The following is a 56,913-nucleotide window of genomic DNA, read 5'->3' as shown; positions in this document are numbered from 1 at the left end:
ACGTCTCCACTGTTGTCTGCAACGAAGCTTCTTCTTCTAATTCCCGAACAGCTGCTTTCTCTGGGGGTTCATCTGCTTCTAAGTATCCTGCTGGTAGACTCCATGCCCCAACTGAAGGTGGCTGCTTTCGTTTGATTAAGAGGAGTTCATCTTCGTCAACTACGAGAATTCCAGCACATGGCTTTGGATTCTGATATTCAACTCGGTCACATTCTCGGCAGCATCTCCGATTTCGCCCTTCTATATGCTGAGTTTTTAGCTCCCGTCCACACTCAGTGCAGTAATCCAATTTTCCGCCCATACTCACTGTTATCTATTGATTAGCTATCGTGGACTCTTGAGTCACAGATCCCTGCAATCGTTCCTCAGCCTCCTCACGATCCTCTGGATATCCAATGTCCATCCGCCACCCATCAAGCGGAAGCGCGTCAATCGTTCGGTTACTCTGAATCAGTAAGTCAATCGCCTCACTAATCTCAAACTCTCCGCGATTCGATGGCTGAACCAACTTACACGCGTGGAAGATAGCTGGCGTAAACGTGTAGAATCCAGTCATTACCAAATTTGAAGGCGGCTCCTCAGGCTTCTCGACGACGTCCGTAATCTCGCCGTACGGATTCGTTACGCAAACACCGTACCTGCTCGCCTCCTCGTAAGGAACTTCTTCGACGAGGAACGCCGCATCTGCTCGATCCTCTGACTGGCGTTTCACAACGTCACCAAGGTTCGCTTGGAAGATGTTGTCGCCGAGGATAAGCATGAAGTCGTCGTCGATGTGCTCCTCAACAGTCAACAGTGCATGGGCCAGTCCCTTCTGTTCGCGCTGGTGTGAGTACGTGATGGGGACGCCCTGGAACTCATCGCCGTAGTGGCTGATAATTTTCTCTTTGAGGTAACCGACGACGATGACAAACTCCTCCGCATCTAGTTCGACGAGCTGTTCGAGACAATGAGTGAGGATTGGCTTTCCATCGACTTCGACCATCCCCTTTGGTTTGTCTTCGGTGAGTGGTCGCAACCGCGTCCCTTTCCCCGCCGCGAGAACAACTGCTTGCATTACCAATTAGACAGTAGGTTCATCCCCTAATAGTTTACCTTCAGACAAAACTCAAATATGGACAGTATCTTCGGCCAACAAGAATTGGGAAACAATCTTTCTCGCAACCCAACTAACCCACTAGCGCATAGAGAACCGATTAGCATCTCTGTGAACTCTTTGTGCTCCAATTTGGAGCCGCAGTCTTGGAAAAAGACATACGAAATGTACTCTCATCTCTCCACACTTCACGTCGTGTCGTAGACAACAGGAATGGAACTGACGAGAGACTAGAGACTGGTGCACTCTCGAGTTTTCCCACAGGATTTGCGAGTTGTGTTTGGGCGAGATTTTTCTTACCAAACATCACTTTTCAAACCGTTTCCAAGTGTTTGGTAAGAAATTGGAATAGTATCTTCGTTGCTGTGCGTTGGAATGTAACCTCATCCATATTGCGCGGACATCTCTCAGCTCGACGTGACCTTGGATTCGCGCAGGGAGGGTAGCTTTCGTCTGTTCACAGGAAGTAGGCGTCGTCTCTGTGTAGAATTCTACCAAGTGAGGATCTTACCAGTCCATCAACGGCAAACCGAGAGCAGTTTGGGTTGGGGTGAGGGGGTAGGTTTCGTCTGTTCCTGAAGGAACCGGCTCCCCACCAAAAGCAGGAATGAGGGAGAGTACATTTCGTTTGTTCCCGCTCGGCTTCAGTAGATAGACGCCCTATAGGGCCAGAATTCAATTAGTGGTATAACAAACGAAACAGACGAAACACACTACTTTAACGAAACAGAAAACCTCTAGTTTTATCAATGGGTGGTGAGTGCGTATGAATATCATATGCCATCCGACGCGTCGAACCCGTTCAATGAGGTGACTCACACACTTTTTTCTCGCAAGGAAGTTTTGAAGGAGGACTATCAGCCAGACCAAATCCTTGAACGGGACCAGGAGATAGCCGCCTACCGTGATGCACTCTCTGACGTGCTATTTGGCAGGTCACCGCCGAACATTTTCGTCTACGGGAAAACAGGGGTTGGAAAGACGGTTGTGACGCGCTACATCCTTGACGCACTCGAAGAGGAAGCAGAGTCGCGAGAAAGTGCCGACGACCTCACCGTCCTGTTCGGAAATTGTACTAACGAGAGTACGTACAGCATTCTCCGTCGGCACATCAATCAGCTCAAAGCACCTACGGAGAAACCCTTCCCAAAACGTGGCCTTTCGACGCGCGACGCGCTCGACGCATTCTACGAACACCTCGACGACCACGGTGGATCCTTTCTGCTTGTCCTCGATGAAATCGACCACCTGAAAGACTTGGATAACCTCCTGTACGAACTCCCACGAGCCAGGTCGAATGGCCACATCACCAACGCCCGTGTCGGAATAATCGGCATCAGCAATGACTACACGTTCAGGAATCGCCTCTCTGCAAAGGTCAAAAGTTCACTCCGTGAAGAGGAGATTTCGTTCACCCCATACGATGCGAACCAATTGCGAACCATTCTGGAACACCGCGCAGCACTCGCGTTTGTCGATGGAGCGTGTGATGAATCAGCCCTTTCGCTGAGTGCGGGACTCGCAGCGCGAGACTCAGGCAACGCCCGACAAGCCCTTGACCTCCTCCTCACTGGAGGTGTCCTAGCCGAACGTGCAGAGGATGAAGTTGTTCGTGACACGCACATCGAAGCCGCCTCGAAAGAGGTCGAACGTGGCCACCTCAAAAACAAAATCCAAGACCAAACCATCCACACCCAGTACGTGCTCGAAGCAGTGGCCCGTCTCGACGTCATCGAGGATCTTCCTGCGCGGTCAAAGACCATTCAATCGACTTACGAAGACGTTGCGAATCATTGGGGAGATAGTCCACTCCAATCTCTCAAGAGCGTTCAGAACCACCTCTCTGAGCTGTCGATGCTTGGGTTCCTTACGATGAACGATAGAAATAGTGGACGATCAGGGGGTCGATTCTACGAATACGACCTCGATTTTGATGCCGAGACAGTCTTCGAAGTTCGCCAGGAACTTGAACAAAAGCGTTCGCTCGAATGAGCGCCCTGAACAGACGAAAGCTACCCTCCTTGACAACCCATTCACGCGAAAAACTGCCCGTACAAGGATTGTATCCTCTGTGAACAGACGAAATCTACCCCCTCCCATGCCAGTATCCGATTTGGAGTCGTCTTCACCAAGAACAGACGAAATGTACTCTCCCCCTTTCCAGGGTTTGATGGTAGCCTTCTTCAGGAACAGACGAAACCCACCCCCTTCGAATACCATCTCCCGTGAAATTCTACAGCGAGACGGCGTCTATCCACCGGAAACAGACGAAACCTACCCTCTCCGAAAGCCCCTCTCCATGAAATTCTGTACAGAGACGGGTTCTATCTCTTGAGAACAGACGAAATGTACTCTCCCTCGCTCCAGAATTTGATGGGTGGGTTGCTCTCCTCTGGAACAGACGAAAGTTACCCTCCTCGACAATCAAATTCCCTGAAAATTTACAGTGAGACGGCGTCTATCCACCGAGAACAGACGAAACCTACCCCCTCCGTTAAGCTCTTTCCCGCGAAAATTTGTACAGAGACGGGTGTTGTCTCTTGAGAACAGACGAAATGTACTCTCCCCCTTTCCAGGGTTTGATGGTAGCCTTCTTCAGGAACAGACGAAACCCACCCCCTTCGAATACCATCTCCCGTGAAATTCTACAGCGAGACGGCGTCTATCCACCGGAAACAGACGAAACCTACCCCCTGACTACATCGTTCAAGCTACTCGCAGGCTCACACGCGTCCGACCATACACGTCGCAAAACACATGAACAGGAAGACTGGAACTCCGCGACTATGCACTCTAAGCGTTTTCCACTGGGCGTGACATCGACTCGATCTCGCGTATTTCGGGCGTTTTCTTCACTTTGGCCTATGTTTCGCGCCACACATCTTCACCGAAAAGGTTGTTGCGGTCGAACAGCTCCCGTGCTTCCGAGGTGATTCGATAAAACTTGTAGGGAAGGTCTCGGCGCCGTTCATCTTTGGGAAACGTCGAACGTGACGGCGTTAGTCTGGACGGATTGGAATCAGCACTCACTGAGGACGACGCCGAATGAGCAACCTTGTCTCTATAAACAGAACTCGGAGCGGGTCCACAACCTACCCCGTATTCCCCGACTCGTGTGCCTACGAGTCGTCCTCTTGGTCCAAAAATCCGTGATAGGGGCAGACGAACTCGTCGCGGATGAGCTGTTCGTCGACGATGTGCAAGCCGATGGCGTCGAGTTCCTTGCTGATTCGATTGAGGTCGTCGTGGTCTTTCCCGATGGCGTTTACGTAGACGTTCCGTTCGCCGGTCATTATCTCCCGGACGGCTGTCACACCGTGGATGTCACGGGCACGGTTTGCGAGTTCCTCTCGCTCCGGGACGGGTGCGGTGCAGATCATCTTCGTATAGAGGGGGTAGCCTGCGAGGTCGTAGTCGATGTCGATGTGGTAGCCACGCACGATGCCGCTCGTCTCGAGTTTATTGAGGCGGGTTCGCACCGTACTCGGTGAGAGTCCCAGTTTCTCTGCGATATCGTTTGACGACGTTCCTCGGGCGTCCTGCTGGAGATAATAGAGGATGTGTTTATCTACAGAATCTAATTCGCCATCCTTCATCTGTTACCTATTGTGGTGTCCGGTCCGATTTATAGTCTTGTTCTCCCCCCGGTCGAAGGCGGGGGCGACAACGCGGCGTTGGAACCTCATCTCTGAGCCAGCGCACACTTCACTCAATTCTCTGTGCCGCACTGACTGCTACTCCGGCGAGTACTGTCCCTTATACAATCACCACTTGGTTAATGACGAATAAGGGATAAAGAGGATAAATTTTGACGAACCGTCAAAGAAATGCGCTAGTTTAAGCTGTTCCGTCAGCAAGAGCCTTGTAGATACACACTGCAACGACACCGACTCCTCCACCACACAATGCACATGACGTCGAACCCACCGGTCAAAACCGACCAGCCGAACTACGGTGCAAAGAACGCATACTACATTCTGGGTGACACACACCTCAGCGTCGCTGTCGCCCACCGCCTCAGTGCAGACGGCCATTCAGTCTGCATCGTGACTGAAGCGGATACCCGGTCTGAACTGCCCGGCGTCCGCGGTAATCCAGCAGATCTTCGAACCCTCGAAGCGGCTGGCGTCGCCGACGCATCGACAGTCATCGTCGCGACGGGCACCGACCGGCAGAACTTGCTCATCGCACAGCTCGTCCGGGCTCGATTCGGGGCTCGTCGCGTAATCGCCCTCGTGAACGAGCCAGACCGCATCCCGCTGTTCGTAGACGCGGGGCACGAACCGCTCTGTGTGACGACGGCGCTGGCTGATGCAATCGGTGAGGTCGTATGAAGGAACTCGAACGCGGCCTAGGCCTCCCGTCGGTCCTCGCGATCAGTATCGGCGCGATGATCGGCAGTGGAATCTTCATCTTACCAGCGCTCGCACTCGAAATCGCCGGGCCAGCAGTGATTCTCGCCTACGCGCTCGCCGGATTGCTCGTCGTCCCGGCGGCCCTTTCGAAATCCGAGATGGCGACCGCAATGCCCCAGGCGGGCGGGACGTACATCTACATCGAGCGCGGCATGGGTCCGCTACTCGGGACCATCGCAGGCATTGGCACGTGGTTTTCGCTCTCGTTCAAAGGCGCGCTCGCGCTCGTCGGCGGCGTCCCGTACTTGCTGTTGCTGTTCGACCTTCCACTGAAACCGGTCGCGCTTGGACTCGCCACGGTGTTGATACTCATCAACGTCGTCGGGGCGAAACAGACGGGTCGGCTCCAGGTCGCCATCGTCGTCGTCATGCTGGCTGCCCTCGGCTGGTTCGCTGCTGGCAGTGCACCCAGCGTCGAGTCGGCCAACTACGTCGGCTTCTTCGACGCAGGCGTCGGCGGACTGCTGGCTGCGACCGGCCTCGTGTTCGTCTCGTATGCCGGCGTCACGAAGGTCGCAAGCGTCGCCGAAGAAGTCGAAAACCCGGGCCGAAACATCCCGCTCGGAATCCTCGTCTCACTCGCGTTTACGACCGTCCTGTACGTTGGTATTGTCGCGGTTTTAGTCGGCGTCACCGACCCGGGAAGCGTCGCTGGCTCGCTTACGCCGGTCGCGATTGCCGCCGAGTCGACGCTCGGGCAGTTCGGTGTCATCATCGTCATCCTCGCAGCCATCCTCGCGCTCATCTCGACGGCCAATGCGGGTATCCTCTCCTCGTCGCGCTATCCGTTTGCCATGAGCCGCGATAAGCTCGCGCCACCCTCGCTCTCGTCGGTGAGCGAGCGGTTCGGAACGCCCGTCACCTCGATTACGCTCACCGGTGCGGTGTTACTGGTGTTGATCGCGTTCGTCCCGATTCTCGATATCGCCAAACTCGCGAGCGCCTTCCAGATCATGGTGTTCGGTCTCATCAACCTGGCCGTCGTCGCCTTCCGCGAAGGTAGCACGGACTACGACCCCGAGTTCACCTCGCCGCTGTACCCCTGGGTGCAAGTGTTCGGTGCCGTCACCGGCGTGCTCTTGCTCACGCAGATGGGCACGATTGCCCTCGTCGGGGCCGTCGTCATCATCGTCGGGAGTATTGGTTGGTACCTGTTCTACGTCCGGCCACGGGTGAGCCGGGAAGGAGCCGCGACGGATGCGGTCCGCCGACGGGTTGGCAGAGACGTGCTCACGGAGACTGAATCCATGCGGGGCGATGGTCCCCGCGAAGTGCTCGTCGCACTCACCAAGAACCTCGACGAAAGCCGAGAACGCTCGCTGGTTGCCATCGCCGCAGACCTCGTCCGTCCAGACGATGGCCGCGTGGTCGTCGTTCGGTTCGAGGAAGTTCCCGACCAGGCACCGCTCACCGACGACATGACCGTCCAGTCCGCAGCAGACCTCTCGTACGAAAGCCGAATCGAGTCGCTCTCGACGGAATTAGCTGTGGCTATTGAGGCAGATGAAGTCGTCAGCCACGACACCAAACACGCCGTCGTCAACTTCGCCGCTAATCGGGGCGTGGACACGATTGTGGCCGAACACGAGCCGCTTCGGCTCCGGTCTCGGCTGTTCGGCGACCCCATCGACTGGGTCGTGCGCCACGCTCCCTGTGACGTGCTCCTCGTGGACAATCTCGGCTACGACCGTCCGGAGTATGTCGCGCTGTCCGGAGACCGCGGACCGTACCCGCCGCTGGCTGTCAACACCGCCGAAGCCATCGCAACAGCGAACGAGGGAGATATCTCGCTCTGGTATCCCACGGACCAGAAGGGCACAGACCAGTACCGGCGTACCATCGATGACTACCAGGCCGAACTCTCTGCGATGCTTTCGGTTCCCGTCACCGTGGAATCGCTCCGCGTCGATGGCGGCCAACCATCGCGCCCCGATGTCGTCGTGCGTCGTGGCACGGACGAGAAACTTCAGAACATCTTGTTCGCCAGTTCCCCGACGTTCCCATCGCCAGGCTGCACGACGATTACGGTCTATCCACACAAATCACGTCGGCCACGATTCAGCAGTCGGCTTCTCGAACGGCTCACCTTCTAACTCAAATTCTATATTCTGAATGTGGTGTCAACAACTGATGGCTGCATAGTCGTACGGGTGTCCTTTCCGACTCGTCCGTATTTTCGCTTCATTCGCTTGGGTGTGGCGTCTTCGGGGCCGTCGAGTCCCACTCGTCGGCGTTGATGCCACCGTCGTTCTCGTTCAGTCGCTCGCTCATGATGTGGACGTCGTATGCATCGACGAGCCGAGATTCGTCGGGTGTAATCGCCCAATATTCTCCCCGGTGGCGAACGAGACTGCGTGCATTCAGCCTCGACAGGGCGGTTCCGACTGTGTTCGGGTTCTCGCCGATAGCACTGGCAATCTCAGACCGGGTGAATGCCTGGTCGCGGTGTGTGTACAGAAATCTAACCACCTGCTCGGGGACCGTTGGCCCCTGTGGAAGGTCTCCGGATTCGAAGTCGTCGATGCTCACGGGCAGGGGCTGAAATTAGTGTACTGGTGTAATTAGAGTACTGCTGTACCACGGGGGTTCAGCTACGAGGAGTTGAGTGCGAACTGAATCGGTTTTGCTCCAGTCGTATGCTATTCGGATACCGTCGCGTAGGCAACCGCCAGAAAGCCTGTTCAATAAAGCAAAGAACCCGTTACTCTGCAGCCTTGGCCCTCTTAGCGCACTCGCTTATATATTCGCTATACGTAGCCATCGTTTCGGCGCCCGCACGTATACTATTCTCACGTATCGTTTCACCCCCGCACTCACACCGTTCATTCGTATACTCACTATAAAAACAACTATACCAACAGGGCGAGAAGAGTGTGCTAAGTGAAATGCCCACGAAGGAGCTTCCAGAAAGTGCACCAGGAAAGTACGTCCCCTCCCACCCCTACCCGTACTATTCCCCAGAGTCGCTTCCTGTAGAGCCGAAGCTCGAACTCACAGAACAGACACACGATCTGGTGGCTGATGCGGCGTATCAAATCGGTCGCGTTGACGGTATCAGCTCGACAGTTGACTTCTCCGCAGTTCTCTACACCTCTCTCATTCGCATCGAAGCTGTCGAATCCGCACGAATCGAAGGGGCAGAGGTCGCGTATCAAGACGTCGAGGCGTATCATACCAGACACGCCGCAGACGAGACTGATCCCAGAATCGAGAAGGACCTGCAAGAGGCGCTCAACTACGAGACTGCGCTCACGTTCGGACTCGAACAAATCGAGAGTGGAGCGTCAATAACCCTCTCGCTCATCAAAGAACTCCATTCGATGCTGCTCGAGAATGTTCGAAACGAGGATGACGTCGTCGGCGAGTTCCGCGACCATATGGTTCATCTAGCAAGTCCACAGCCAGGCCAGCGTCCGTTCGTCCCACCGACGCCCGAGGCGCTCGATGGGCTAATGCAGTCACTCGCGTCGTACATCCAGCTGGGCGGGCAGTATCATCCACTCGTCGATGCCGCTATCATCCACTACTTTTTCGAGACCGTACATCCATTCTCCGACGGAAACGGTCGCCTTGGGCGCCTTCTCATCATCCTCTTCTTAGCGAGTAAGGGTTACCTCGAAAGTCCCTACATCTACCCGAGTGCGTATTTCAACCGGCACAAAGTCGAGTACGTCGAACGGATGCGTGCGGTGAGTGAGGAAGGTGCGTGGGACGAGTGGCTCACGTTCTTCCTCGAAGGCCTCCGAAGCCAAGCGGCGACGTCCTACGACCGGACACACCAGCTTCGAGAGCTCCAAACGCGCTACGAACAGGAGTACCCAGGCGCTACGAGCACGGACCGATTCGCTCGGCAGTTGCTCCAATACCCCTACTTCACCACACTCGACCTCGTAGAGTATCTCGACGTTTCACGCCGGACCGCCTACAAGGTCGTCGACGATCTCGAAGCGGATGGGCTCGTAGCAGAAGTGACCGGCAAAGAACGCGGCAAAGAGTACAAAGCAGTCGACGTGTTCGAGATTCTCGAATGAACCTCCATCGAAAGTGAATCACGGTTCGAACAGGCGAGATTCGGTCAGCCGCAACATCCTTGCAGTTGGATACTGGAAAACCGTCCAGAGATTTCTGATCAGTCTGGGGAAGACGTTCGTGTACGGCCCGTTGAACGGACTTACCCTCATCCTCGATATTGACAGGACTGCCAGGAGTCGTGTCCCGATCGACCTTTTCGCCGCGAAGATGATATGTAATCGAGCGCATACCCGCGTCTTTAGGCGCGGGTCGAGCGGACAATAGCGTACAGAAACACGGACTATGGCTTGTTGGGTTTCCCACCGCCAAAATCAAAGTTTTGATATATTTTGACCCCATAGTGTGCAATACAGATGAAGACCACACGGCACGCCACTTACAACCTCAACTACCACATAGTGTGGTTACCCAAGTATCGACAGTCGGTACTGGATAACGAGGTAGGCAACTGTGTGCGAGACATTCTCCATGAAATCGCTGACGACAAAGGTCTCGAAATCATCGACTTATCAGTCCAATCAGACCACATCCATCTGTTCGTCAGTAGTCCACCGAAGCACGCCCCGTCACTTCTCGCCAACTGGTTCAAAGGGATTAGCTCGCGGAAATACAACCACCGCTACGCTGACCACGATGGAGAGAAAATCAAGTGGGCACGCGGGTACTACGCAGGAACAGCCGGACACGTCTCCAGCGAGACTGTCAAAGATTACATCCAGCGTCATGAGGAGGACGAACAGTGACTGAACTCACCGAGACGCTGGAACTCAAGCTTGTCAATCCGAGCGCTCACAAGCATCGAAAACTCTGTGAGACAAAACAAGCATATCAACAGGCTCTCAAAGAAGCGTTCACCGCCAACTGCACTACACAGTCAGCAACGAACGATATTGTCGTCAACTACGACTTGAGCGGGTACGCGAAGAACGCGCTCAAACAGTATGTCCCACAACTCTGTGGTGGAAGCTACGACGCAAAAGAGCTTCACGACGATCACCCTGTTCGATTTACGAACGAAGGGCCGAAGCTCGACCACAAGCCCGAGAACGCAATCGAGTGGTACGTCAAGATTCCACACCACAACGACTACCACCTGTGGATTCCTGCTCAAATCAATCCTGAGCAACGAGGGTGGTTGGAAGCGTTGTATTCGGGAGATGCGACGATGAGGGAGTGTCGGCTGTTCGACCGCGACGGCAAGTGGTACTTCCACGTCGTTGTGAAGGTGGACGTTGAAGAACGAGAGACCAGTTCGGTGGAGACGCCGATTGGCGTAGATATTGGGGAAGCTTCTTTGTTAACGGTGTGTCACCGTGACGAGCGAGGCTCCCCGACTGCACCAAAACTCTGGAACGACGAAGCCAAGAAAGTCAAACAACTCCGTAAAACGTACTTCTCTGCCTCGAAACGACTTCAGGAACGAGGGAGTGAGAAGATTCTCACTTCTTATGGAGACAAACTCTGGCGTCAGATTGACCAGATTCTTCACACAGTCACGTCGGAAGTCGTTTCCTACGCCGACCAGTTCGAGAATCCAGTACTGGTTCTTGAAGACTTGACTCACATCCGTGAGAATATGGACTACGGTTCGTTCATGAATCGGCGGCTCCACGGGTGGGCCTTCTCGAAGATGCACGCGCAGATTCGTTACAAGGCTCTTGAGAAGGGGATTCGAGTCGAAACTGTAAATCCCGCGTACACTTCGAAAACGTGCCACTGTTGTGGTGAACAGGGCCATCGTCCGAAGCAGGCGACGTTCAAGTGTACGAACGTGGATTGTGGTGTTTCAGAGTATCAAGCAGACATTAACGCCTCGCTCAATATTGCAGACCGCTACCTCAGCGGAGAGAGCCATTCAAGAGAACACACGGATGGCGATGATTCGGTTGAGGATGGGGGGCAGTTGACCGCTCCACAAGACACCCAAACCGATGCTAACAAGCAAGAGACGTTTGGGACTACTGCGTCTTGAAACCTTAGGGCTACGAATAGCCTGAAATCCGATGGTCGGATTCCCGCGTCTTCAGGCGCGGGAGGAGGTCAAAACCCGTGGAGAGCTTTATCTACGTATGTCGCGATACGTGGCTTCCTTCGAGATTAACTCACAAACCGATTCGTACGCCGCTCGGCGCATCCTAGGGCGAGTATACGATACGATTCGAGAAGAGTCATCGAGCGGCCGGGAGGACTCTGACGACACAATCGAACTCCTCGAATCGTTCGAAACGCTTCGAGATGCTGCGAAACGTCCCACCACAGGCAAACTGACGATCACCTACGAACAATACGACGACGAATTCGAGAACTGAGCTCGCAGAGCAACCGTCGCGATCGGCCCGACTTCACTGCTGGGTGCACACGTGTCGACGTGTCGTCTTGACTGGACGAATTCGACTGACGCTCTTCTCTCAATATGTCGATTGTGTCTTCGTTTTGTGTTTGCTGTTCGCGGGTGACGGATACTGATGGTGACTGGGTACTGAACTCAGGATACACCTACAGTACCACGGCGAAGAGGAGATACGAGCCGACGACCGAGAGCGCGGGTGCGAGGATCCAGAGGATAACGATTCGGCGTGTGGCGGCCGGGTCAAACAAGCTCTCTGCGCTGAGTTCGTCGATGTGTTCCTCCCCGATCGGGGGAACCGCTGTGTCTCTGCCCCGTCGCCCGGTCCGCTCGCCAGCCGTACTGCTCGCCAGCTCGCCGATGGTCGGGACCGTCGGTCTGTCATCCGACCCCGTAGACGCCGCGAGCGCACCCGTGGTGAGGCCCGCAGCCAACTCACGCTCGGTCCGTCGGGTGGCGATCTCCGCGAGCGTGACGGCACGACTCGCTCGTCCCCAGCCGAGTCCGATGATACAGCAGGTCGTGCTCACCGCGAGACTTGCCGGGATACCGAGATACGAGAGGACGGTGATGATGGTCGCTCCGATGCTCGAGACGACGAGTGCGGCCAGGATGGGCAGGTCGGTGATTCCATCACTGACCGTCGCGAGCGTCCGTCGGGCGATCGTGAACCCACCGAGGCCGATGGCGGCGACGGCGAGCACGATGCCTTGCTCGATGGTAATCGACCCGTTCCCGACGAGCGGCGCGACCGCATTCGCGGCGTTCGACGCCCCTGCACTGAACCCCATGTAACACGCAATTGCAATGACCAGAAACGAGCCGGCAAGGTCGCGGGGGGCTGCGTTCGTATTGAGGCGGAGGCGCGGAACACTGCCTGAGCGATCGAGTTGGACGAGGTGCCGCTCGAAGCGCGTGAACGACATATAGGCCGCTAACTGGGGGTACAGATATCGGCCGACGATGGCCCCAGCCCCGAATCCGAGCAGTGGCGCAACAATCCACGCGGAGACGATCGTGAACATCAACGCCTCGTTTAGCGAGTCCGTTGCCAGACCGAGCCCGACGATTGCACCCACGGCAGTCATCGACGTCGAGGCGGGAACCCCGTAGAGATTCGAGAGCAAGAGTGCCAGACCGGTGAAGAACAGCACACCGACAGTCGCCGTCGGCGAGAACTGCACCGCGGGGATGATGCCGTCACTCATGGTGTCGATGACGTTCCGACCGACCGTCCACGCACCCAGAAACGCGAAGAGCGTGAACAGGGCTGCGGCAGTGGCCTTTCTGACGAGGCGACTCCCGACAGCTGGTCCGAACGCAACACCGGTCGACGACCCACCAATGTTAAACCCGACGAAGGCAGCCACGAGCAACCCCACGACAACGAGTGTAGATACCATATTCAAGCGGTCCTTGTTCCAATAGTTCGGTCCGAGGACGTAATGCCGTGTCCCTCTTGGATGGGCAATGGATGTCGGCCGGCTCTCCCCGACACGTGACTCCCGGTGAACGAATGTCGGAGTGTCCTCTCGTATCTTCTTGTTCGTGTGAGCTATGGTCGATGGGCGAGCGAAGAACAAAGAGGGCAAGCGACGTATCTCTACCCTATGCCTGGAACTGTCACGGAGAAACTCATCGAAGACCACCTCGTCGACGGCCTGATGGAACCGGGCGAAGAAATCGCACTGGACATCGATCAGACGTTGACCCAGGACGCCACCGGGACGATGGTCATGCTCGAACTCGAAGCCATGGACGTCGATCACCTCGAAACCGAGCTCTCTGCACAGTACGTAGACCACAATCTCATCCAAGAGGACAACAAGAACCCCGATGACCACCTGTTCCTGAAGAGTGCGTGCGAGAAGTGGGGAATCTGGTATTCACCCGCTGGCAACGGTGTCTCCCACCCCGTCCACCAGGAGCGGTTCGGCGTCCCGGGGAAGACGCTGCTCGGCTCGGACTCGCACACCCCGGCCGCGGGTGCGATGGGCATGTTGGCTATGGGAGCCGGCGGTCTCGACGTCGCGATGGCGATGGCAGGCGAGCCATACCGCGTGAACATGCCCGAGGTGTGGGGTGTCGAGTTGCGCGGCGAGCTCCCCGCGTGGTGTAGCGCCAAGGACGTCATCCTCGAGATGCTGCGTCGCCACGACGTCGACGGCGGCGTCGGGCGCGTTATCGAATACCACGGACCAGGACTGGCCTCCCTGACCGCGATGGATCGCCATGTGATTGCCAACATGGGCACAGAACTGGGTGCGACGAGTACCGTGTTCCCGGCCGACGACGCCGTCAAGCAGTTCCTCGCCCAGCAACACCGCGCGGCTGAGTTCAAACCGCTCCACGCCGACGACGACGTCGAATACCACGTGACGGAGACGATTCGACTCGACGAAATCGAACCCATGATCGCCAAGCCCTCCAGCCCCGGCAACGTCGTCCCGGTGGCGGACGTACAAGGCAAGGAAATCTACCAGGCCTACATCGGCTCCAGCGCGAATCCAGGGCTTCGAGATTTCGCGGTTCCGGCGATGATCGTCGATGGACAGCGAGTCCCACCCGAGATTAGCTTCGACGTGAACCCCACCTCCCGGCAAATGCTCCAGAACCTGACCGACATGGGATATCTCGGCAAGCTGTACGCGAGCGGCGCGCGCGTCCACCAGGCCGGGTGCAACGGCTGTATCGGGATGGGCCAGGCACCGGCCACCGGCCGGAACAGTTTGCGAACGGTTCCGCGAAACTTCCCCGGGCGATCCGGCACGCGTGAGGACAGCGTCTTCCTCTGTAGCCCGGAGACCGCCGCCGCCAGTGCGCTGACCGGCGAGATCACGGACCCGCGAACCCTCGAGGAAACTCACGGAATAACGTACCCCGACTGGACCGAACCAGAACAGATAATCGTAGACGAGTCGGCGCTGAGTCCACCTCCCGAGACACTTGGCGGCGAGTTGGAGAAAGGACCGAACGTAAAATCCCTTCCGACGTTCGAGCGCGTCCCGAATGCGATTACTGGTCCGGTGTTGATGAAGGTCGGCGACGACATCTCGACCGACGAGATCATGCCCGCTGGCTCGGAGGTGCTTCCCTACCGGTCTAACATCCCGAAGATTAGCGAGTGGGTGTTCGACCAGATCGAGCAGGGCTTCTACGAGAGAGCCAGCAAACAGGGTGCGCCGTGGTTGGTCGTTGGCGGGTCGAACTACGGGCAAGGGAGTTCGCGCGAGCACGCTGCGCTGGCGCCCTACCACCTGGGGATGCGAGCCGCACTGGCGGTCAGCTATGCGCGCATCCACTGGCAGAATCTCGTGAACTTCGGCATTGTGCCGCTCGAGTTCATAGATCGGAACGACTACGATGCCATCGACCAGGGCGACACCCTCGAACTGCCGGCCGTTCGCAAGGAGCTACAGAACGGTCGCACGGTCACCGTGCGCAACGCCACGCAAGATACGACGTTCTCGGTCGAGCACAGGTTGAACCCGCGACAGGTCGAAATCGTGCTGCGGGGCGGATTGATCGAGGACTACAAGAACTAAATCTGGCTATGACGATTCCTCTGAGCCGCGTGAGCGAGACTCGATCACCACAAGTGGGAAGAAGGCATCAGTCAGTCACGAACAGTCCATCAGCGACACTGGCGATACGGAAGTTCGACCGGAGATGCAGTGGGTGTTTCAGGGACGAAACCACCGTCGTCCATCGACCGCAGGCATACGAACGTTGATTCGTTTGGCTGGTCTCTAGTGACTATGGCTGAGTTTCCTGACGAGCGACAACTCGTACTACGGGCGCGCGCCCAGTTAGACCAGTGGACAAAAAGTGCCCGGATGGAGGCGTACACCGAACTGTTCGAAGGCGGCGATCCCATCCTCTCTCCCAAAGAGATACAACTGCTCGATGCGCTCGACTCCGAACTGGAACGAGAGGGCGGCGATGGTGTCTGGGGAACCGATCAGTACGGGATTCACACAGCGGGAACCTCGAGTTCGGATACCTCACTCGGCGTCGTCTGTGTGTATCACCCACAGATTAGCAAAGACTCCGTCCTTCGTGGCGGAGATGGTCTCGACGATGAGACCGAAGAGCGACTCAACGCTGCACTTTGGAGATACAGTGAACGGGTTGCGACGCTCATCGCAGCGGAACTCGACGAGTTCATCCGTAAGACCCAGGGGTAAGTCCTGGTCAGGTCCGCTTTCGGATGCTCGTACGCGTCAATTTCATCCGACGGGGAAATCGCACCATCGACGGCGCAGCGGAAAACCATTCTTGGCTCTATCTATCCGAGACGTTCACCCCGACGAGCGTCCACACAGTTATCCGAACCGGACGCCTATTTCTATGGATGCCAGACGACAATCGGGGCCGTCACCTGAAACAAGCCGGCGAACAGCGACAACAGCCAGATCGGACGCGAGAGGAGGTGCGTGACCGCGCCCATGAAGACCGAGCGATGGGCGGCGACCCTGGTGGGCGGCTTGGCATCCTCGATGAGGTACTCGATGCCCAGAACTATCCAATCACGACGGATGAATTGGTCGAGGCCTATGGCGACTACGAGATCGAAACCCAAGGCGGGACGGAATCCCTCGAAGAAGTGTTTGCTCCAACCAAAAACCAAACGTACGACTCCGCCGATGACGTTCGAAGCCGGATACTCGGACTGATACATCGATAAACTCAGAGTCTCGATACTGGGAATGAACCCCATCGACATTTGACTTTCTCGTGACAGTACTTCCTCCTTCTGCGCCCACCACTCCGCTTCGAGTGGGTGCGTATGCTGGTCCACCTTTCAGGATGGTTTCACGCCTCCAAGGAAGGCCCTCGAGACGGATCGTCCGTGTCGGTTCCTTTGTGGCATATAATACTCGTCGACAATCGAATTGAGTAGTGACATGAACTGGCGACGCTCGTATCCGACCCATCCCTGATCAGAGGAGCACGACCTGCGCTAGCCCAAGAAAGATAAAGAACCCGAGGACGTCAGTCGCGGTCGTGATGAAGATGGTCGCCGACGTGGCCGGATCGTAGCCAAGCCGATCCAGTACGAGCGGAACGAGTGCGCCGAAGAACCCGGCGATGACGAGATTCAGCACCATCGCGGTGCCGATGACCAGCCCCAACAACGGGCTCTGGTTGAACAGGGTGGCGATGGCGGCCACGATAATACCGGTGATCACACCGTTTGCACCCCCTGCAAGCACCTCGTTGCCGATGGCACGTCTCCCTGTTCGAAGCGAAATCTGCTCCAGTGCGATGCCGCGGACCGTCACTGCCATCGACTGCGTGCCGGCGTTCCCACCCATTCCTGCGACGACCGGCATGTAGATTACCAGTAACGTCAACGCCGCGATTGTGCCCTCGAACAGTCCAACAGTCGCCGCAGCGAGAAAGGCGGTCCCAAGGTTGATGATGAGCCACTTGTATCGCCGTCGAACCTTCTCGAGGGCGCCATCGAGAACGCTCTCTTGCTCGTCGACACCGGTGAACTCATAGAGCGTCTGGCCGGCTTCTTCCTCGATGGCCCGCAAGAGATCGTCCGCGTAGATAACTCCGAGAATACTATCGTCTTCGTCGAGTACGACGATTTTACTCTGAGGGTTGGCCCTGAACACCTCGATAACCTCCGAATCGGGCTGTTCGTATCGAACCGTGGGGGTGGGGCGAAGATACTCGGTGATGACCGCCGACCCATGGCCAGCCAGGGCCAGGGTATGACCAGGTAACTCTCCCAATACCTCGTCGTGATCGATAACGAAGATAGTAGGAAACCGCCCAGTTCGGGCCTCGTGACGTCGGACGAGCCGTGCCACCTCCTCGAGTCCTTGTTCCTTGTCGACGGTGACGTAGTTGAGGTCCATCATACCGGCGGCACTGTCCGGGCTGAACTTCAGGAGGAACTCGATCCGCTCTCGTCGATCCGCATCGAGCTGACTGAGCACGGCCTCCTGCGTGTCTCCGTCGAGCAAACCGATCACGTCGGTCGCATCGTCGGGGTCGAGTCGGCGGACGAATCGCCGTACTTCCTGTCGATCCATACCGTTGAGCACGTCTCGCTGGATCGACTCTGGTAGCTGGAAAAACACCACCCGTTGGCGTGACCACGGCAATGTCTGAAACTCTGCCTCCGGTGTCTCCGAAATGGCTATCTGCTGTTGGACGCCGATCGTAGATTCTTGCATACAGTTACCACATTACATGCTGCATGATTCCCGAGAGCAGACACGATATAGCGTGTTTTGAGAGGCTCAATCGCATATCTACACTACTGCCCGGAGATAGATACGTTATCGGTCCCGGTCATCGTCATAGACTGACCGCGCTCCCCAACCGTACCGATACCCCACCGTGACCGATGAAGACACCCATCGGTCCGTGAAGACCATGGTGGTGTCGTTGAGATGGTAGTCAAGAGTGGGGAATTTGTCGACTCGTACGTGTCACCACCGAAACAGACCGAGTTCTTCGTGATGGAACTGAGGTGGGAGGATGAGTATTGAGTTTCAGAAAGTCAAGCAAAAAGCCCCCCATTCTTTAGGGCGAGGAAGATCTCATGATTCTTCTCGCTTTCTCTAGACAGTGGCCGCGGCAGTAATCACCGCCTGGTTCGCTCATGCTCGGGTGCGAGATTTAAGAATACGTCTTCTTCGGCCCCCCCACTCCGGACAGGTGTGCACAAAGTGGAGACCGTCCTCATCGTGCTTTTCGATCCGCCACTCCGACTGGGCACGGGCTTCGCTTTCACACGTTTAACAGCGTTTTGGATGAGCCTGGAGATATGTATTCATCTTGCGGTAGCGAGGAAACCCCGTCCTTTAGGGCGGGCGAGGATGTCACGAAATCGATGAATGACTTCGTTCCATGATGGTGTTCCCGCATTGTCTCTTGGGTACGGTGGCCACGCTAGTCGTGTCCAACTCCTGATTGGGCGGTTGGTCACGGACGCACAGTCGATTAGCGTTGCTGACCTCCTCGAATAGGACTCGATATCGATTCCTTGGCAGCACCGAGTTACTGGCCGAAATTCGAGGTCTGGACATCTCTTGATGCATACCTGCTCAGGAGTGCAGCCAATGTGTCGTCCTGTGCGTACGGACGACAGGGTAAACCGTCTCCCAGACGTATATCACGCGGTAGCCGTATGGCCGAATCGGTGACAGCGTTCGTCGATGGAGTCTATGTCAGCCAGACGGATGTGGATCACCCGATTGAACGGACCTCAGGTCGACCCGCCTTCAGCTCGCTGTGTCCGGTACGCCAGACCATTAATCATGGCTAAACACACAAAGAAAACGATAGAAACGCGAACGATCGACGGCGTCGAAGCACTGGTCAACGTAGATCCCGAAGAGATATTCATCGATCTCCCCGCGTCGAATCCACGGTATATCCGTGTTCAGGAAGGCGATCGTATCCAAGAAGGCGACGTCGGTACTCAGTCAACTGCTGAGATGGCTGGGCCACTACTCACACACTGGGTCATCGAATCAATCACCGAAGAGACCGTACTCGGGAGGGATACCGAGACCAACGAGACACGGGAATGGAATCGCGAACAGCTGATCCAGCGCCTTGGGACCGGCGAATTCAGCGCAGAGCTTGCGACGTTCGACCGGGTAAGCGTCACCGAACTCGAAGAGTGGCGCGGGAGGCACACTTCCGAAAGTGCTGAAGAGGAAAAGCCGTATGTGGTCGTCATTGCGTACGGCAACAATGGTGAGAAGTTCACACAATTATACGCGGCAACCGAAGCCGGTAACTGGGATTCGGTAGAAGTCGTACAACAGGATTCACACGTCCAGGCGTTCAGCGACGAGCTACGGACACGCTTCGACGACGCCGTCCGAGAGGCGTTCGAGGTCGAACAACGGTATCGCTAGATTCGAATTTGGTGCAACCGGTCTCTCACAGACCACCTACCACCCGACACAATAGTTTTCTTTCAATCGCCTCCTTCCACCCCCCTCTGTGGGGGAATGGAGTCCGTCACCCGCCGAGCCACCACCCGTAGAGGTGTTCTTGAGCCTCAGCGTCGGATTGCTTCTTCGATTGGCCGTACGTCTTTCCCTTGAGAAGCTGGCGTTCGACGGCGTTCGCCGCCAGACGGAGGGCGTGCGTCGCGCCGTAGCCTTCGCCATCGGCCGTAAAGTAACCACGGTCAGTGACCAGCCGAATCCGTGCCAGTACGAGTGGTACCCCCCGGCTCTGTTCCTTATGCTCCTGTAGTTCGATACTGGCCTTGATGACGCTCATCTCGCCGTACTTCGCGGTCACACTCTCGATCAACGCGGAGACGTCGTCGTAGTCCATTCCCTCTAGCAAGTCGAGTCCGAACACCTGCACTGCATTCCGGTCGTCGCGCTCCCACGTAAGCGCCTCAATGACGTCCGTTTTCGTGATGATACCGACTGGGTCGCCTGTTTCGTCGGCTGTAACGACGAGTGAGGAGATCTCACGTTCGAACATCGTTTCGACGACCTCGTCGAGCGGGGCGCTTCGCCGGACCGTCACCACTACATCGGACATCAGATTTTCCACCGGTAGATCGAGCATCCGTTCGGAGTTGCCCTCGCGGGCACCAAATCCACCGGGGCTCCTCCCAGAGCGTCCGCGGCCACCGAAACTCCCTGACGATCCACCCTGGCTCTTGCTCCCGCCTCGCGTCGTAAACTCGATGACGTCGTACAGGCTGACCATCCCCACGAGATCGTCTCCGTCGATAACAGGGAGGTGGGCGATACCGGACTCCCGAAGCATATTGAGGGCTTTTCCGATTGTCGTCTCGGAGGTCGCGCTGACGAGCTTCGGCGAATACGCGTCGTCGACGGTCACAGCATCGAGGAAGGGGCGGACGCCCTCGAGGACAGCATCTGCGGTCACCACACCAACGACACGGCCGTCATCGAGCACGGGAAGCGTTTTGGCATCGCTGCCGATCATGAGCCGCGCGACCTCGCGGACGTCCTCGGTGCGGTCGACGGCCGGGACGTGCTGGACCTGTGAGCCGACCTTTGCAGAGGGCTGATTGGACGAGGACGCCAACTGTCGGCGGCTGACGACGCCACGATACTCGCCACCGTCTGTCACCACGACGGCATCGAGTTCTTGATTCTCGAAGGCGCCCGCGACCTTCGAGAGCGGCGTCCCAATGTCGAATTCGGTGAACTTCGTGGAGAGGATCTCGGAAATATTCATGATTACTTCCCTAGTGTGAGGGGTGCAGGACGGTTATGCCTGTCTCACAGTTCAGCAATACGTGACTATTGGTTCTACTCGCACTCGCTTTGGCCACAAACTACCAATTGCACTTCCACTCGTTCATGAACAGCTGTGTTCTGCAGCTGAATGCACGTACTAGATGGGCGTATGTTCAAAATTCTACAAAAAGCAAGGCAGAGTGCCTCGGGGCTTGTCCCCGAGGTACTTCAGCGTGTTCCGAGCGTTCACAGAGATGCAAGGAGGAAGCCTACGGCTGTAGCGGTGGGAGGAATCCGACAAGCCTCGAAAGACACTCTGTCGTCAGACCGGGAGTCCACGGACAAGCCCACGACTTCAGTCGTGGGTCGATGACAGCCGGATACTTCGTTGAGAATCGTGAGGACGCCGACAGGGGATGAACAATCAACGTTCGAGAAATGCAGGATCGACCGACAGGGAGACTCCGGGTTAACCGACGGTCTTCTGTGTGCGGGAGTGATTTGGTCCTGTGTGTTCAACCGGCTACGATAAGCGTGGGGAGGCCGTATAAGCCCAGTACGTGGAATTCATGTCTCCACTTGATCCCCGGGAGGACGTTGCGTTTCTCGCCCGCTCGGCACACCGCGTCGCGGTTCTCGACACGCTGGCGAATGGGCCGATGACTCGCTCAGACCTCCACGAGGTGACCCTCATCCCCCAACCGACACTCGGTCGTATTCTCGAACCGTTCCAGAAGCGCAACTGGATTGAACGACGGGGCCGGAAGTACGCCCTCACAGTCTGGGGAGAACTCTTGGTCACGGACTTCCGTGACCTGATAGAGACAGTCGAAACGATTCAGCAGCTGAGTGACGTACTCCAGAAGCTCCCGACGGACGAGATGGCATTTGACGTCCGGGAATTCGCCGACGCAACCGTCTCGATGCCGGAACATGGCGACGCGTTCGGTCACCTTCGCCGTCTGGAGGAACTGTTCTTCGGAGCCGACCGAGCTCGACTCCTGAGTCCGACCGTCGCGATGGGTGCCCCTGCGGACTACCATGAGCTGTACCAAGCGTTCCTCGATAGTGACAGGCGGGCCGAATCTATCGTCTCCGTGGAGGCGTTGACACAGGTCCAGACAGACGAGACGTACGCCAAGATGTTTCGGCCCGCCTTCGAGACGGGTCGCGTACGGATGTTCGTCTACGACGGCGCGATCCCGTACGTGCTCGCAATCGTGGACGGACTCACGCTACTGGCACCGACCGACGAACACGGTATCCCTGTTGCGCTTGTCGAGACAGACAACCAGGCCGTCCGGTCCTGGGTTGAGGAGAAACTCGACGATTATCAGGAGCGAGCGACCGAAGTGACGCTCGATGACGACCTCCTGTGACGGAGTTGCGCGGTGTGAAAAGATTGCGTAGAATATCGTTATATTGACATGTATCCTCTATCTACTTACGATGGAGACATACACAGTACAGTCCGAGGTTACTGTACAAGCGACGAATGTGATTATCGTCGATGAGGTGACTGACGATGGCGTCTGAGGTGGGCGTCAAGCAGGCACGGTTCGGCGAGGATTCAGTTCCTCTGCACGGGACCGTCGCGGAGGGGTTCGAGGCCGTCCGTGAGGTGTTCGCGGAGAATCTCCAGAATCGAGACGAATTGGGGGCTGCCTGTGCGGTCTATTACCGTGGCGAGCCGGTCGTCGATCTCTGGGGAGGGTATCGAGACGTGGCCGCCAAGCACCCCTGGGAGGAGGAGACGATGGTTCCCGTATTCTCGGCGACCAAGGGGATGACGGCCGCGGCGACAGCCGTCGCGCTCTCACGCGGATTTTTCGGCCTTGACGACCGAGTGGCCGACCACTGGCCGTCGTTTGGCCGAAACGGGAAGTCGGCAATCACGGTGAGAGAGATACTCGACCATCGGGCAGGTCTTGCGGCGTTCGACAGGCGACTGACGCTCGAAGAGGTAGCTGACCAGGAATTCCTCTCGGAGTTGCTCGCCGCCAAGACCCCGGAATGGAAGCCAGGCACCCGGTACGGCTACCATGCCTACACCGTCGGGTGGTACCAGAGTGAACTGCTCCGTCGAGTCGACGGGCGGACCTCCGGGCAGTTCTTCGCTGAAGAGGTGGCTGAGCCGCTTGGGTTGCAGTTCTACATCGGCCTTCCAGAGGGAATCCCAGAAAGCCGTCTGGCAGAACTGAAGCCCTTCTCGCTTCTGACGTTGGTCAAGAATCTCGACAAGATGCCGATTCGCTTTGTCGGCCCTCTGCTCAATCCCTGGTCGATCACCAGCCGTGCTGCTCTTCCGCTCAAGGGTGGGATTGATGCAGTCTTGAATCCGAAACTCCGGTCGATAGAGATTCCGGCGGAGAATGGGATCGGGACCGTCCGTTCGATTGCCCGAGTGTACGGCGACCTTGCGACCGGTGGGCGTCGGCTGGGCATCGACGAGTCGACCTTCGCGGAGCTGACTGCGACGCCTGTTTCGCCACGGGGTGGCCACCGTGACGTCGTGCTCGGAATCGAGACAGCCTACTCGATGGGATACTCGAGGCCCTACGGTGACTTCCAGTTCGGAAGCACACCCCGTTCGTTCGGGACACCGGGCGCTGGTGGAGCGTTTGGCTTCGCCGACCCAGATGCGGAACTGGGCTTCTCGTACGCACCGAACCGGCTGGGCGTTCACCAAAAAGACGACCCTCGAGAGAAGGCTCTTCGAGATGCAGTGTATCGCTGTCTTACCCGAGAACCATCATACCGAGACCGGTGATCGACTCACATTCTATTCAATCCGCGTCCCCAACCCGTAGACTGAGTGGTTAGGCGTACGTTAGGTAGGCGATGAACGTAGCTATTCGTGTGCGAGTTCTTCGTAAATCTCCTCGTGTTCGTCGAGGTCCTGGAGACCGAGGAAACGAATCAGATACCGCCGTGCCTCCTCGGGCGACAGATCGTCGAGGGCGGTGGATTCGTCACGTTCTGCGGCCATGCTTAGTCCTCACTAGGGGAGCTGTCGTCATATTCATTCGGTTCGTCCGTGGCCTCTGCAATTCCACGTCCAAGCCCACTCGGAAGCTGGTCGGTCTCTTCGATCCTCGCTACCCAGAGATTGATTGTCGCAACGTATTCCGGTGCGAGTGGTTCTGTGTGGTTCCGGAGATACGTGAGTACGGTGTCTCGCTCAACGGCTGCTTCGTCTGTTGCAAATGCCTGGCTCTGTTGCAATCCTTGGATATTGACGGGAAGTGCGTGCGAGATACAGAGGATGTATACAGCAGAACGAATACTCCTCGATAAACTCGAAAACTGAAAGAGTATTCGACTGGTTTGGGGGCACGCTTACGTGTCGGCAAGCTGTATCCCACGCGCAATAACATACATCAACACGATACCGGTGCCGACGGCTAGAATGAACTGTGTGATGACGGTAAGGAGTCCACCGAGCAGGGAGTTGCCAGCGACAAGTAGCACGAGTAGAAACACAAGAAGCGCCAGCCCTCCGAATAACAAGATAAGACCGGCAAGTGGGAAGACTTCTGCTCGGATCTGACTAAGATCTAATTCGCCTGATTCCTGGTCAATAAACGGCGGTGACGGCATACGATTGATATGTCGATGTGACCTAATGAACTGTTGGATTAACATCGGGACAGAGGATCTAAACAGAATATCGCAGTGCTATGTTCGCGCTGTAAGTTCAGCACGGGTCATCCGAACGACTCGGTTTCTGTCAGGAATGCCGTGACCGACTCAGAGAGTGTGTCTCGCGTAGTTGGTCACAGGACCGAGCTGGTGACGCTGAAGAGAATAAACAGTACAATCGGAGCAAGAAGCGAACTTACGAGGGCCACTCGAGGTTTCTCTTCACGGAATTTACCTGCCAATCCGTATGGAATGCTCAAGCTGGCAGTGACTGCAATGAACAGGCTAAGGTTCCGTAGGAGTTCAACTCCTGCACCGGGATAGCCACCTGTTGCGTTCATCGTCGATAAAAATCCGATGAATGCGGTCACGGCTATTCCGAGAAACCCCCAAGCCCCCAATAGGGCGATCTCCCACCAGATGACAGAGGGAGCAAACCGAAGATACGTGAGCAGAGCAATCAGCAGAGGGAAACCAAGAACAACTGCCAATTGAACAGTCCCACTCCGAAGTGGAGAGCCGGGCAAATTCCCAACCAAGAGGGCGACTCCGAGAACGAATAGTCCCACAAGCAACCCCGTGAATCGTTGCTGTGTAGAATCAAGTGTGATCATGACCCACTACTGAATTGTTCATCGACCAACAAATTCTTTTCTCCAGTCATTGTTAAGTGCAGGACATCACTCATGCATGCCGAATTACGAAATGACCGACTTGCGCCCTGTCTTCAGCACTGTCGTAGAAACCTCACCACTCCCTGTCAGAAGCGGCGTGCTGCATATAGAGGCTATCTGCACCAATGTGAGGAACGGTTTTTCCGTCAGACCGCGTAGTTCAATCGGTGAACCGCTATGGAAATCGTTTTCATCACCTATGAGTCGGAGTTGGATGCAGACGAGGTCGAATCGCTGTTCCAGGATCGTTCCCAAAAGTACCGTGAGATGCACGGATTGCTCCAGAAATTCTATCTTCACGATGAGGAGAGCGGACGGGTCGGCGGTATCTACGTCTTTGACTCCGAAGCGTCAGCAGATCGGTTGTTCGAGTCAGATATCCACTCAAGTCTGCGAGAGGCGTATAAGGTGCGAGACATCGACATCGCTCGGTACCACGTGATGTTCCCCTTGTACGAGTCCGCAGAATTCCCAGCTTCGCCTTAGATCGGTCCCGGATGCGGAACCGACCCTGATTCAGGACGAACTATTGATTGGCTCTCGGATCTGGGTTTGCAAGATACGCGCGCTCTATTCAGCACGCGCTTGACGTGCTATCAGGCACTTGGCAGATGAGTCGTGCGAGATATAGAGGCTGCATGCAGCAGGCTGGTTCGGTAGATTCCCCCGATTTCGGCTGAAAACGGTGTTAGATGCTTCGGTGTATTTACCGATGTTATCCAAGGAGATATCGCATCCGGGGGTACCGTTCAACGAGTGGCTGGCCACTGCTTTCATACTGTTCGATATAGGCGTCGAGCCCGATGATTCGCCCCGCACCGAAGGCGGCAACGGCGAGGAAGACGAGCATGTACGCGAAGTCACCGTTGATGTAGCCGTGGGCGATATCCCAATTCCCGAGATAGAACATGAGCATCATAAACGCGCCGAAAAACGCCGCCAGTCGAACGAGTGCTCCGACAATCAGCCCGAGCCCGATGAGCAGCTCTCCCCATGGAACAGCAATATTGACGAAGTCGACGAACCAGGGCGTGTTCCCCATCGTCACGAAGAGGTCAGCAACCGGACTGTTGTTTGCTGGTGGGGCGTTCTGGAGGTAGCCGGCGGCGCTGAAACTCCCGGAGAGTACCTTGTCCAACCCGCTCTGGAAGAACGCAAACCCCATCATGAGCCGCAGCGCGAGGATGAACCACACGCTCAAGGTGTGAAGTTTCCCTTCAGCAGTCACACCCGCAACCGTACTACTGAGCCCAACTTCATGAGTGGCCATATCTGGTATTACTAGTTGACAGGTGAAAAGAGTATCCCAATTTCAAGACAAGTCCCGAAACAGGAAGAGAACGCTACTTACGCCCTCTGTAGGTCTCACTCTTCTCCCTCACCCAGCCATGACTGGCTGTGACCGACTCGCGCTGTGAATACAGCACGGTCATAGAGGACTACTCGGGGACTGTCAGAAGCGGCGTGCAACACTCAGAGGGTGAGTTCAGCAACCCACTCCTCTCTGTTACACACATCGAGAACCGAGCAGAACGAGAGGTAGTGCCTGCAAGTGGTCTGGATTCAGTTGTCACTCAATGCGATTCCAAAGGCAATTCCGATTGCAACCCCCATTGAAAGCCCTATTGGCAAATTATCTATTGCGACGCCAAGTGCCGCCCCAGCTCCAAGTCCAAGTGCCAGCCCCATTCCCATCTTATTACGATTAACCCCACCGCTACCTTCTTCAGACATAACTCCCACATAGTATTCTCATACAATAACTGTCTGTACTATCTCTCCAGAGACTGGTTTCCAGAATTCCCGAACTGATTTGCAGACTATGCGCTCTCTATTCAGCACGGCTCAACAAACTATCCCGACCGAGTATTTCCACAGAGCCAAACCGGTAACTCGGGGCGTTGCTCGCTAGCCCGATTTTCGTCTGCCGTGGCGACACTCTATCCGATTAGGCAGATGTTCCTGACCGATTCGAGTGCGAGGTTGTGTCGACGGTGAGCGGGAGCGCCACGTGGATCTCGTCGTATGGGACGACCGGGCGCTTGGCACGCCCCTCGGTTTCGAACTCGACGAGGCCGTAGGATTCGAGTGCCTTCAGGTCGCGGTGGACGGGGCTAACGTCGCGCTCGACAAGGCGTGCAAGCTCGCGGATACTTCCGGGTTGGTCGCGGGCGATCGTCTGGAGGAGTTCGATGTTGGTGGCGTTAAACACCTCCTGGAACTGTGCGCCCGAGGAGAACGACAGGCGGTGGGTCGGGCCGTCGATTGCATCGGCATCTCCACGCAGCGCAGCGGCGATGTTGTCTGCTTCGTCAGCGAGGACGTCTCCCGTGTCGATGGTGACGTGCAGGACGGTACGGTCAGTGTGTGTATTCTCGTTCATTTCTTCTCACCGCTGTGCGGAAGCGGTTGCGGAGTTCGTCCGGACCGGGATCGTCGAATCGGACGATTGGCTGGTCGTCCATCCTCGCGTGTTGATGGGCAAGTCAACATCATGAATGTTGCTCCCAAAGTCAACAACCGACTTAACTCAGCACGAGATTCAACCCACTTTCCCAAATCCAGTGAGGTCCCACAATCGGGTGAAATCCCCGGAAGAGACGTGGTTGTGGTAATCTGAACCTGAGTGTGGAGATGGGTGCTCGCGGCGCGAACGGCGTGTCATGAAAAATTGAAACCCCCGAATTCGGCGGTTTCGAGGGGCCTTCAGCCCACTATCTGAGTGTGGAAATCCCCCGATTTTCGACTGAAATAGGCCATTTGCACCACGGTTTGCCCGCGCAAATCTCCACAATCGGCTTCGGTCTAGCGGTTTTGAATTTCGAGTCGTTTCTGGCCGTTGGAGTCGCCTCGTTTAGCCCGCAGTGCCAGAACTGAAACCCTCGAATACTGGCCGTAGGCCCGCTCACATAGCTATATTCACATTTTCTCTTTTCATCGAAAAACACACAGTTCCCACTCCACACTCAGATCCACACACTGGATACAGCACCTCTTCCGGGGTTTCAACCCGATTGTGGAGATTCAGTCTCTGATTCTAGGAATGTGTGGGTTGCGGTGCCAATGCCTGGAGCCTCTCACACCACGTCAAAACCATGCCACAAGAAACCAATTCGTCGGATAGAACCGCCCAAAACCCATAGAAACCCGAATTCAGCTGTCGATGAGTTTGGCCATGTTGTCGCGAAGCCAGGCGACCGAGTACATCTGGGTGAGCCCGGGAGCATCGATTCTGAACTGGTTTGGCGGGGTGGATTCCACATACGTCTTCCCTACCCGGGTTTTGCCATCTGTGGGGTCGTTCAGTGCGCTCAACACAGAATGCCCGCCCTTTCGGTCCATCACGACCCAAATGGCTTCCTCTGGCTCACAGGCGGCCATCTTGTCGTAATCCTCAGGCACCGCTCTCCGATAATCGTGATTGATGCGCTCTGCTTCGCCCACAATCAGAATTTCGTCGTCTGCGTCCAGTCCAACGCAGTCTAAGCGGTGCATCTCGAATTCTTCGGAGCCATCTAACTCCTCACCACTGCCCATGAAGTCAGCCGCAGACACCCCACCTTCGCGAATCTCGTAGTAGGGCACGACCTCCACCACAGAAGATTCCGGGTCGTCTACGTACCCTCGCTCCATGTAGCGACGCAGCACCTCCACCGCGAAGACGTGCTGGCTGGATTCCTCTAAGTCGCCTTTGCCGTGCCCGTAGTCGATACCCTGACGGTAGCTCTCCCCAATCGCTCGCCGTCCTTCCGGAGTAACAGAGAACAACCGATGCGGGTGGTCGGTGTCGTGGCGCAACACGTCCGCGTCAAGGAGGTCCTGTACGGCGCTGCTCTCGATGCCGACGTACTCCTGGAGGCGAATCATCGAATCACGCGTAAGGTCGTACTCCAGGTCATCATAGCGCAACTGCTGTGCGTTATACACCACCTGCAAGAAGAGCAACTGCAGGTCGCTCCACTCGGAAGCCTCCCGCTCTTCTTCGGTGAGCTTCAACCCAACCGAACAGACGGGGATGTCGTCTCTATCGACTTTTTCGAGCGACGAACAGCACTCGATGGCGCGTGTCATCCCCGCTACGCTCCGGTCGTAGCGATTATCGCACATCACACAGCGCAAGGCGTTGATTTCCCCGTCGTACTCCACCGTTTCGGGCATGCGTTTCGTATGAGCGAGTGCGGTATCCACCCGCACCAGCGAAGGCGTCTCCTCGTCGAAAGAAACCACGCTCGGTTCGTACAGCGTGAGGCCGGCCTCCCTGTACGTGCGGTCGAGCGTCTCCTCAAACGTGTCTGCAAACCGGGCTGTCTGTCCCGCTGTGAGTGGCTGTGTCCCTTCAGGGTCTCCCGGCGGCAATGGTGCAGACTCGACGACGAACGGCCGTGGCTCCGACTCGCCGAACGCGGCAGGCAGTTTCACGAACCACTGCCCACGGTCAAGCGCCCGGAGTCGATTCCCCACCTCCGTGGCGTCCATGTCTTCGGTCGAGAGACGGCGAGCCAGCCGTCGGTCGATAGGCACGTTTCCGGTCACGAAGGTAGAAACGTTGTTCAGGACCTCGTTGTACGCCCGCTCGCTGGCCTCTCTGAGTTGGCCGGGGAATTGCATCGCCAACGTCACTGAACACCCGAAACTCCGTGATTTCGCGAGGAACTCGTTCAACAGGTCAGTCACCGCAACAGACGCAGCCTCTTCGACGTACAGATTCACGAGCGGATGGTCGTCTTCCGCATTCCCTTGCTGGGTTCGCCTCCGCAATGCCGTCCACAGATTCGAGAGAATCACCAGCGTCACGACGCGCTGGGCTTCTTTGCGAAGGCCACCCGTATCGAAGATGATGACCGTGTCCTCGTCGAGGAATTCGGCCAGGTCGAAGTGCGGCCCCTCTCCTTCCTCGTCGGCGACGTGATTGAAGATGCGTGCCAGGCGCTTATCGAGCGGTATCTTCTCCATTCGGTTGGCCACGCCCTGCATGATTTCGTCAAAGGAGCGAGCGCGATTCGCGACCACGCCCCCGAGCATGCGTTCTAAGCCCTCGTCTGAAACTGCAGGCGCAGATTGCCTCTCGTGCATCCGACGGGTGGCTTCGTGGAGTTCTCGATGCGAAAACGCGTCATCGCCGTTTACGGGGTCGAACAGCGCTTTCACGAGATACCGGATGATATCCGGAGACCGGACGGCTTGCTCGAAGCGCCGCTTGCCCATAATCTGGGTGAGAATCTCGATGTAGTGGTCGACGGTATCTTCGACAGCCGTGGTCCGTTCGACACCCGCCTCCAGTTCGTCGCGGATGTCGAAAAACGAGAACGCAGGCAGGACCTCCGAGCAATCGAAGTAGCGCACGTTCTCCAGGTCGCCGTATCGGGCGAAGTGGGCGCGACAGTAGTCTTCGCCCATGCCGTCGCCCTTCGGGTCGATGAGGATGTTTGCGCCCCCAGTGGCTGCCTGGTTCTCGAGGATGGCGTTTACGAGCGCCGTCGATTTCCCCGAGCCCGTTTTCCCGAACCACGCAACGTGCAACGGCTGGAGGGCAGGTGGCAGGGAGAGGCCCTGTTCTATCGTCGCCCCATCTTGCGTGAGCGGGTGGCCAAACAGCAGGCCGTCCGTGTACGCACGCAGCTGGTCTGCAGGGGGCCGGGGCAGGGAGGTTCGCTCCCCAGGTGTCGGGGCAATCGCCCGCTTCCCAGCGGCAGTGAGCGCATCGCCCGAGAGCAGGCAGAAGTTCGAGGCTTCGCGGGCGTCTGCGACGATGGCTCTACTCGTATTCTTCGTCCACGGGAGTTTCTTCGAAAGGCGGTCGTAATCTGCTGGGTAGAACCTTCCAGCATGGATATCTTCGTGAACTCGTTGGGCCGCTTTGTCGGTGTGGACGGCACTCAGAATCTCATAACAGGTGTGGCTCACATCTCCGAAGGCAGTCGCGAGTTCGCGGATTGGCTTCGTGGGTTCTCCCAGTTCGTCCGTACCAATTGCCAGTGCCCGGGCGTTCACGTCGAACGAACGCCGCGTGCCTTTCGCAGCGAGTTCGTCGAGTCGAGTCTCATCTCCCACCGTGAGTGTATGCTCGCCTTCGAGCGGTGGTCCCCAAATCGCGTTCGAGAGCTTGCCACCGAACGTGTCGAGGTCGCCCTCGATGTCGATACGTCGCTCTTCTGCCTGTCGCGACCAGTCGGGCTTTGGCCGTATGAGTGTCTGATACACGAGCGGGGCGCGACTCTCGGCCATTGTCTCGACAATCGCGGTGAGCGGGAATCGTGAGTGTTCGTCGTGCTGGAACTCCTCAAAGAGAGTGAGTTGCGTTTGCCAGTCGCGGGTGCGGTCTGTCTTTCCCAGGAATTCGACGGCAGCGAGCGTCGAGTCGTCCGAAAATGCAGGAAGTGGGGTTTCATCATCGACACGGGTGAGTTCGTACGTATTCGGAAACAATCCTCGGAGGATGCGTTCAAGGACGTCTATCGACCCGTCGTCGATGCCGACGTAATAGTCGATGGTCGTATCGACTGCACCATCGGAGACGAGGAGAAACTCGATTGTCGGCGGGTCAGGTGTTCGTCTTGAAAGTTGTGAGAGGACGCCCCCACTCGTCTCTGGGCCGAGACCATGCACTCTTCGGAGGTGTCTCGTGACAGTCTCCGGATGCAGTGAGTGGTCAGTTGGGCGAATGCGGAGGTAGGGAGTGTGGTTTTCAGCAACGGTCGACCGGTCGTCGGTGGGTGCGTCTGTGACGGGCATCGAAATCTGCGGTAGTATTCCTGGGGCTGTACTATGCAATAATAGTGCGCATAGTGATAGCAAGCGACATGATTGTGTGGTAAGGGGTTTGGGTGTCGTCTCTAACTGTTCTACCTCGTTGTTGGTCGGTGAGGTTTCGCGAGTATGAAGTCAGGCGATGGTACCACCCGAACGCCCCCGGGCGCTCGCGGTCGCTCAGACGACATATCGGTTTCGCCGATAGGGGTCGCTGAGCCGACCAGGCAGGCGCGAGCGCCCGGCCCCGTTCACTCCCACCCCGTGGCGGTTGCGTAGTCACACCGCATACCCACCGACAAGGACGTACTGATGGCCCTCCTCGGTGAGTTCTGCAAGGAGTTGGAATCACTTCTCGCCGCTGAACCGACGGACAAACACTCGGCAGTTGAACAGTCGGGCCGAGTGCCCGCTCACGCTGGTCGTTCATCAGATTCAGACGAAATCTACCAGTGGTCGTCGATCCACTCACAAAATGAGTGGAAATCCTCTGCACCACATTGCTCTGCGATACTTCCAAGTGTTCCACGAGGAATCTCTCCATGGAGTGGAATAGTTGGCCGTCGGACCTCGCCAGTGTCTGGATTGACGTACTCTAGTGTGAGGTGACTCCCAGTCCGTGACGTCGGCTCGTAATCGAATTTCATCAGCACCTTCGCAACTTCTCGACCTGTGAACGTCGTCGGCCCACGCTACTCGTCCCACGGCGGACGGCCTTCGCTTCCAGCTTCGTTCTCATCGAGACCAAGTTCTTCGGCCAATTCGCTCTCGTCTACGGGCTCGCCCTTTCCATCGTACGCATCGAGTGCGTCAGCAAGCATCCGCAATGCTTCCGCACGATCGTCGCCGAAGGAAGCCACACCCGTCTCAATGTCCTTCGCGGTGACTCGACCATCATCCTCACGAATGAACTCAACGCCACCGTTACGGTTGTCACGAGTCGTGCTGGCCATCTCTACTAGAATTGAGTCGACGTCTACAGATAAGCGTTCGGACGGCTTGCATTGTACTCTGACCGGGCGACACAATCAATCGGAGAAATCATGCTAAACCCACCCTCTCTATTCAGCACGCGATATCTGTCAGGTTATGAGGGTTTCAGCAGAGTCACAGCGTCTATCCTGACGATATCTCTCACGTCTACGTTGATATCGAACATGAGCTGAGCGGGAACTTCTTCATCCACTACGTTGAGCAGTGGTCGAGGGAGCGTATCGAGTGTCGATGGGATCGACACGAAAACCCACACAACGCTCGTGACCACTATCATCCATTTCCCGCTGCCTCCCGTGACGATGCCGTGGACCGACCATACCCCACCGACTTTTTCGACGTCCTCGGTGTGGTTCTCTCCGATATCCAGGCACAGTGGGGAGAGACGTTCGAAGACGGCTAACGGCCGACTTCCAAGAGCTCTGTTCGCTGGTGGGTGATGTGCGGAACTGTGACTCTTCGCCTCTATTCTCATAACTGAGTGGTTAGAATCACAGCTGTCGGTCGGGGAGACTGTTTAAGGTACCACAGCAAGAGTGTCTTCGTATCATGAATCACGCCGCTATCGACGCATACGTCGAGCGTTCTTTGGGGCTCATCGAAGCCGATCCCCAGATGGACGAAGAGAACACCAAGGCGAAACTCATCCACCCATTGATTGACCTTCTTGGCTGGGAAATCTATTCGACGGCAGTTGAACTCGAATACGGGATGCAAATCGGTACTGGCCACAAGAAAGTGGACTACGCCTTGATGCTCGAAGAGACGCCTGTTGTCTTCATCGAAGCAAAGGGTTGTGACACGTCCCTTACTGACTCTCACCGGAGCCAACTTCGGAGCTACATGCGCGTCGCTGGTGTGAACTGGGGGCTGCTCACGAATGGGAAGTCGTTCGAACTGCTGAAAACGAAACCTGACGCGGCCCGTCCAACCGAGGTAACGCTCGCGACGGTAGGCCTTGCAGACCTTTCTACACAGGACGATATTCTTCGATTGCTCTCTCACGAAGCGATTCAGTCTGGTGAATCGGAGAGCGTTGCTCGCGAGCTGGAAAAGACCCAGCAATCGATTCGGACGCTTCGCGACGAGAAGGATGCCATCGCAGAAGACGTAGCGCAGGTGGTCTTCGATACGATTGGCGAGATGAAACATCATCAGGTCGAGACGGAGGCCAAAGCCTTCGTTGACCGGCTGATTGCGGCATTTCAGGGAGGTTTAGAAGAGGACGATGCTCCCAAGGGGTCGCCGCAGGAATCCACTGCGTCACCAGCAGGTGATGCAATCGCAGGGAAGATTCGACGAAGTGCTCTTGAGGGGGCCGGTGACGAGCTCGTTGCCGTGTTTCCAACTCGTGAATCAGGCATCTCGTTCCTGAAAGAGAACAATGCCTGGGGCTTCGTTCGAATTGGTCGAACTCCCGAGTGGGTCGCGATGTATCTTACGCGGACTGCCAAAGAGGTCCGATATGTCGCCCGAGTCAAGGATATCGTCCAACCAGCGGAGGCACCTCTCGCACGGCCCCTCTCTGCATACGATGGGGACCAGGCTGCATTCGACGAAAGCAAGCAAGTGATCCTTTTCGAACCCAACTCACTGTACGAACTCGAAGACCCGATTCCATTTGAAACGAGATATCCACAGAGTCTGCAGTACACCACACTCGATGCACTCCGAACTGCGACGACGACTGATGAGTTGATTTAGTCAGGTTGCGAGTACGCTGCGGTATCTGTGGGTATGCTTTCGTACCCTGTCTATCCCGTTGCTTGACGGTCCGTCACACTCGCTGTTTTCTGTCTATATCCCGGCGCTGTTCGCGAACCTTTGGAGACTTCCAGGGACGTCTTCAGACAGAATCGTACTTTAGAGTATCATTATTTAACAACTCGATTGCACTCTCTCGACAGTGCTTTTGGAGTCAAGCAACTCCTACACGCCGAACGCCCCCGGGCGCTCGCGGTCGCTCAGGCGACATATCGGCTTCGCCGATAGGGGTCGCTGAGCCGACCAGGCAGGCGCGAGCGCCCGGCCCCGTTCACTCCCACCCATGAGGGTTGCATAGTCACACCGTACGTGTCGGTGGTGTGCTCTCATCGGACGCCAGTTCAGTGGTAGTCACGTCACATTTGTCGATGCAGCCTCTTTCGTCGTTTCTGCACCAGCGACCCTATGCTGACCTACACGTCTGTTATCTGTTGTTTCCTATACTCGGACAGTGTTTGAGTAGATGGAACAAGGTATAAGGGTCTGTCTGCGTGTCACGCCAACTGCGGACACGAGGGTGTTCAGATTGCAGGTGGCAGACGATGTGTTCCGAGTGCTGGTCGACGCACACGACACAGAGTTCACACTGCGAGAATTGGGTGCAGAAACGGATCATAGCCGCTCGACCATCTGGCGAGCCCTGGAACTGCTCGATGCCGTTGGACTCCTACGGATTCGTGAGACGTCACAGCGAAAGTACGTTGCAATCGAGTGCCTGTGTTGAATCTTCGCGCTATCGGCGTTTGACATACTGATTCGCGTTGCGTTGAGTGACCGACGCGTGCTGGCATCTACCTACTAACGCGTTGTACAGACCGATTCGGGTTTTCATATTCGTTTCTGGCACGCCCCGCTCGCCGCGTTTCACCCGGACGCTGCTCACGGCTCCTCCGTCGCCGTTCGCTTCGAGGCTCTCCCTTCGGTCGCGCCTCGTTCGCTCGGCACCGACCATTCCGGGCTGTCGCGGCGGAGCCGCGTTCCGGGCGTCTGGTTTGCCGCCAGCACCAAGCGCGCTCTCGGTTGCGTCTCCCCGTGGTCGACGGACGCGAAACCGGCTTGCGTGCTGGGCGCTCGCGTCGGGTGACGCTGGCGCGCGGTGCTGGTTATTCCTTATCTGAGGCGCGCTCGCTTCGCTCCCGTTGGTCGCTTGCGAAGGCGCGAAGCGAGCGCGCAGGTGGTTGAGGCGTTAGAGAGCCACGGCTGGAGAGTTGTGAGTTCTGAAAGTGAAGACGCCGAGTGAGCGCCTTCTGCGGTAATCCTGGAAGGAACTACCAATGAGTACTAAACGCACTATCGGTCAAGAAGCTTCGGTCGAACAGAGTAGTAAAAATGAGTTTGCGGCGGCAGAGGAGCGTCCTGAGCTATGGCCCACGGTCGAGATGGAGATTCAGGCGAAAGTCGATTTGAATCACCCGGATGCGGAGGTGTCTGGATTGACGTTAGCGGCGGAAGAGCGCATGCTGGCGAGAGAGTGGGAGATTGCGAGAACGCGGACGAGATGGGACGATAGACAGGAGTCAGACCGGGAGGCGCGGACACGGCGGATGGTGAGCGAGCAAAGTAGAGAACAGAGAGTGGAGTTCGAAAAGCGGGCGGCAAGCGTAAATCAGAAGTTAGACCCAGCACGTGAGGACCCTCGTGAGGGCCTGAGTCGCGAGGAGTTGGCGGCGGTGAACCAACAGGCGATGCGCATTCATCGGATGGTGAAACACAGTGTGTCCCGAGCGGTGCTCTCGAAGCAGTTAGCCGAGCGAGTGGTCGGAGGTGCGGAGTTGGTGAGTGCGGCAGTCGCAGTCATCGAAGACCAGTGGACGCGACCGGGTGGGATTGTTCCCATTGCAAAGGTGGGAGATGTGCCAAGAGGCGAAGTCACTGTTGAAGGCCGAATCGAGCGCCTTTGGAAGCCGTCCCATCCAGCGATTCAAAATGTTGGACTCCTCGAAGATGAGAGTGGACTGATTCGGTTCACGGTCTGGAAGAAATCAAACCAAGCAATGGTCAGAGAGGGACAACGGGTGCGATTCCGAGCGGCGGCGAAAAACTGGTACGAGGGGCGGTGTTCGATTGCGTTGACGCGGTGGTCGAACACGGAGTTCCCTGAGCGCGGTGAGTGGTGGAAGTAGACTAGGGGCGGTCATTTCATTTTTGTCGCCAGCCGTGCCAGCAAACTCTCTTCGGCTTTACTACGGAATCTTGCCCTCTGTCACTGATTTCTACCGAGGAGTTCGGTGGCTCGGTGGTAATCGGTCCACCGCTTAAGGAACGCTCGGAATGCCCAGAAATTGTACGTCTTCGAATTTCTCAACCAACCACCACGTGTCGAGAACGTCTGTGAGTGCCCCAACGTAGACCCTTTCTACACCTTCATCGTAGATCTATTCGATGAGGTCACGACCGTCGTTTTCCTACTTGACGGCGACCACGCAAAACGAGAAACTATCAATCCGTCTTCGGTGCCGGTCAGCCGTTCTAGTTCCCGCTGTCGATTATTCTTTATGTAGTAGATTATATTATCGTGTGCATAGGATTTGTAATGGGATTCTGACACCGCGGTCTCTGTGTCCACACCGTTTTGATTTTCGTAGAACGATGCGACTATCACTGGTAATGTTTCCCAAACAGAATGTTTATCTCGTCTAGATATGTTCTCTCAGCTGAATGTATCGATATCGCCCTGATGAAATCGACCGTGAGCGCGCCCACCACCAGGCGGTGAAGCAAGTTGGAAAGAAAGGCAAGCAAGCTATCGACGTCAAACGCATTGGTAACCTCGGCGAACTGGCCTTCGAAGCGTTCTGCAGAGAATACCTTCCCGTCGAGATGTGGCATTGGGAGAACGACGAGGCGATGCGTCTATGCAATCCAGAGAGTTTCTCCGGTCACGATTTCGAGGTGTTTGGTTACACCGTGGACGTGAAAACTTCGCGCGACGTCTCTGCGTTCTTGCCGAAAACTCTGTACGAAAACGACCCAGACGACGACATCATCGTTATGGCGTGGCACCGTGACAACGAAGATTCGCTCATGTTGCTCGGGTGGGTCAGGACGCGAACGCTACAATCGAAGGTCGAGGCAGAGGAAGCCTACGAAGGCGACCGACCGAGCAAGCTCGACCATCTTGTCGTCCGACCGATGAACGAACTCATGGACCTCGGTCCGAACACCGCCCACATGACCCAACGGCCGTCGAGTCCGTTCGTTCCGGGCGACCGAGTGGTCAAGGTTGCAGACACAAACCCTACAGTGGGAGTCGTCATCGACGTACTACCACCCGAGCACGAGGCGAAAATCATGGGACAGACGATGGACGGCGAAGCGATTCAGGTGACATTCCCTGCTCTGCTCGATGAGGGGCCGGGTGACTGGCGGACGATTCACCCCGCGAAACTCGCATCGTACTGTCACGACCAACACATCAAGTGCTATACGTACAAGCACACGAATCTGGAGTTCGCACCGAATCCCTACGTGGTAGGTGATCGCGTCATCAAAACGAGTCACGACGAGCCGGATGTCGTAATCGTCGTCGAACCGAGTGAGGATGGCGTGGCCGTTGCATACGAAAGACAGTTCGATGGCAAGTCGGTTGCGCCCGGTACTCTCCAGTCGCACTGCGACGAACACAACATCTCGCTCTATTCGTATTCGACCGCCGACGTGGCATTTACTGAGTAGGTCTGTTGGTCACTCAAAGAGTTCACGGGCATATCGATAAATTGGCGCTCCAAGCCAGTCACGACCTTCAGCGATAGTCTCAAAGGCATTCTTGGCTTCTTGTTCTGTTAGCGCATCACGCTTGACTAACGCTCGAAGGAAGATGGGGGATAGCGCAACGTCAGCAGCAACCAACTGTTGAAGTTCTGGGAGTGCTCGAAAGTCGTCGGTGATGAGGAACGGCGCATCTACCGTTCTCACTGCAGCGACGCAACTTGCTTCACCATAATCGATGCGACTCGTGAAAAACTGTTCTCCTACAGTGTCAATAATCTCGACTCGTTCTACTGAATCAATAACTGCAGCTGCTCCGTGCCCATGTCTGTCATCGTACGCGGCGGTCTGATTGAGTTCATCAATAACGGACTGTGTCGTTACAACAGCAAATTCAGTCAAAACCGGCTCTAGTACATCACCGACTGCAAGCGAGACGAACGCGCTCGTGTCAATAACGAGCATTTAGAGGTCGGCGAGTTTGTCTGCAAGCTCTTCACCGCGGTCAAGGACCTGCTTCGAAGCACGAACTGCCTCTGCATCCTGACGACCGATAATTTCGACGAGTCGCTCGAACTCGATTTGGTTATTGAGATACAATTCTACGACAGCCTCTCGAAAGTCGTCTTCTGACTCTATTGTTTTGAGATACTGCCTGAGAGCTTCTATGAGCAGCTCAGTTCGGTTCTTGTGGGTGATCTCAGCTGCTATATCCGCGTGGTCCACTAGTTCTTCGGGAAGACGAAAGTTGACCCGTTTCGTGCTCATTGTACATACATTGTATGTACGTTGGTATAGATGTGTCGCTGAAAATGTGATATAAAGCTTCAGTCACGTTCACAGACGGCTTTCAATTCATCGAGGACTGTGGTCCCAACACCGTTCCACTGGGTAGGGTTGCCGTCACTCAAACTCTGGTTCGTCGAAGGTGAGTGCCTCGACGACAGCCGTGGGGAGCGATGGACGTGGTGCCGCTTCGTGTCGCTCGACTTTCTCTGTCTTCCGCGTGTTCTCGTACAGCGCGCGGGCAATCGGGACTCCACGGAGGTACTTGTAGTCATAGAGAATCTCCACTCCACGTGTGGTAAACCCGTAGAACTGCGAGGGAAGGTCTCGTTTCCCTTTGCTAGGTTCGTACGTGTATTGGGCGAGAATTCCTGCCTCGATGAGTGTCTCTACCTGGTCTTTGATTGCTGCCTGACTCTTCCCGACCATGTACTCGAGTTCGGAAACGGACATGAGGTGGGCGGGATGGCCCAGCAACTCTTGAATGATGAGGTGGCGCGTGTCCTGCGAGAGGAGTTTGAATAAACGCTGTTGTTCTGCGAACGGCCCTGTATCCGCAGCCCCATTGCTCTCACTCATATGTCTGATGACCGAGAGCGCCACAATAAGTGGTGGGTCAACACATGCTGGAGTTCGTTTACACTCTGAGAACGGGATTTTTCCCTTGACTTCTCAAAAGGATTCGGCGGAATTCATATTATGATTTATCCATAATTCATAACTAGGTGTCGAACTCACCACCACAGCCAGGTCGGCCTATCGGGCAGCTCCAGACAGTCGTCGACCTCCTCGAGACGCCTGCACTCGCTCAGATATACCTGTACGCGTATCAGCACGGCCCCGTGACGGTCGCCGAACTCGTCGCTGAACTCGCTATCCCTCAGGGCACGGCCTACGACTACGTCCAGAAACTCGACGCAGCCGGCTTTATCGAGAAAACCCGTGACCAACGACCGTTTGAGTACGACGCGGAGGCAATCTCGCTCACGCTCTCGACGAACTGTGAGACACAGACGATTACGCCAGCACTCATCGCGGCTGCTGCACGTCGGAGCGAAAACGGGGATATCGACGTTTACATCGAGCGCCACGGCCTCGACGGCCTCGCGGTGGCCCTCACGTACGCATCGGAGTACGTCGAGGGAACCGTCAACAGCCAAATTGCGGCCCGTGAACTCGACATCTCCCCGCTCGAGGCAGAAATCATCTTGCAGGCACTCGAACCGGTCGCCGAAGAATTCGCTGATACTGCTGCATGAAAACAGTCTACATCGCGGATACGGGCGTGTTCGTTCGGTGTGGTGGGCCGGACAACGAGAAGTTTCAACGGCTTCGTCGTGCACCCACGCAAGCGGATGTCACGTTGCACATCCCACAACGCGTCTACGAAGAACTCGGCGGGGACCAGCGGCTAAGGAGTACCCTTCCGGAAACATTCCCTACCCCGACGGATTCGAAGAGGGGTGGATCGTCGTGGCCGAGGAACTCAACTACACTAACTCGCTCGTTTCGACGGTAATGGACGAGGCTCTAAGACCGCCGTCGGTATTGATGCCTGTCCTTATGCGTGGTTCGCGACTGTCCTTACTGGCGGAAGCATCGAAACGAAGGTATTCGATGACTTTTCCAAAGTTCATTCAAAATACCAAGAGTCTCGAGTGTTTGTGGATATTCCAATCGAGCTCCCAACGGGGACTAGTCGGCGCTACCTACCTGGCTAAGAAACTGAATCGGTGTTCGAAGTGCTGCTCGCGAATCCCGAGGAGGCGTTCATCCCAGAGGATTTCTCGGTAGACCGTTCGGAAATCGAGTTCACAGGCTTGGAATGCCAACGCACATGCTGTATCGATTCAGAGATGGAGAGGCTTCTCATCGACTCACAAACAAGCGAGAACGTTGTGTCTGCGAGTACGGACTGATTGATTTCCGGATTATCTAGCGAGTGTACCTCATAGTTCTGTTCTTTCCTTCTGTTCCTTTGGGTGTCATTTATCCACATTCTACCAGCGCACGACTTCACTCAGCTCATTCCACGTTCATCAAAGTCTCGTCGGTATTCTTTAGAGTCGGAACAATTGATAGAGGTGAAACCTACATCTGAACTAACAAATGCCAAAACCACCGGGTTTATATTACCCTACGGAAAGGCTCTCACTAATAGTTCACCCATCTCCAATATGATTATTCACTACTCTGGCACCACCTGAATTCGATTTTCCTCTCAGATTGTACCATGAAAAGGTACCTAGCACCGCTTATAATCGGTAAGCGGCTCGCAAACAGCAGTGGTGAACTGTCTGAAAAAGACATCGTACTCCTCCGGAGACTCTACGATGGGATGTCGGATGAGGAACTCCTTGGCGAGGCCGCCATCGAGTTCTCTGATGACATCTCAATGAAGGGAATAAGAGACGTGAAGCAATTGTTCGAGAAGGTACTCGGTATATCGTACTGGGAATCGATGCGGCGGACCGACCTGCAGACTGAGCCGAAGCGTTTCGGGGAGAAGAATTGTGATGTAGCGCTTGCCACGTTCACTGACACGTCGACGTTCGAAGACGTCAAGCGACTGATGTGGTTCCTCGCAAACCAGAACGCAGTACACAACTCGATTGACTCGGGATTGATACAACAGTTCGACGACCTCGAAGCGGCTGTCAGCCAAACTGCAGACCTCGCGCCACTGAGCCGAGGTAAAGCTGAAAAACGCATCTGGGCGGTGTTGATGGATGAGTAAGTTACAGGGGCCACCGACGGTGAACTGGAGGGGGCTCAACGGCGGCGAGAGGGATGTCCTCGCGAAGTTCATGTTCGAGGGGCCACTCGACATCACTACTCTCGAGTTCGTTCACTGTCAGGTCCCACTCGGCATCAAGCGTGTCGACGACGCTTACCGCGTCCAAGAAGGGAAACCGACCGAGTACAATGAGAAGTTCGCGCGGTCGTACGCGGAGTTGTTCCGCGAGAATGGCGCTCCGTGCGGGTTCTGGAAGTCAGGAGAAATCTCTGACATAGGGGGGTTCCTCTTGCAGTCCTACACGCGGTCTATCGACGCCATTGCGGTCGGTCCAGCTGAGGTACACCTACTCGAGATAAAAACATCTGGTGAGAAAATCGAGAGTTCGAGCGATGTCGATAAACCACTGGGCCAGATTGTGTCCTACACCAACCTCTTCAAGGAGGATTATCCGGATGTTTTCCGGAATCGGGCGCTCAAGCGCTGGGTCATCACGATGGAGTCAAAGGTCGATATGACGCTCGTTCGCCCAATTCTCGCCGAGTTCGACGTTGGCTTCTTCGACTGCACTCGACCTGACTGCACCATCATTCCAGAGCGAGTATAAGCCGGTCCGTGGGATAGACGGTGATTCGAATTCCGGAATCCCACCTTCCAAGGTCTGTTAATCGGAGATTGCCAGCACAATTTGGAGTGGTGTTGATACGAATAATCCAGACCTACTGGTCAGCCTCCTTTCAGGTCAGAGCATTCACAAATCCGGTGATGGCGCCGTGTGCCAGGCCATCTTCCCCACCCAACACAGTGGTGCCCGTGAGCTGAGTCGGAACACGTGTGCGGCGTTGAACCACGAATATGGGCTCGATGGCGACTGACAGTACCAGTGTGGGAATACACTGAGCGAGCAGCATCCCAAGCTCATGCAATGGGCAGGTACTCGCTTGAACATGAGTGAGGCTTTCGCGGAAACGACCGAGAAGTGGGGACTCGCTGGAGGACCAAATCGAGTGGCAGAAATTCACAGTGAAGCATCTCATGGACTAGATGGGCCACGGACTCGGGAACTTCCCCGTGTGAAGCATGGTCAGGTTTACCCCAGTGATTTCCGTTCGTATAAGAACCGCCCATTGCTCATCCAGATTCAATCTACTGACTCCCTGAATCTACTTCCCTGACCGCCAGTTTATGCGCCCCTAAGGGGCGAGGGGCTTCACTTCCTCCTCATGATTTCGAATGGCGACGAGAGACATCTACGAAACGGCGTTCGACGAAGACGTACAGACTTCCCAAAATACCTGCCCCGAATGCGACGGTAGAGTAACGACGAACTCTCACGAAACCGTCTGCGATGACTGTGGACTCATCCTTGCTGACCAGGCGATCGACCCTGGCCCTGAGTGGCGGTCGTTCTCCGACAGCGATACGAACCCTGAACGGACGGGGGACCACCTCACGCCTTCGATCCACGACCAGGGACTTTCCACAACCATCGGCCACAATCACGACGGAAATGGGCACAGACTCTCGCCAAACAAACAACGTCAACTCAGACGATTTCGCCGTGAACAGGGTCGCGCTCGTCGTGCGTCGAAACGCGAGCAAAACCAGGTGCGCGCGTTTTACGAGATTCGCCGCATCGTGAGTGCGCTCGACCTCGGACGGAGCATCCGTGACCAGACGTGCGTGCTGTTCACCACGGCCCAGAACGAAAATCTGCTTCAGGGGCGCTCACTCGATGCGATGGCGGCTGGATGTGTCTATGCAATCTGTCGATGTAACTCGCATCCACGACACGTCACAGAAATCGCCCACTATGCCAACTGTGATGAGGGTGACGTAACTGCTACAAAAATTGGCAGTGAACAGCAGTCCTTCAATACAAATTGAACCTAAACACTTAATAGATACTGAGTATATATTAGAGATATGGCTGAGTTCACGTTCGAGGGACGGGAAGTCCTTGAGAAAGAAGCAAAACCCGTAGGAGGCGGCGCTCACGTCCACGTTCCAAAAGACTGGATTGGTGAAAAAGTCGCCGTCATCCGCCTCGAACAGCAAGAAACCGAAGACGACGAATAACACAATATGGCGTCCACTCACCTCTCACTCCCAGTCCGACTTCCATTCGAGGAGCGAGAGCGCCACGCCCGATTAGACACTCTCACAACCCGCGTAGCGAACACGCTCATCGAGCGATACTGGACGTCTGAACACCTCACCGGGATTGACGACTACTCGTATCAAGCGTGGAAATACTTTGATTCGAGTGAAGCGTTCGCAGACGTTGATTTGTACCTCCCATCGCGGTACAAACGCTGTGTGATGCAGAAAGTCGGTGAGACACTTCGCAGTCACGTCGACAAACGCGAAGCATTCCAGTCAATCCAAGGTGTCCTCCCTGACCACAAAATTCGCCGCATCCACACCCGGCGAATCAAAGAACAGCTGTGGAACTCCGAGGAATACATCAAATCTGGGTACGTTGACCTGCTCATCGGCCAACTCAACTCCTACTACGACCGCCACGGGCGGTTTCCAGAGTTGTATTTTGAGATGCAAGAGTGTCCCTCGTACTCGAAAGGCGTGTTGCCGTACTCCGCAGACGACGGCCCCACCTCTGGACAGGCGGTCAAATACGAGTATGACGAAGACACGCAAACACTCACAGCCAACCTCAAAACGCCCGATACGGTCGCACCTGAGACCCGTGGTGACTGGACGTGGACAGAACACGAACTGGAAGGCTACGAAGCGTTCCACGACCTCCTTGAACACGGTGGCCTCTCCGCCCCCTCGTTCCACCCTACCCAGACCAAAACTGGGGACGAATACCACGAACTCACTTTCCCCATCGAAGTCGAACACGCAGAGAAATCTGATGACGTTGAAACCGTCTTAGCGATTGATGGCGGCATCCGAAAAGACGCTACCACTGTCGTCGTGAATGAAGACGGTGACCAACTCTCCGTCCCGTATTTTATCCAGAACACAGAGCGAGAACGAATGAGGAATCTCGCTTGTGAACGTAACCAACTCAACGCCAAACTCGCGTCTCTGCGCCGAGAAGGACGCGGCCACACGGACTCGTTCAAACACGTGCAGGCAGAGTACGAGCGAGTGAACAACAAGATTCGGCACAAGCGAGAACAACTCGTTCACGACGTAGCAAACCAAGTCCTCGGCCTCGCATTAGTGTACGACGTGGACGCGATTGTTCACGAAGACCTGCGAAGCCTCAGCCCGCCTCGCGGCGAAGGACAACTCTCGTGGAAACTCTCCTCATGGGCACGCCGTGAAATCATCTCGAAAATCGAGTACCGGGCGGACATCGCCGGACTGCACGTGAAGCGGGTGCGTCCGGATAACACGAGTCGGTCGTGCCCTCGATGTGGTTCGACGGGGCATACCACGAAGTCCCCCGACCACTTCCATGAAGTGTGGCACGGTGGGCATTTCCGCTGTGACAACGCTCGGTGTGGCTTTCAGGCCGACCGGGACTACGTTGGCGCGGTCAACGTGGCTCGCGTGTTCTTCAGCAGTTCGGCAACGCTGGACTACGATTTCACGTCCTCGTATATCGGGGATTCTGAAATCGTGCCAGCAAGCCGTTCCGCTGGCCCGCGTCTCGCGTTCGGTACTGCGCCTGTTGCATACATCGGACAGTCTTCAGAGCAGAGGGTGACTTCTGGTGGTGGGTCGTGCTTCATAGCGCCCGCTGTCACCCCGACAGAGACGATAAACAATAGCAGTAAACGTTCCGTGTCAAGCCCAGCGACACACAGCAGTTCTCAATTCACGAGAGCGACTGCTGTTTACTGCCGAAAATAGGAACGGTTCTGTGCTCCACGCATTTGGCGTGCTCAACACGGAACTGGGCTTGCCCACACCCCCTCCAAAACCGCGTCAGTTCCTCCCGCAACTAGCCTCGTCGCTTGACCTCTCTCCAGAGGTGAGACATCGCGCAGTCGAGTACACTGACCACGCACGAGAGCTGGGCATCGACAACGGCTGTAACCCCGCTGGCGTGGCTGCAGCGTGTCTCGAACTGGCAAGCAATCATGCTGGAGAGCACGTCCTTCAATGTGAATTAGCTGAAAATGCCGACGTTTCTACGGCGACACTCAGAAAGCATCGCGATGCACTCGAGGAGGTGCTCTGAGATGCGTCGCCTCTTCGAGTGGTGGTGGTTCAAATCCCCTTCTCAAGAGATTGTCTACGAGTGTCGACGCTGTGGAACGACTGTTGGGAGTTTCGATGACACATGTCCGTACTGTGGCCCATCTGAAATCGCGACATATGAAATTGAGTCAGCAAACATCCGTGGAAGGTAGCAACTGTGACGATTCAAATTCGAATGCCAGTGAGAGTAGGTTGCTTGCACATTACTCCTTTGTCGGTGGACAACTGACTGAACTACATGAGTAGAGATCGGGTAGACGCTGAGAGTACAGTCTCGGGCGGTCAGGCGAACATCCCTGGTCGAATCCGTCGTGAACTTGGGATTAATGATGGCGACCGCCTTTGGTGGCATGTCGAATCGGATGGGAGTGTCAGCATTGAAGTCGTCCAGCAGCGGACTGGGACCTTCGCTAATTTCAATGGGTACAATGGGGCTGAAGAAACGGACGGTACCTCGGAGCACGATGCCTGGGGAGTAAACGTCGAATAGCATCGGTAGTATCTTCTGCAGCAACTAAACGAATCGTAAGCACTTGCTTTGCATAAGTTCGCTAGGATATCTCAGTGGTGGTTCTCCCTCTCTCGTCTGGGAGTTTATCGGCCCCCAAGGGGTGCGGGGCCTGTCACAGGCCTCGCTGTATCCCCATGTCAACACACATTCTCAATCGACTGGAGTACACGAATCGTTCCCTGAAACGCGCCCAGTACGAAGCCTTCGAGTTTTCCCTCACCGAATGCGGCGTGCTCATCAGAAACGGGAGCTACGCCGACCCGGAGAATCACGAGTACCTCGTAACGGTCGGGAACGGCATTCCCACAACCTGCGAATGCCCTGCCGATGCCCACTTCGAGGGTGCGTGTAAACACCGTCTCGCCGTGGCAATTCGCGCACCCGTCTTGCAGGCCGCACAGAAGGTCGAGCGCGTCGTGACTGATGGTGGCGTTGCGCCTGCTACATCAACGGAAGTGGACGAGCCTGCGTGCGAAGAATGTTTTCCCGGGTTCACCTGCTGGGAGTGCTATCTCTCGGAAAAAATGGGGTCGGTCGAATGACTGAAAAATATTTTGAGGTATGAATAGAATTATTGATATGCGACTCAAAGTAACTTCAATGAGCGATACTTGGCTTAAGCATACTTCGGCTTTCGACCGCGTGAAAAGCGTCGCCCTTACCGTGTCGACCTCCCGCACAGCAGCGTGGATTGCAGACGAAGCACAGGTCTCAGAGAATACCGCCCGTAGCCATCTCTCACGGCTTGCCGACCTCGGCGTTCTCGCAACGACCACGACTGAGCGGGGGGCTGGCTATGCCCCAGATGCAATTTACACTCGGTCACAGGATATTCGCGAACTCATCCAGGAACACACAGAAGACCAGCTTGCCACGAGGGCGGTCGACCTGCAAGAGGAACTTGCGGAGTTTACCTCTACGTACGGGGTTGAATCACCGACCGCGCTTCGGACGTCTATTGCCAGTAGTGGCCTCACGCCCGCAGAGGCGCGCGAACGTCTCGAAGCCGTCTCGGATTGGGAGTACGCCCGGTATCGACTGTCGATCGTTCGTGATGCGCTCGACCATTACGATACGTACAGTTCGTCGCGTCCCGCGTCGGCATGACCGGTGGTCGTTCAGGCAGTGAGTCTGGGGCAGACCGCCACCGAATTCTCAGATAACTTCGCCAACAGCTTGAACACCATCCCGCAGTCTCTGCAGCGTGGGGTGAACCCAGCGGCGAGTACGCCGAAGTCGCAGCGACGATTTCTCCGCAATACTTTGGCAGGGACGCTGACACAGCAACACTCCGCCTCGTTTGGCACCCTTCTCCGACTCTCACTGAGGAGGATACTCGGGTAGCTTCCATTCATCCAGCAGCCCCACGGACGCACTTTGAGGCGATGTTCAAGTTGCATTACGCAAGTCCAGTGGATACGATTGTGGCTTTCACAACGAACCAAACCCACACGTTGAGGGATGGTTCCATTTTCAGGAACGTACCTCACCAGAGTCAGAGTACGACTATTCTCCGTCTACGCTCGACGCTCGTTCACCAGTCGGTGCGCTCTGGGACCTGCTCGATTTGCTCGAAGCAAAACTCCAGGAAGCGACGTAGCCTGCCAGTTTATCGGTCCCCGAGGGGCGCGGTTCACGCAACGACGGTCTTTTTCGTCGGCCACCCCACCATCCAGTATGCCAAGCCGACGTGCGGTGTTAAAAACGACCGCATCGGGCGCCCTCGTCGCGGTCGCAGGGTGCGTTGACCAAGTCTCTGATTCCATCCCGGAGAATGCCTCATCAGGGGAGCTGCTCCGTCAGGGCGACGAAACGCCACCAGAGCTAGACGACGAGGCCGTCGAGCGAGCAGGAGAGGTCGGCCAGCGAGTCAGGGAATCGGTCGTCTACCTGCAGACGAGTCTCGGCGGCGGCGTCCACGCCAGCGGGACCGGGTTCGTCTACGGCGACGGGTCACACGTCATCACCAACGCTCACAACGTCCGCGGGTCGGAGACATTCGACCTCTGGACCGTCGACGGGGAATCCTACGAAGCCGAAGTGGTCGACTACGTCGAGAACCGTCAGCCGGACGTGGCGCTGGTGCGAGCCGAGGGGCTGGACCTCGACCCGCTCGAGGCTGGGTCGTCGGACGACCTCGAGGCCGGCCAGCCCCTCCTCCAGGTCGGGCACCCCTCTATTATGGGCAACTGGGTCATCACCGCCGGCCCGATGGCCGAGCCGAGCAGTATCGATCCGCGGCTCCGTACACACGTCCCCGGGGTGCAGGGCAACAGCGGGTCGCCACTCCTCACGCTGGACGGTGCGGTCGTTGGCCTGACGTATGGCGCAACACGACCGGGAAACAGGGGTCCAAACGACCCTCCGGAGGGCCCACAATCTGACGACGCGCACACGCGAATCGTCGGACGGTTGGTGTCGCTGCACGAGACCATCGAGGACGTCGACGAGCAGTACGAGACGTGGGTCTGACGGCTGACGGTCCTCGTATCCGTTGTCACACGACTCACGTATCGCAGTGAACAACCCCGACCTCAAGGGTCGGGGTTCTCGCCCTGCTCCGCCTATAGAGCATACGGTCGACATCCGTCAACGATAATCCAGATTGTTGCCCCATCGACTTCGTGGCCGAATAACGGCTCTTCAGGGCGGACAATCTGAAGAATATCGCGTCACCAAGGACGACTCGACGCGGGCTGAGATTGGCCATGGCAGTGATGTCCTTGCGTTTTATTAGCCGTTTTAACGTCGCCTGGTTTGCCGTTTGGGGCTAGTACCCACCGATGGAGTACCCACCGTCAACGAGCAATTCGGCGCCGGTAATCCACTCGGCGTGGTCGCTCGCGAAAAACCGGACAACTTTCCCAACGTCTCCCGGTTCGCCGACACGCGGGAGCGGCGTTTTTTCTGCCTGACGGCGGCGCGTCGCCTCGTCGTTTTGGTCCTGCATCGGCGTTTTCACCACTCCAGGAAGAACGGTGTTGACGGTCACGCCCTCGTCTGCGACTTCGAGCGCCAAGTCTCGGGTGAGGTTGACGATACCCGCTTTCGTCGCCGAGTACGGCGGGCCGCCCCCACCCATGTAGGCGTTTACACTGCTGACGTTGACGATGCGGCCCTGCGATGAGTTGACCAGATGCGGGATGGCGTACTTCGCCGTGAGGAAGTAACTCGTCAGGTTCACGTCGACGACGTGGTGCCAGTCGTCTGCGGTGACGTCCTGTGAGGACCCAAGCACCTGGGTGCCCACGTTGTTCACAAGGATGTCGAGTCCACCGAACTCGTCGACGGTCGTTTCGACTACCGCCTCGATGGCCGATTCGTCGGTGACGTCGGTCTTCGCGAAAACCGCGTTGACACCCGACTCCTGTTCGACGAGTTCAGCCGTCGGGAGGGAGACGTCTGTCTGATAGTACTTGCCCTGTTTTGGCGTCTCTCGAATGTCCGCGACGACAATGTTCACGCCCGCATCTGCGAGTTCGCGAGCGATGCCACGACCGATGCCTGAGCTTGCGCCGGTTATCAACGCGGTTTTTCCTTCGAGCGACATACTTGTGAGCAGTAAGTGGTTGACTCCACCACATTACTGTTCGGATGAAAGTCGACACAACAGCTGTACTCGAGTTTGTGCAGGTACAATGCCCGAATTATATTTGTTCGATGTTCACATCGTGTAGTATAGCTCACCATGTTCGACGTATCTCCGAGGCGACTCGTCGACAGTAGCTGTCACACGGGGGAGGGACCGCTTTGGCACCCCGACGAGGAACGACTGTACTGGGTCGACATCCCGGCTGGCGTCCTCTATCGGTACGACCCCGCGGTGGATGAACACGAACGCTGCTACGAGACGGACGTCATCGGCGGGTTCACCATCCAAGCTGACGGTTCACTTCTTCTGTTCGAGGATGGGGGACGCGTCGAGCGGTGGCACGACGGCGACACCGACGTCCTCATCGACGAACTCCCACGGGAACGAAATTCTCGGTTCAACGACGTCGTGGCGGACCCACGAGGCCGCGTGTTCTGTGGGACGATGCCGACGGAGACTCGTCTCGGACGGCTCTATCGTCTCGACACCGACGGAACTCTGTCGCAGGTGGTAGACGGCCTCGACATCCCGAACGGACTCGGCTTCTCACCTGACGGGGACGATCTCTATGTCACGGAGTCCCGCGCAAGTACGGTCTACCGATACGAGTACGACGAGGAAACCGGAGCACTCGCGAACCCCGACGTGTTCATCGACTGCTCAGACGAACCAGGTGTTCCAGATGGTCTCGCCGTCGACGAGGAGGGGTACGTCTGGTCTGCGCGGTGGGACGGCGGGTGTCTCGTCCGGTACGCTCCAGATGGAACGGAAGTTCGACGAATCGAATTTCCCGCACGGAAGGTTTCGAGCGTCACGTTCGGCGGTGAAGACCGCACCAACGCCTACGTCACGACGGCACTCGGGCCGGGCGACGGGCCACCAGGTGACCGGGCAGACGAAGGTCCCGGTGCCGGAGCACTCTTCGGCTTTGAGATTGCTGTTCCCGGGCTGCCCGAAAACCGGTCGAAAATCGACTTCTGACGCCCTGTATTCAATTCCCTCTTGCTTTTCTGTGCGCCAGTGACCCAGAACCAACTGATTATTCGTAGTAACTGAGTCGCTCTACGACCTCTGCGAAGGCAACGTTCTCTCGTACGTCGGTAATCTTGACACGAACGCGTTCGCCCTGCTCTGTATCAGGAATGATGACGACGAAGCCGCGTTCGACGCGGGTGATGCCGTCTCCCTGGTCGCCGAGACTCTCGATTTCGACGGTGCGCTCTTCGCCCTCTGTGACCGGTTGTTCTGACTGTGCAGATGCAGACGAGGTGGACGATTTTGCTTGTTCGACCTCGTGGCGTTCTGCCTCTGACTCAGTCGGCTCCGCGACGATTGCCACGCGGTACGTTTTGCCCGCTTCGAGGCCGCCGAGACGCAGCTCCTGTTCTGGAACTTCGATGTGGTAGGATTCGCCGTGATTTTCGATTTGTGCAGAAAACAGACACTGAAATTGCTCTATAAACTCCATTTAGGCTCTGACGGCAGAATTTCGACGGACGAACCTTGTAATTTCCGCTTAGATGTTACGAAAAACCGAGGCCATAGGCAAATGGGCAGACGGATACCTCCCACAAGACGGCCCAAAAGCTTCTCACTCACCACCTGTATCTTTGCGTCAGCAACAGTGCCCGCACGTTCCAACACCTCGGTCCTCCCCTCACCCAAGATCTCCACCACGCAATGAACACAGCCCCCTCCATCGCGGTCATCGACATCGGCAGTACGCGCATTCGCTACGCGAGCGCCACGCCAGACGGACCCGGAAACATCCACACCGAACCGACCCGTCCAGCACACCTGCTGTCCCAGCTCACCGAAATCGTCGAACGCCTCGCAGAGACTACTTCAATCGAAGCTGTCTCCATCTCGACGACCGGCCTGGTCGACGCAAAACGAGGAATCATCTCCGAGTTCGACACCCCGGACGGCGAGACGCTTCGAGACCTCCCCGTTGCAGAAACCATCGAATCACAGTTGAACCTCCCAACAAAAGTCGAAAACGACTGTACGGCCGCGGCATTCGGCGAGGACACCTTCGGTGCTGGTCACGAGTATTCGACCGTCGTGCACGTGACCTTCGGGACGGGTATCGGTGCGGGCGTCGTCGTAGACGGCGAGCCAATCCGGGGCGAGCGCGGGTTCGCCGCAGAGGTCGGCCTCTTCCCAATCGTCGCAGACGGCGACCTCTGGAGCACGGACGTCCGCGGCGCGTGGGAAGCCTACTGCTCGGGACGGGGAATCGCCCAGTTCGCAACCCACGAACTCGCCCTCGATGAGCGCGATTCGCTCCTTCGAGATAGTGACTCGCTCACCGCACCCGATGTTTTCGACGCCGCAGCTGAAGGCGACCCGCTCGCCCAGTCGTGCCTCGATCGAATCGCTCGCTACAACGCTGCGGGCATCGGCGCAATCGTGAACGCCTTCGACCCGGGCATCATCACCCTCGGTGGGTCAGTGGCGCTCAAGAATCCCGAGTGGATACTTGGAGGTATCCACGAGCACATCGACGACTACGTTCTTGCCGACCCACCCACCATCGAACTCACGGCACTGGGTGCGGACATCGAATTGTACGGCGCAACGGCGAATTACTTCGATGCGACGAAGACCCAACCAGTTCCAAAACCGCGAACAGACTGAAGAGTTCTTACGTGTCCACCAGTCTCATCTAGCTGTCAGTCGCCAAGCCTCACAACCGCACTCATCGCGCTCTCTCTATCCACTCAATTATCAAATATCTACACCCATCCCACTCTCTATTCTCTCACTTCTGTGTTCTCTCAACCAACAAAACTCTGCTGAAAACCGTCGTATGGCGGCCATATTTGATAGACATCTAGCAAAAATCCAATAAATTTATTATTGATATTGGCACATATCAGGTCATGATGGTCGATCTAACCATCACGCACCGATCCCCCCACGGAAGTACGACCCCCCATAGAGAGGCACCGCGCGCGAGCTATGTGTGAATCCTGCGTTTCGACAATCGACCTCTTCCCAGACGTCACCGTCCACGTCGGTTACGACGCGACGCTCGACGCAGAGAAAGACCGGCTCCTCGAAGGCGATATGGTCCTCGAATCGGACACGAAATATCGCATCTCGCAGGCTGAGTGGTTCGAACTCTGGGATTCGCTCGCGAAGAAACTCCCCGACGAGGAAGCGATGGGAAAAGACCCGAGCGAAACGATGGAGTGTGCCTCCTGTAAGCGCCCACTCTTTCCCATCCCAGCTATCGACACGGACTGTCTCGTGTGTGAAAAATCGAAAGTCGAGACCACGTCCCGAATCGCAGACGGCGCACCCCCCATCGAACGCGACGAATACGAGCAGGAGCTCGCAGACGACGATAGAGAAGACCCAATCACCCTAGCACTCAGGTCGGGGCTCATCTGTCCGGAGGGCCACTGGGTGTGCACGGATTGCCTGGTGCATAGACGCGCAGCGCTCGAACTTGTGTAGCCTGCATTCGTTGACATCCTCCCTGCCTTGAAGTCGGGGTTTTAGCATAATCGAGGGCGGTAGGCCCCCTTCCTCAACGAGCGTCGAAGACGCGAGTAGGGAGGGGATACACCGCCCGCACGGTTCACATTCACTGTGTGCAATACGCTTACTACCTTTGTCGTCGAAAGGGGTAGTAAGATGCTCACCACGTCTCGTCCGTTGTTCAAACGTGGTTCGAAACGGCGAAGCCGTTTCGTCATCACGAAAGGCGCGTCGCGCCTTTCGAACGACGACAACAAGCGTGCATCGGACGTGTGGGCCGAGTGTCGATTCAGTAGGAGTGGGACACTCCGAACTGCCCGTAAAGGGAAATCGCCTGCGGAGTCTGGAACCTCTCTGCCCACGTCGGGTACAAGTTCCGACACAGAAACAGGAAGCCCTGTCCTCAACAAGCGAGGGGCGGGTAGCCCCGAGTGCGGTAGGGCAGGGTAGTTCACCCTTGAGACTTCCATAAACAGCACTCAGGATAGTCCGACAACCGACCCGTTCTCCCATTCGATATTGGTTATCGCAGCCGGGAGTTGCTCGAGTCGTGCTGTGACGACAGCCATCGGGTGTTCATCGATGAACTGAGCGCGTTTGTGTTCGATTGCAGTTCCGCCCTCGTTGACCTGAAGGTGAACGGGGCCACAATCAGCATGGTCTGAGTCTTGGTGCCACCCAAGGAGGATGGACCGGTCGGGCTCTATATAATTGAACCAGTAGTGGTCGTGTCCATCCGTTTCAACGTCGAATCCAATTTCGACCCGCGCTGACGTGGTGGGATAGTCTGAATCACCGAGAACAGTTCGTGGGTTGGTTTCTGCGATGGCGCGATACGGTCCAGGTTCGCGAGGGGAAGCGACTCTGACTCTCGCCTTGCTAAATTGTGTATCCTTTTGCAGGCGGTTCTTGATACGACGGTGAAGGCGTTTGTTGCGAATGCCAGCTCGATTTGTGAGAAATATCATCGAGTTAGGCGACCGCGATGTGGTCGTCGCCTTCGGAGAGGGTGGTCACGTCGTCGTAAAGCTGGAGTGCGTGCTTTATGAGACGGCTGTCTGTCTCGAGGGCGCTCCACGTGGATGCTGCGTTCTGGACGTTTCGCATCTCCCCAGCAGTGAGGTCTTCTTCGACGAGCAGTCCTCTGAGTTCGTCGTGGGTGTCGACATTGAATTCGGCCTGTAGTTCCTCGAGTTGCTGTGTGGCATTCACGAGGCTGTTCTCGAGTTCTTCACGGGAGTTCTCGTTGATGAGGTCGAGGATTTCGTCGAGAAACAGTTTGACGGGGTTGGTGTCGTAGCGGGTGGTCCCGTCCTGGGTGTATTTCTTGACGTTGTTTTCTGCGAGCAGTGCCTCCAATTCACTGTCTGCTGTGGCCCAGGCGACGGCTGCTTCGTCGGCGATGTCTTTGATAGTCGCAGGTTCAGTGAGCGTTTCTACGACGAGGCGGACGCGTTCTCGGGCGCTATAGTGGTCTTTCCACGTTTCTGGGTCCGGGTCGCTCATGTCTCACCCTACGCAAATCCATCTCAAATAATTACCGATAACTCAACTATTTCGAATAAGGTGTTTCGGAAGTAGAGTCTGTGCAATTTTTCCCAACGTTTTCCGACGACGTAACTTACCGCTTGCCGCCGATGACCTTCGCGGCCGTCAACACCGGGTCCCACGTCGTGTTGAACGGCGGGGCGTACGCCAGGTCGTAGTCCGCGAGGTCATCGACGCTGATACCCTCGGTGACCGCCCCCACGAGCGCGTGACTGCGATGGACTGCGCCTTCGCCGTACTCGGAGACGAGACTTCCACCGAGCACTCGTCCCGAGGGCCGGTCGATGGTGAGCGTCACCTGTACGGTTCCACCTTCGGGATAGTAGCCAGCACGAGACTTCGCTTCGATGGTTTCGGTCAGTGGCTCGAAGCCAGCATCGCGAGCCACATCATGGTCAAGTACGCCGGTCCGAGCAGCCTCCACGTCGAACGCTTTGACGGCTGCCGTTCCCGCGACGCCACCCCCTGTTGTCGGCGTGCCTGCAACCGTCTGCCCTACGGCCCGTCCGTGTCGGTTGGCCGTCAACGCCAGCGGCACGTAGGCTGGTTTCTCGGTGACGACGTGCATCGCTTCCGCGCAGTCGCCTGCGGCGTACACGTCGGGAACGTTCGTCTCGCGGTAGGCGTCGGTTGCAATCGCGCCCGTCTCGCCGAGTTCGATACCCGCATCCTCTGCAAGTTCTGTCCGGGGACGGACGCCTGTCCCGACGAGCACCATCTCGACGGGAACGCTCGCTGAAGCGGTTTCGACAGCTTCGATGCCTTCGCCTCCCGTGAATGCCTCCACCTCTGCATCGAGATAGACGGCTACGTTCTGGTCGCGGAGGTGGTAGAGGACGGCTTCGCTCGTGGCCTCGCTGAACTCCTTGAGGATACGGTCACCGCGTTGAAAGAGGTGCACTTCGAAACCGTTTGCTGCGAGTGCTTCTGCCATCTCGATGCCGATGTACCCCCCGCCGACGATGGCCACTGGCCCCGTACACGATTCGAGAAACTGGCACGCTGGCCCGCGGTCTGGTTGATGGAGTTCGTCCTCCGCACGCGCTCGGGTCACGAATTCTCGGAGGTCCTTTCCGTCGGCCATCGACCCGAGCGTGAAAACGCCTTTTTTCTCAAATCCCTCGATGGATGGCGTCACAGCCTCCGCCCCGGTCGCGATGAGGAGGTGGTCGAAGTCCTGGACGACCTCACCGCCGTCGTGACGTGCGGTGACCGTCTGGTTATCGGGGTCGATTTCGACGACTTCGTGGCCGGTCCGGAGGTCGATATCTCGCTCCGTGCGAAACTCCTCGGGAGTAATCGACACGAGGTCCTCGAGAGACTGGATTTCGCCCTTGATGTAATACGGCAGGCCACAGGCTCCGTAGGAAACCCACTTTCCCATCTCGAAAACGATGACCTCCAGGTCGGGATTGTCGCGCTTTGCCTTGCTGGCGGCCGACAT

Annotated in this window: 56 protein-coding genes and 3 pseudogenes (2 of these 59 running past the window's edge); 34 read left to right on the top strand and 25 right to left on the bottom strand. The window is 56.6% G+C overall.

Going from position 1 to position 56,913, the window contains the following annotated elements:
• Positions 1-301: the 5' portion of an NUDIX domain-containing protein gene (locus P0648_RS20620; RefSeq protein ID WP_369685692.1), read on the bottom strand. The gene continues 248 nt to the left of window position 1, outside the view; 301 of the gene's 549 nt are visible here — the first part of the coding sequence; its start codon is at positions 299-301; the stop codon falls past the left edge of the window.
• Between the two features lie 12 nt (positions 302-313).
• Positions 314-1,057, bottom strand: a complete 744-nt coding sequence (aglF, locus tag P0648_RS18310; protein WP_277506307.1) for a UTP--glucose-1-phosphate uridylyltransferase AglF — start codon at positions 1,055-1,057, stop codon at positions 314-316.
• Positions 1,058-1,873: 816 nt separating this feature from the next.
• Here aglF and P0648_RS18305 point away from each other — a divergent pair.
• The gene (locus P0648_RS18305; protein WP_277506306.1) at positions 1,874-3,088 is read left to right on the top strand and encodes a Cdc6/Cdc18 family protein; all 1,215 of its coding nucleotides are present in this window, start codon (positions 1,874-1,876) and stop codon (positions 3,086-3,088) included.
• Positions 3,089-4,215: 1,127 nt separating this feature from the next.
• Here P0648_RS18305 and P0648_RS18300 read toward each other — a convergent pair.
• Positions 4,216-4,692: an Lrp/AsnC family transcriptional regulator gene (locus tag P0648_RS18300; RefSeq protein WP_277506305.1), complete on the bottom strand. Its 477-nt coding sequence runs from the start codon at positions 4,690-4,692 to the stop codon at positions 4,216-4,218.
• Between the two features lie 309 nt (positions 4,693-5,001).
• On the opposite strand from P0648_RS18300, the gene P0648_RS18295 reads away from it, so the two are divergent.
• On the top strand, positions 5,002-5,430 hold the full coding sequence (locus P0648_RS18295) for an NAD-binding protein (protein WP_277506303.1): 429 nt from the start codon (positions 5,002-5,004) through the stop codon (positions 5,428-5,430).
• Positions 5,427-7,604: an amino acid permease gene (locus P0648_RS18290; protein ID WP_277506302.1), complete on the top strand. Its 2,178-nt coding sequence runs from the start codon at positions 5,427-5,429 to the stop codon at positions 7,602-7,604. The genes P0648_RS18295 and P0648_RS18290 overlap by 4 nt, the downstream gene beginning before the upstream one ends.
• 88 nt (positions 7,605-7,692) lie before the next feature.
• Here the strand turns inward: P0648_RS18290 and P0648_RS18285 are convergent, their stop codons facing one another.
• Positions 7,693-8,046 carry a MarR family transcriptional regulator gene (locus P0648_RS18285; protein ID WP_277506460.1) on the bottom strand — a complete coding sequence of 118 codons (354 nt, stop codon included), beginning with the start codon at positions 8,044-8,046 and terminating at the stop codon, positions 7,693-7,695.
• A 350-nt stretch (positions 8,047-8,396) separates the two neighbouring features.
• On the opposite strand from P0648_RS18285, the gene P0648_RS18280 reads away from it, so the two are divergent.
• From P0648_RS18280 to P0648_RS18265, 4 genes are all read left to right on the top strand, one after another.
• Positions 8,397-9,542, top strand: a complete 1,146-nt coding sequence (locus P0648_RS18280) for a Fic family protein (RefSeq protein WP_277506300.1) — start codon at positions 8,397-8,399, stop codon at positions 9,540-9,542.
• 354 nt (positions 9,543-9,896) lie between these two features.
• The gene (gene tnpA / locus P0648_RS18275) at positions 9,897-10,286 is read left to right on the top strand and encodes an IS200/IS605 family transposase (RefSeq protein ID WP_277506299.1); all 390 of its coding nucleotides are present in this window, start codon (positions 9,897-9,899) and stop codon (positions 10,284-10,286) included.
• A complete protein-coding gene (locus P0648_RS18270) occupies positions 10,283-11,515 on the top strand; it encodes a transposase (RefSeq protein ID WP_277506298.1) in 1,233 nt (410 codons plus the stop codon). Before tnpA ends, P0648_RS18270 begins: the two co-directional genes overlap by 4 nt.
• A 97-nt stretch (positions 11,516-11,612) precedes the next feature.
• Complete coding sequence (locus P0648_RS18265; protein ID WP_277506297.1) at positions 11,613-11,852, top strand: hypothetical protein; 240 nt, start codon at positions 11,613-11,615, stop codon at positions 11,850-11,852.
• 187 nt (positions 11,853-12,039) lie between these two features.
• Here the strand turns inward: P0648_RS18265 and P0648_RS18260 are convergent, their stop codons facing one another.
• Positions 12,040-13,293, bottom strand: a complete 1,254-nt coding sequence (locus tag P0648_RS18260) for an inorganic phosphate transporter (RefSeq protein ID WP_277506296.1) — start codon at positions 13,291-13,293, stop codon at positions 12,040-12,042.
• A gap of 207 nt (positions 13,294-13,500) precedes the next feature.
• Between P0648_RS18260 and P0648_RS18255 the strand changes: the two genes are divergently transcribed.
• From P0648_RS18255 to P0648_RS18245, 3 genes are all read left to right on the top strand, one after another.
• A complete protein-coding gene (locus P0648_RS18255; protein ID WP_277506295.1) occupies positions 13,501-15,435 on the top strand; it encodes an aconitate hydratase in 1,935 nt (644 codons plus the stop codon).
• A gap of 213 nt (positions 15,436-15,648) precedes the next feature.
• Positions 15,649-16,077: a hypothetical protein gene (locus P0648_RS18250; protein WP_277506294.1), complete on the top strand. Its 429-nt coding sequence runs from the start codon at positions 15,649-15,651 to the stop codon at positions 16,075-16,077.
• Positions 16,078-16,244: 167 nt separating this feature from the next.
• Positions 16,245-16,577, top strand: a complete 333-nt coding sequence (locus P0648_RS18245; RefSeq protein WP_277506293.1) for a hypothetical protein — start codon at positions 16,245-16,247, stop codon at positions 16,575-16,577.
• A gap of 256 nt (positions 16,578-16,833) precedes the next feature.
• Here P0648_RS18245 and P0648_RS18240 read toward each other — a convergent pair whose 3' ends face one another.
• On the bottom strand, positions 16,834-18,084 hold the full coding sequence (locus tag P0648_RS18240; RefSeq protein WP_277506292.1) for a magnesium transporter: 1,251 nt from the start codon (positions 18,082-18,084) through the stop codon (positions 16,834-16,836).
• Positions 18,085-19,173: 1,089 nt separating this feature from the next.
• Between P0648_RS18240 and P0648_RS18235 the strand changes: the two genes are divergently transcribed.
• On the top strand, positions 19,174-19,782 hold the full coding sequence (locus P0648_RS18235; protein WP_277506290.1) for a hypothetical protein: 609 nt from the start codon (positions 19,174-19,176) through the stop codon (positions 19,780-19,782).
• Between the two features lie 106 nt (positions 19,783-19,888).
• Here P0648_RS18235 and P0648_RS18230 read toward each other — a convergent pair whose 3' ends face one another.
• Positions 19,889-21,097, bottom strand: coding sequence for a CBS domain-containing protein (locus tag P0648_RS18230; protein WP_277506288.1), 1,209 nt, complete (start codon positions 21,095-21,097; stop codon positions 19,889-19,891).
• 571 nt (positions 21,098-21,668) lie between these two features.
• Between P0648_RS18230 and P0648_RS18225 the strand changes: the two genes are divergently transcribed.
• Positions 21,669-22,478, top strand: a complete 810-nt coding sequence (locus P0648_RS18225) for a winged helix-turn-helix domain-containing protein (RefSeq protein ID WP_277506287.1) — start codon at positions 21,669-21,671, stop codon at positions 22,476-22,478.
• 146 nt (positions 22,479-22,624) lie between these two features.
• Positions 22,625-23,869: a serine hydrolase domain-containing protein gene (locus tag P0648_RS18220; protein WP_277506286.1), complete on the top strand. Its 1,245-nt coding sequence runs from the start codon at positions 22,625-22,627 to the stop codon at positions 23,867-23,869.
• 81 nt (positions 23,870-23,950) lie between these two features.
• Here the strand turns inward: P0648_RS18220 and P0648_RS18215 are convergent, their stop codons facing one another.
• The 3 genes from P0648_RS18215 to P0648_RS18205 all read right to left on the bottom strand — a co-directional run bounded on the left by P0648_RS18215 (position 23,951) and on the right by P0648_RS18205 (position 25,355).
• Positions 23,951-24,088: a hypothetical protein gene (locus P0648_RS18215; RefSeq protein WP_276248601.1), complete on the bottom strand. Its 138-nt coding sequence runs from the start codon at positions 24,086-24,088 to the stop codon at positions 23,951-23,953.
• 350 nt (positions 24,089-24,438) lie between these two features.
• Entirely contained in the window at positions 24,439-24,699 is a 261-nt protein-coding gene (locus P0648_RS18210) for a hypothetical protein (RefSeq protein WP_276248600.1), read from the bottom strand.
• A gap of 176 nt (positions 24,700-24,875) precedes the next feature.
• On the bottom strand, positions 24,876-25,355 hold the full coding sequence (locus P0648_RS18205; protein WP_276248599.1) for a hypothetical protein: 480 nt from the start codon (positions 25,353-25,355) through the stop codon (positions 24,876-24,878).
• 237 nt (positions 25,356-25,592) lie between these two features.
• Between P0648_RS18205 and P0648_RS18200 the strand changes: the two genes are divergently transcribed.
• Positions 25,593-25,901: a YdhR family protein gene (locus P0648_RS18200; protein WP_276248598.1), complete on the top strand. Its 309-nt coding sequence runs from the start codon at positions 25,593-25,595 to the stop codon at positions 25,899-25,901.
• A gap of 229 nt (positions 25,902-26,130) precedes the next feature.
• Here P0648_RS18200 and P0648_RS18195 read toward each other — a convergent pair whose 3' ends face one another.
• The 7 genes and pseudogenes from P0648_RS18195 to P0648_RS18165 all read right to left on the bottom strand — a co-directional run bounded on the left by P0648_RS18195 (position 26,131) and on the right by P0648_RS18165 (position 33,630).
• Positions 26,131-26,685, bottom strand: coding sequence for a DoxX family protein (locus P0648_RS18195; RefSeq protein WP_276248597.1), 555 nt, complete (start codon positions 26,683-26,685; stop codon positions 26,131-26,133).
• A 293-nt stretch (positions 26,686-26,978) separates the two neighbouring features.
• A complete protein-coding gene (locus P0648_RS18190; protein ID WP_276248596.1) occupies positions 26,979-27,149 on the bottom strand; it encodes a hypothetical protein in 171 nt (56 codons plus the stop codon).
• Between the two features lie 214 nt (positions 27,150-27,363).
• Positions 27,364-27,798 (bottom strand): helix-turn-helix domain-containing protein, encoded by a 435-nt coding sequence (locus P0648_RS18185; protein ID WP_277506283.1) that lies wholly within the window; start codon positions 27,796-27,798, stop codon positions 27,364-27,366.
• 770 nt (positions 27,799-28,568) lie between these two features.
• Positions 28,569-32,147 carry an ATP-binding protein gene (locus tag P0648_RS18180; RefSeq protein ID WP_277506281.1) on the bottom strand — a complete coding sequence of 1,193 codons (3,579 nt, stop codon included), beginning with the start codon at positions 32,145-32,147 and terminating at the stop codon, positions 28,569-28,571.
• Between the two features lie 461 nt (positions 32,148-32,608).
• Positions 32,609-32,845: pseudogene (locus P0648_RS18175) on the bottom strand (type II toxin-antitoxin system HicA family toxin); the annotation flags it as partial.
• A 9-nt stretch (positions 32,846-32,854) separates the two neighbouring features.
• Entirely contained in the window at positions 32,855-33,115 is a 261-nt protein-coding gene (locus P0648_RS18170; protein WP_277506280.1) for a hypothetical protein, read from the bottom strand.
• Between the two features lie 134 nt (positions 33,116-33,249).
• Positions 33,250-33,630: a hypothetical protein gene (locus P0648_RS18165; protein WP_277506279.1), complete on the bottom strand. Its 381-nt coding sequence runs from the start codon at positions 33,628-33,630 to the stop codon at positions 33,250-33,252.
• 74 nt (positions 33,631-33,704) lie between these two features.
• Between P0648_RS18165 and P0648_RS18160 the strand changes: the two genes are divergently transcribed.
• The 3 genes from P0648_RS18160 (at position 33,705) to P0648_RS18155 (ending at position 37,042) form a co-directional block, all read left to right on the top strand.
• Positions 33,705-34,859, top strand: coding sequence for a type I restriction enzyme HsdR N-terminal domain-containing protein (locus tag P0648_RS18160; protein WP_277506277.1), 1,155 nt, complete (start codon positions 33,705-33,707; stop codon positions 34,857-34,859).
• A 523-nt stretch (positions 34,860-35,382) separates the two neighbouring features.
• Entirely contained in the window at positions 35,383-35,643 is a 261-nt protein-coding gene (locus P0648_RS20615) for an HTH domain-containing protein (RefSeq protein WP_369685691.1), read from the top strand.
• 550 nt (positions 35,644-36,193) lie between these two features.
• Positions 36,194-37,042, top strand: a complete 849-nt coding sequence (locus P0648_RS18155) for a DNA-binding protein (protein WP_277506276.1) — start codon at positions 36,194-36,196, stop codon at positions 37,040-37,042.
• A gap of 128 nt (positions 37,043-37,170) precedes the next feature.
• Here P0648_RS18155 and P0648_RS18150 read toward each other — a convergent pair.
• Positions 37,171-37,312: pseudogene (locus P0648_RS18150) on the bottom strand (IS200/IS605 family transposon protein TnpB); the annotation flags it as partial.
• Between the two features lie 265 nt (positions 37,313-37,577).
• On the opposite strand from P0648_RS18150, the gene P0648_RS18145 reads away from it, so the two are divergent.
• Positions 37,578-38,594, top strand: a complete 1,017-nt coding sequence (locus P0648_RS18145) for a hypothetical protein (protein ID WP_277506275.1) — start codon at positions 37,578-37,580, stop codon at positions 38,592-38,594.
• A gap of 9 nt (positions 38,595-38,603) precedes the next feature.
• Here the strand turns inward: P0648_RS18145 and P0648_RS18140 are convergent, their stop codons facing one another.
• From P0648_RS18140 to P0648_RS18130, 3 genes are all read right to left on the bottom strand, one after another.
• Positions 38,604-39,092, bottom strand: coding sequence for a hypothetical protein (locus P0648_RS18140; RefSeq protein WP_277506273.1), 489 nt, complete (start codon positions 39,090-39,092; stop codon positions 38,604-38,606).
• Complete coding sequence (locus P0648_RS18135) at positions 39,093-39,395, bottom strand: CopG family transcriptional regulator (RefSeq protein ID WP_277506272.1); 303 nt, start codon at positions 39,393-39,395, stop codon at positions 39,093-39,095. It abuts the gene before it with no gap.
• 135 nt (positions 39,396-39,530) lie between these two features.
• A complete protein-coding gene (locus P0648_RS18130) occupies positions 39,531-39,992 on the bottom strand; it encodes a winged helix-turn-helix domain-containing protein (RefSeq protein ID WP_277506271.1) in 462 nt (153 codons plus the stop codon).
• A 146-nt stretch (positions 39,993-40,138) separates the two neighbouring features.
• On the opposite strand from P0648_RS18130, the gene P0648_RS18125 reads away from it, so the two are divergent.
• The 13 genes and pseudogenes from P0648_RS18125 (at position 40,139) to P0648_RS18070 (ending at position 49,312) form a co-directional block, all read left to right on the top strand.
• Entirely contained in the window at positions 40,139-40,672 is a 534-nt protein-coding gene (locus P0648_RS18125; RefSeq protein ID WP_277506270.1) for a helix-turn-helix domain-containing protein, read from the top strand.
• A pseudogene (locus P0648_RS18120) lies at positions 40,669-40,943 on the top strand (hypothetical protein); the annotation flags it as partial. The gene P0648_RS18125 and the pseudogene P0648_RS18120, both read left to right, overlap by 4 nt.
• A 17-nt stretch (positions 40,944-40,960) precedes the next feature.
• Positions 40,961-41,134: a DUF429 domain-containing protein gene (locus tag P0648_RS20610; RefSeq protein WP_369685698.1), complete on the top strand. Its 174-nt coding sequence runs from the start codon at positions 40,961-40,963 to the stop codon at positions 41,132-41,134.
• 512 nt (positions 41,135-41,646) lie between these two features.
• Positions 41,647-42,150: a hypothetical protein gene (locus P0648_RS18115; protein WP_277506269.1), complete on the top strand. Its 504-nt coding sequence runs from the start codon at positions 41,647-41,649 to the stop codon at positions 42,148-42,150.
• On the top strand, positions 42,143-42,757 hold the full coding sequence (locus P0648_RS18110) for a hypothetical protein (protein WP_277506268.1): 615 nt from the start codon (positions 42,143-42,145) through the stop codon (positions 42,755-42,757). Before P0648_RS18115 ends, P0648_RS18110 begins: the two co-directional genes overlap by 8 nt.
• Positions 42,758-43,383: 626 nt before the next feature.
• On the top strand, positions 43,384-44,037 hold the full coding sequence (locus tag P0648_RS18105; RefSeq protein ID WP_277506267.1) for a transcription initiation factor IIB family protein: 654 nt from the start codon (positions 43,384-43,386) through the stop codon (positions 44,035-44,037).
• Between the two features lie 39 nt (positions 44,038-44,076).
• On the top strand, positions 44,077-44,229 hold the full coding sequence (locus P0648_RS18100; RefSeq protein ID WP_277506265.1) for a DUF2080 family transposase-associated protein: 153 nt from the start codon (positions 44,077-44,079) through the stop codon (positions 44,227-44,229).
• Positions 44,230-44,235: 6 nt separating this feature from the next.
• Positions 44,236-45,978, top strand: a complete 1,743-nt coding sequence (locus P0648_RS18095) for a transposase (protein WP_277506264.1) — start codon at positions 44,236-44,238, stop codon at positions 45,976-45,978.
• A 10-nt stretch (positions 45,979-45,988) separates the two neighbouring features.
• Positions 45,989-46,309 carry a hypothetical protein gene (locus P0648_RS18090; protein WP_277506262.1) on the top strand — a complete coding sequence of 107 codons (321 nt, stop codon included), beginning with the start codon at positions 45,989-45,991 and terminating at the stop codon, positions 46,307-46,309.
• Between the two features lie 258 nt (positions 46,310-46,567).
• Positions 46,568-46,819, top strand: a complete 252-nt coding sequence (locus tag P0648_RS18085; RefSeq protein ID WP_277506261.1) for an AbrB/MazE/SpoVT family DNA-binding domain-containing protein — start codon at positions 46,568-46,570, stop codon at positions 46,817-46,819.
• Positions 46,820-46,974: 155 nt separating this feature from the next.
• Positions 46,975-47,382 (top strand): SWIM zinc finger family protein, encoded by a 408-nt coding sequence (locus tag P0648_RS18080; protein ID WP_277506260.1) that lies wholly within the window; start codon positions 46,975-46,977, stop codon positions 47,380-47,382.
• Positions 47,383-47,503: 121 nt separating this feature from the next.
• Complete coding sequence (locus P0648_RS18075; RefSeq protein ID WP_277506259.1) at positions 47,504-47,947, top strand: ArsR family transcriptional regulator; 444 nt, start codon at positions 47,504-47,506, stop codon at positions 47,945-47,947.
• Between the two features lie 570 nt (positions 47,948-48,517).
• Positions 48,518-49,312 (top strand): serine protease, encoded by a 795-nt coding sequence (locus tag P0648_RS18070; RefSeq protein ID WP_277506258.1) that lies wholly within the window; start codon positions 48,518-48,520, stop codon positions 49,310-49,312.
• Between the two features lie 298 nt (positions 49,313-49,610).
• Here P0648_RS18070 and P0648_RS18065 read toward each other — a convergent pair whose 3' ends face one another.
• Positions 49,611-50,390: an SDR family NAD(P)-dependent oxidoreductase gene (locus P0648_RS18065; RefSeq protein WP_276248549.1), complete on the bottom strand. Its 780-nt coding sequence runs from the start codon at positions 50,388-50,390 to the stop codon at positions 49,611-49,613.
• Between the two features lie 138 nt (positions 50,391-50,528).
• Between P0648_RS18065 and P0648_RS18060 the strand changes: the two genes are divergently transcribed.
• Positions 50,529-51,413, top strand: coding sequence for an SMP-30/gluconolactonase/LRE family protein (locus P0648_RS18060; RefSeq protein WP_277506257.1), 885 nt, complete (start codon positions 50,529-50,531; stop codon positions 51,411-51,413).
• Between the two features lie 58 nt (positions 51,414-51,471).
• Here P0648_RS18060 and P0648_RS18055 read toward each other — a convergent pair whose 3' ends face one another.
• Positions 51,472-51,900: a TRAM domain-containing protein gene (locus tag P0648_RS18055; protein WP_276248547.1), complete on the bottom strand. Its 429-nt coding sequence runs from the start codon at positions 51,898-51,900 to the stop codon at positions 51,472-51,474.
• A gap of 212 nt (positions 51,901-52,112) precedes the next feature.
• Here P0648_RS18055 and P0648_RS18050 point away from each other — a divergent pair, with 212 nt between their 5' ends.
• Complete coding sequence (locus P0648_RS18050) at positions 52,113-53,072, top strand: ROK family protein (protein WP_277506256.1); 960 nt, start codon at positions 52,113-52,115, stop codon at positions 53,070-53,072.
• A gap of 324 nt (positions 53,073-53,396) precedes the next feature.
• Entirely contained in the window at positions 53,397-53,897 is a 501-nt protein-coding gene (locus P0648_RS18045; RefSeq protein ID WP_276248545.1) for a hypothetical protein, read from the top strand.
• A gap of 996 nt (positions 53,898-54,893) precedes the next feature.
• Here P0648_RS18045 and P0648_RS18040 read toward each other — a convergent pair.
• Both P0648_RS18040 and P0648_RS18035 read right to left on the bottom strand, forming a co-directional pair.
• On the bottom strand, positions 54,894-55,427 hold the full coding sequence (locus tag P0648_RS18040; RefSeq protein WP_276275145.1) for an ArsR family transcriptional regulator: 534 nt from the start codon (positions 55,425-55,427) through the stop codon (positions 54,894-54,896).
• 115 nt (positions 55,428-55,542) lie between these two features.
• Positions 55,543-56,913: the 3' portion of an FAD-dependent oxidoreductase gene (locus P0648_RS18035; RefSeq protein WP_276248542.1), read on the bottom strand. It continues 39 nt past the right edge of the window; the window shows 1,371 of its 1,410 coding nt (coding positions 40-1,410); its start codon lies beyond the right edge, outside the window — the gene reads right to left on this strand; its stop codon occupies positions 55,543-55,545.

This window comes from Haladaptatus sp. DYSN1 (assembly GCF_029489995.1).
Lineage (GTDB): Archaea > Halobacteriota > Halobacteria > Halobacteriales > Halococcaceae > QDMS2.
This window is presented reverse-complemented; position numbering and strand designations above follow the sequence as displayed.

Excerpts from the sequence above, each read along its gene's own strand:
- P0648_RS18250 (WP_277506294.1), top strand. The coding sequence starts at position 15,649 with ATGGCTGAGTTTCCTGACGAGCGACAACTCGTACTACGGGCGCGCGCC.
- P0648_RS18190 (WP_276248596.1), bottom strand. The coding sequence starts at position 27,149 with ATGTCTGAAGAAGGTAGCGGTGGGGTTAATCGTAATAAGATGGGAATG.
- P0648_RS18070 (WP_277506258.1), top strand. The coding sequence starts at position 48,518 with ATGCCAAGCCGACGTGCGGTGTTAAAAACGACCGCATCGGGCGCCCTC.
- P0648_RS18235 (WP_277506290.1), top strand. The coding sequence starts at position 19,174 with ATGGCTAAACACACAAAGAAAACGATAGAAACGCGAACGATCGACGGC.
- P0648_RS18230 (WP_277506288.1), bottom strand. The coding sequence starts at position 21,097 with ATGAATATTTCCGAGATCCTCTCCACGAAGTTCACCGAATTCGACATT.
- P0648_RS18140 (WP_277506273.1), bottom strand. The coding sequence starts at position 39,092 with ATGCTCGTTATTGACACGAGCGCGTTCGTCTCGCTTGCAGTCGGTGAT.
- P0648_RS18240 (WP_277506292.1), bottom strand. The coding sequence starts at position 18,084 with ATGCAAGAATCTACGATCGGCGTCCAACAGCAGATAGCCATTTCGGAG.
- P0648_RS18295 (WP_277506303.1), top strand. The coding sequence starts at position 5,002 with ATGCACATGACGTCGAACCCACCGGTCAAAACCGACCAGCCGAACTAC.
- P0648_RS18185 (WP_277506283.1), bottom strand. The coding sequence starts at position 27,798 with ATGAACGAGAATACACACACTGACCGTACCGTCCTGCACGTCACCATC.
- P0648_RS18105 (WP_277506267.1), top strand. The coding sequence starts at position 43,384 with ATGGCGACGAGAGACATCTACGAAACGGCGTTCGACGAAGACGTACAG.
- P0648_RS18305 (WP_277506306.1), top strand. The coding sequence starts at position 1,874 with ATGCCATCCGACGCGTCGAACCCGTTCAATGAGGTGACTCACACACTT.
- P0648_RS18170 (WP_277506280.1), bottom strand. The coding sequence starts at position 33,115 with ATGGCCAGCACGACTCGTGACAACCGTAACGGTGGCGTTGAGTTCATT.
- P0648_RS18040 (WP_276275145.1), bottom strand. The coding sequence starts at position 55,427 with ATGAGCGACCCGGACCCAGAAACGTGGAAAGACCACTATAGCGCCCGA.
- P0648_RS18160 (WP_277506277.1), top strand. The coding sequence starts at position 33,705 with ATGAATCACGCCGCTATCGACGCATACGTCGAGCGTTCTTTGGGGCTC.
- P0648_RS18260 (WP_277506296.1), bottom strand. The coding sequence starts at position 13,293 with ATGGTATCTACACTCGTTGTCGTGGGGTTGCTCGTGGCTGCCTTCGTC.
- P0648_RS18300 (WP_277506305.1), bottom strand. The coding sequence starts at position 4,692 with ATGAAGGATGGCGAATTAGATTCTGTAGATAAACACATCCTCTATTAT.
- P0648_RS18135 (WP_277506272.1), bottom strand. The coding sequence starts at position 39,395 with ATGAGCACGAAACGGGTCAACTTTCGTCTTCCCGAAGAACTAGTGGAC.
- P0648_RS18055 (WP_276248547.1), bottom strand. The coding sequence starts at position 51,900 with ATGGAGTTTATAGAGCAATTTCAGTGTCTGTTTTCTGCACAAATCGAA.
- tnpA (WP_277506299.1), top strand. The coding sequence starts at position 9,897 with ATGAAGACCACACGGCACGCCACTTACAACCTCAACTACCACATAGTG.
- P0648_RS18195 (WP_276248597.1), bottom strand. The coding sequence starts at position 26,685 with ATGGCCACTCATGAAGTTGGGCTCAGTAGTACGGTTGCGGGTGTGACT.
- P0648_RS18245 (WP_277506293.1), top strand. The coding sequence starts at position 16,245 with ATGCCAGACGACAATCGGGGCCGTCACCTGAAACAAGCCGGCGAACAG.
- P0648_RS18165 (WP_277506279.1), bottom strand. The coding sequence starts at position 33,630 with ATGAGAATAGAGGCGAAGAGTCACAGTTCCGCACATCACCCACCAGCG.
- P0648_RS18180 (WP_277506281.1), bottom strand. The coding sequence starts at position 32,147 with ATGCCCGTCACAGACGCACCCACCGACGACCGGTCGACCGTTGCTGAA.
- P0648_RS18225 (WP_277506287.1), top strand. The coding sequence starts at position 21,669 with ATGTCTCCACTTGATCCCCGGGAGGACGTTGCGTTTCTCGCCCGCTCG.
- P0648_RS18200 (WP_276248598.1), top strand. The coding sequence starts at position 25,593 with ATGGAAATCGTTTTCATCACCTATGAGTCGGAGTTGGATGCAGACGAG.
- P0648_RS18045 (WP_276248545.1), top strand. The coding sequence starts at position 53,397 with ATGTGTGAATCCTGCGTTTCGACAATCGACCTCTTCCCAGACGTCACC.
- P0648_RS18205 (WP_276248599.1), bottom strand. The coding sequence starts at position 25,355 with ATGATCACACTTGATTCTACACAGCAACGATTCACGGGGTTGCTTGTG.
- P0648_RS18115 (WP_277506269.1), top strand. The coding sequence starts at position 41,647 with ATGAAAAGGTACCTAGCACCGCTTATAATCGGTAAGCGGCTCGCAAAC.
- P0648_RS18255 (WP_277506295.1), top strand. The coding sequence starts at position 13,501 with ATGCCTGGAACTGTCACGGAGAAACTCATCGAAGACCACCTCGTCGAC.
- P0648_RS18145 (WP_277506275.1), top strand. The coding sequence starts at position 37,578 with ATGTATCGATATCGCCCTGATGAAATCGACCGTGAGCGCGCCCACCAC.
- P0648_RS18110 (WP_277506268.1), top strand. The coding sequence starts at position 42,143 with ATGAGTAAGTTACAGGGGCCACCGACGGTGAACTGGAGGGGGCTCAAC.
- P0648_RS18050 (WP_277506256.1), top strand. The coding sequence starts at position 52,113 with ATGAACACAGCCCCCTCCATCGCGGTCATCGACATCGGCAGTACGCGC.
- P0648_RS18130 (WP_277506271.1), bottom strand. The coding sequence starts at position 39,992 with ATGAGTGAGAGCAATGGGGCTGCGGATACAGGGCCGTTCGCAGAACAA.
- P0648_RS18280 (WP_277506300.1), top strand. The coding sequence starts at position 8,397 with ATGCCCACGAAGGAGCTTCCAGAAAGTGCACCAGGAAAGTACGTCCCC.
- P0648_RS18060 (WP_277506257.1), top strand. The coding sequence starts at position 50,529 with ATGTTCGACGTATCTCCGAGGCGACTCGTCGACAGTAGCTGTCACACG.
- P0648_RS18265 (WP_277506297.1), top strand. The coding sequence starts at position 11,613 with ATGTCGCGATACGTGGCTTCCTTCGAGATTAACTCACAAACCGATTCG.
- aglF (WP_277506307.1), bottom strand. The coding sequence starts at position 1,057 with ATGCAAGCAGTTGTTCTCGCGGCGGGGAAAGGGACGCGGTTGCGACCA.
- P0648_RS18100 (WP_277506265.1), top strand. The coding sequence starts at position 44,077 with ATGGCTGAGTTCACGTTCGAGGGACGGGAAGTCCTTGAGAAAGAAGCA.
- P0648_RS18290 (WP_277506302.1), top strand. The coding sequence starts at position 5,427 with ATGAAGGAACTCGAACGCGGCCTAGGCCTCCCGTCGGTCCTCGCGATC.
- P0648_RS18065 (WP_276248549.1), bottom strand. The coding sequence starts at position 50,390 with ATGTCGCTCGAAGGAAAAACCGCGTTGATAACCGGCGCAAGCTCAGGC.
- P0648_RS18210 (WP_276248600.1), bottom strand. The coding sequence starts at position 24,699 with ATGCCGTCACCGCCGTTTATTGACCAGGAATCAGGCGAATTAGATCTT.
- P0648_RS18085 (WP_277506261.1), top strand. The coding sequence starts at position 46,568 with ATGAGTAGAGATCGGGTAGACGCTGAGAGTACAGTCTCGGGCGGTCAG.
- P0648_RS18220 (WP_277506286.1), top strand. The coding sequence starts at position 22,625 with ATGGCGTCTGAGGTGGGCGTCAAGCAGGCACGGTTCGGCGAGGATTCA.
- P0648_RS18215 (WP_276248601.1), bottom strand. The coding sequence starts at position 24,088 with ATGGCCGCAGAACGTGACGAATCCACCGCCCTCGACGATCTGTCGCCC.
- P0648_RS18095 (WP_277506264.1), top strand. The coding sequence starts at position 44,236 with ATGGCGTCCACTCACCTCTCACTCCCAGTCCGACTTCCATTCGAGGAG.
- P0648_RS20615 (WP_369685691.1), top strand. The coding sequence starts at position 35,383 with ATGGAACAAGGTATAAGGGTCTGTCTGCGTGTCACGCCAACTGCGGAC.
- P0648_RS18155 (WP_277506276.1), top strand. The coding sequence starts at position 36,194 with ATGAGTACTAAACGCACTATCGGTCAAGAAGCTTCGGTCGAACAGAGT.
- P0648_RS18080 (WP_277506260.1), top strand. The coding sequence starts at position 46,975 with ATGTCAACACACATTCTCAATCGACTGGAGTACACGAATCGTTCCCTG.